At 61.7% G+C, this 57,671-nt stretch carries 49 protein-coding genes (1 of these 49 running past the window's edge); 15 read left to right on the forward strand and 34 right to left on the reverse strand.

Annotated elements, in window-relative coordinates:
• Positions 1-794 precede the first annotated feature (794 nt).
• Positions 795-2,738: a methyl-accepting chemotaxis protein gene (locus tag HU767_RS19925; protein WP_186709724.1), complete on the reverse strand. Its 1,944-nt coding sequence runs from the start codon at positions 2,736-2,738 to the stop codon at positions 795-797.
• A 289-nt stretch (positions 2,739-3,027) separates the two neighbouring features.
• Between HU767_RS19925 and HU767_RS19930 the strand changes: the two genes are divergently transcribed.
• A complete protein-coding gene (locus HU767_RS19930; RefSeq protein ID WP_186709725.1) occupies positions 3,028-4,071 on the forward strand; it encodes a GlxA family transcriptional regulator in 1,044 nt (347 codons plus the stop codon).
• A 159-nt stretch (positions 4,072-4,230) separates the two neighbouring features.
• On the opposite strand, the gene HU767_RS19935 is transcribed toward HU767_RS19930, so the two are convergent.
• Together HU767_RS19935 and HU767_RS19940 are read right to left on the reverse strand one after the other, a co-directional pair.
• A complete protein-coding gene (locus HU767_RS19935) occupies positions 4,231-4,644 on the reverse strand; it encodes a hypothetical protein (RefSeq protein WP_186709726.1) in 414 nt (137 codons plus the stop codon).
• Positions 4,645-5,042: 398 nt separating this feature from the next.
• A complete protein-coding gene (locus HU767_RS19940) occupies positions 5,043-5,765 on the reverse strand; it encodes a pirin family protein (RefSeq protein ID WP_186709727.1) in 723 nt (240 codons plus the stop codon).
• 333 nt (positions 5,766-6,098) lie between these two features.
• Here HU767_RS19940 and HU767_RS19945 point away from each other — a divergent pair, with 333 nt between their 5' ends.
• A complete protein-coding gene (locus tag HU767_RS19945) occupies positions 6,099-7,049 on the forward strand; it encodes a GlxA family transcriptional regulator (protein ID WP_186709728.1) in 951 nt (316 codons plus the stop codon).
• A gap of 184 nt (positions 7,050-7,233) precedes the next feature.
• Positions 7,234-8,712 carry a winged helix-turn-helix domain-containing protein gene (locus HU767_RS19950; RefSeq protein ID WP_186730303.1) on the forward strand — a complete coding sequence of 493 codons (1,479 nt, stop codon included), beginning with the start codon at positions 7,234-7,236 and terminating at the stop codon, positions 8,710-8,712.
• Here HU767_RS19950 and HU767_RS19955 read toward each other — a convergent pair.
• Positions 8,659-11,463 carry a winged helix-turn-helix domain-containing protein gene (locus tag HU767_RS19955; protein ID WP_186730304.1) on the reverse strand — a complete coding sequence of 935 codons (2,805 nt, stop codon included), beginning with the start codon at positions 11,461-11,463 and terminating at the stop codon, positions 8,659-8,661. The two genes, HU767_RS19950 and HU767_RS19955, sit on opposite strands and share 54 nt — an antisense overlap.
• Positions 11,464-11,820: 357 nt before the next feature.
• Here HU767_RS19955 and HU767_RS19960 point away from each other — a divergent pair, with 357 nt between their 5' ends.
• The 7 genes from HU767_RS19960 to HU767_RS19990 all read left to right on the forward strand — a co-directional run bounded on the left by HU767_RS19960 (position 11,821) and on the right by HU767_RS19990 (position 18,742).
• Entirely contained in the window at positions 11,821-12,642 is an 822-nt protein-coding gene (locus HU767_RS19960; RefSeq protein WP_186730305.1) for an alpha/beta hydrolase, read from the forward strand.
• Positions 12,643-12,774: 132 nt separating this feature from the next.
• Positions 12,775-13,716, forward strand: a complete 942-nt coding sequence (locus tag HU767_RS19965; protein WP_186730306.1) for a LysR substrate-binding domain-containing protein — start codon at positions 12,775-12,777, stop codon at positions 13,714-13,716.
• Positions 13,713-14,126 carry a DoxX family protein gene (locus HU767_RS19970; protein ID WP_186709749.1) on the forward strand — a complete coding sequence of 138 codons (414 nt, stop codon included), beginning with the start codon at positions 13,713-13,715 and terminating at the stop codon, positions 14,124-14,126. The genes HU767_RS19965 and HU767_RS19970 overlap by 4 nt, the downstream gene beginning before the upstream one ends.
• Positions 14,119-14,745 carry an antibiotic biosynthesis monooxygenase gene (locus HU767_RS19975; protein WP_186730307.1) on the forward strand — a complete coding sequence of 209 codons (627 nt, stop codon included), beginning with the start codon at positions 14,119-14,121 and terminating at the stop codon, positions 14,743-14,745. The genes HU767_RS19970 and HU767_RS19975 overlap by 8 nt, the downstream gene beginning before the upstream one ends.
• 159 nt (positions 14,746-14,904) lie before the next feature.
• Positions 14,905-16,743, forward strand: a complete 1,839-nt coding sequence (locus HU767_RS19980; RefSeq protein WP_186709751.1) for an amidohydrolase — start codon at positions 14,905-14,907, stop codon at positions 16,741-16,743.
• 142 nt (positions 16,744-16,885) lie between these two features.
• Positions 16,886-17,515 (forward strand): isochorismate family cysteine hydrolase YcaC, encoded by a 630-nt coding sequence (ycaC, locus tag HU767_RS19985; RefSeq protein ID WP_186709752.1) that lies wholly within the window; start codon positions 16,886-16,888, stop codon positions 17,513-17,515.
• A 348-nt stretch (positions 17,516-17,863) separates the two neighbouring features.
• Positions 17,864-18,742 (forward strand): LysR family transcriptional regulator, encoded by an 879-nt coding sequence (locus HU767_RS19990; RefSeq protein ID WP_186709753.1) that lies wholly within the window; start codon positions 17,864-17,866, stop codon positions 18,740-18,742.
• A 54-nt stretch (positions 18,743-18,796) separates the two neighbouring features.
• Here HU767_RS19990 and HU767_RS19995 read toward each other — a convergent pair whose 3' ends face one another.
• The 3 genes from HU767_RS19995 to HU767_RS20005 all read right to left on the reverse strand — a co-directional run bounded on the left by HU767_RS19995 (position 18,797) and on the right by HU767_RS20005 (position 20,111).
• Positions 18,797-19,273: a hemerythrin domain-containing protein gene (locus HU767_RS19995; RefSeq protein WP_053123224.1), complete on the reverse strand. Its 477-nt coding sequence runs from the start codon at positions 19,271-19,273 to the stop codon at positions 18,797-18,799.
• A 290-nt stretch (positions 19,274-19,563) separates the two neighbouring features.
• The gene (locus HU767_RS20000; RefSeq protein WP_186709754.1) at positions 19,564-19,839 is read right to left on the reverse strand and encodes a type II toxin-antitoxin system RelE/ParE family toxin; all 276 of its coding nucleotides are present in this window, start codon (positions 19,837-19,839) and stop codon (positions 19,564-19,566) included.
• The gene (locus HU767_RS20005) at positions 19,839-20,111 is read right to left on the reverse strand and encodes a ribbon-helix-helix domain-containing protein (RefSeq protein ID WP_186709756.1); all 273 of its coding nucleotides are present in this window, start codon (positions 20,109-20,111) and stop codon (positions 19,839-19,841) included. Before HU767_RS20005 ends, HU767_RS20000 begins: the two co-directional genes overlap by 1 nt.
• A gap of 415 nt (positions 20,112-20,526) precedes the next feature.
• On the opposite strand from HU767_RS20005, the gene HU767_RS20010 reads away from it, so the two are divergent.
• A complete protein-coding gene (locus HU767_RS20010; protein WP_186709758.1) occupies positions 20,527-20,994 on the forward strand; it encodes a GNAT family N-acetyltransferase in 468 nt (155 codons plus the stop codon).
• A gap of 137 nt (positions 20,995-21,131) precedes the next feature.
• Here the strand turns inward: HU767_RS20010 and nuoN are convergent, their stop codons facing one another.
• The 22 genes from nuoN to HU767_RS20120 all read right to left on the reverse strand — a co-directional run bounded on the left by nuoN (position 21,132) and on the right by HU767_RS20120 (position 47,440).
• Positions 21,132-22,595: an NADH-quinone oxidoreductase subunit NuoN gene (nuoN, locus tag HU767_RS20015; RefSeq protein ID WP_003203388.1), complete on the reverse strand. Its 1,464-nt coding sequence runs from the start codon at positions 22,593-22,595 to the stop codon at positions 21,132-21,134.
• A 7-nt stretch (positions 22,596-22,602) separates the two neighbouring features.
• Positions 22,603-24,135, reverse strand: coding sequence for an NADH-quinone oxidoreductase subunit M (gene nuoM, locus HU767_RS20020; RefSeq protein ID WP_053123219.1), 1,533 nt, complete (start codon positions 24,133-24,135; stop codon positions 22,603-22,605).
• Between the two features lie 39 nt (positions 24,136-24,174).
• Positions 24,175-26,028 (reverse strand): NADH-quinone oxidoreductase subunit L, encoded by a 1,854-nt coding sequence (gene nuoL, locus HU767_RS20025; RefSeq protein ID WP_186730308.1) that lies wholly within the window; start codon positions 26,026-26,028, stop codon positions 24,175-24,177.
• Positions 26,025-26,333: an NADH-quinone oxidoreductase subunit NuoK gene (nuoK, locus tag HU767_RS20030; RefSeq protein WP_003180046.1), complete on the reverse strand. Its 309-nt coding sequence runs from the start codon at positions 26,331-26,333 to the stop codon at positions 26,025-26,027. The genes nuoL and nuoK overlap by 4 nt, the downstream gene beginning before the upstream one ends.
• A 4-nt stretch (positions 26,334-26,337) precedes the next feature.
• Entirely contained in the window at positions 26,338-26,838 is a 501-nt protein-coding gene (gene nuoJ, locus HU767_RS20035) for an NADH-quinone oxidoreductase subunit J (RefSeq protein ID WP_186709763.1), read from the reverse strand.
• 9 nt (positions 26,839-26,847) lie between these two features.
• Positions 26,848-27,396, reverse strand: a complete 549-nt coding sequence (gene nuoI, locus HU767_RS20040) for an NADH-quinone oxidoreductase subunit NuoI (protein WP_003180051.1) — start codon at positions 27,394-27,396, stop codon at positions 26,848-26,850.
• Positions 27,397-27,407: 11 nt separating this feature from the next.
• On the reverse strand, positions 27,408-28,415 hold the full coding sequence (gene nuoH, locus HU767_RS20045) for an NADH-quinone oxidoreductase subunit NuoH (protein WP_053123213.1): 1,008 nt from the start codon (positions 28,413-28,415) through the stop codon (positions 27,408-27,410).
• Entirely contained in the window at positions 28,412-31,126 is a 2,715-nt protein-coding gene (gene nuoG, locus HU767_RS20050; protein ID WP_186709764.1) for an NADH-quinone oxidoreductase subunit NuoG, read from the reverse strand. Before nuoG ends, nuoH begins: the two co-directional genes overlap by 4 nt.
• Positions 31,127-31,266: 140 nt before the next feature.
• Positions 31,267-32,625 (reverse strand): NADH-quinone oxidoreductase subunit NuoF, encoded by a 1,359-nt coding sequence (nuoF, locus tag HU767_RS20055; protein WP_053123209.1) that lies wholly within the window; start codon positions 32,623-32,625, stop codon positions 31,267-31,269.
• Positions 32,622-33,119 (reverse strand): NADH-quinone oxidoreductase subunit NuoE, encoded by a 498-nt coding sequence (gene nuoE / locus HU767_RS20060; protein WP_186709765.1) that lies wholly within the window; start codon positions 33,117-33,119, stop codon positions 32,622-32,624. The genes nuoF and nuoE overlap by 4 nt, the downstream gene beginning before the upstream one ends.
• Before the next feature lie 2 nt (positions 33,120-33,121).
• Entirely contained in the window at positions 33,122-34,906 is a 1,785-nt protein-coding gene (gene nuoC, locus HU767_RS20065) for an NADH-quinone oxidoreductase subunit C/D (protein WP_186730309.1), read from the reverse strand.
• A gap of 72 nt (positions 34,907-34,978) precedes the next feature.
• Positions 34,979-35,653 (reverse strand): NADH-quinone oxidoreductase subunit B, encoded by a 675-nt coding sequence (locus tag HU767_RS20070; RefSeq protein WP_030141322.1) that lies wholly within the window; start codon positions 35,651-35,653, stop codon positions 34,979-34,981.
• Between the two features lie 10 nt (positions 35,654-35,663).
• Complete coding sequence (locus HU767_RS20075; protein WP_003203367.1) at positions 35,664-36,077, reverse strand: NADH-quinone oxidoreductase subunit A; 414 nt, start codon at positions 36,075-36,077, stop codon at positions 35,664-35,666.
• 662 nt (positions 36,078-36,739) lie between these two features.
• Positions 36,740-38,065, reverse strand: coding sequence for an isocitrate lyase (aceA, locus tag HU767_RS20080; protein WP_014337679.1), 1,326 nt, complete (start codon positions 38,063-38,065; stop codon positions 36,740-36,742).
• 457 nt (positions 38,066-38,522) lie between these two features.
• Entirely contained in the window at positions 38,523-39,284 is a 762-nt protein-coding gene (locus HU767_RS20085; protein ID WP_186709767.1) for a secretin N-terminal domain-containing protein, read from the reverse strand.
• A 255-nt stretch (positions 39,285-39,539) separates the two neighbouring features.
• The gene (locus HU767_RS20090; protein ID WP_186730310.1) at positions 39,540-39,965 is read right to left on the reverse strand and encodes a GNAT family N-acetyltransferase; all 426 of its coding nucleotides are present in this window, start codon (positions 39,963-39,965) and stop codon (positions 39,540-39,542) included.
• Positions 39,958-41,124, reverse strand: coding sequence for a cupin domain-containing protein (locus HU767_RS20095; protein WP_122568505.1), 1,167 nt, complete (start codon positions 41,122-41,124; stop codon positions 39,958-39,960). Before HU767_RS20095 ends, HU767_RS20090 begins: the two co-directional genes overlap by 8 nt.
• 84 nt (positions 41,125-41,208) lie before the next feature.
• Positions 41,209-42,579 carry an adenylosuccinate lyase gene (gene purB, locus HU767_RS20100; RefSeq protein WP_186730311.1) on the reverse strand — a complete coding sequence of 457 codons (1,371 nt, stop codon included), beginning with the start codon at positions 42,577-42,579 and terminating at the stop codon, positions 41,209-41,211.
• A 270-nt stretch (positions 42,580-42,849) separates the two neighbouring features.
• Positions 42,850-43,473, reverse strand: coding sequence for a high frequency lysogenization protein HflD (gene hflD, locus HU767_RS20105; protein WP_053123192.1), 624 nt, complete (start codon positions 43,471-43,473; stop codon positions 42,850-42,852).
• Positions 43,470-44,594, reverse strand: coding sequence for a tRNA 2-thiouridine(34) synthase MnmA (mnmA, locus tag HU767_RS20110; protein WP_186709770.1), 1,125 nt, complete (start codon positions 44,592-44,594; stop codon positions 43,470-43,472). The genes hflD and mnmA overlap by 4 nt, the downstream gene beginning before the upstream one ends.
• A gap of 59 nt (positions 44,595-44,653) precedes the next feature.
• On the reverse strand, positions 44,654-45,100 hold the full coding sequence (locus tag HU767_RS20115) for an NUDIX hydrolase (protein ID WP_186709771.1): 447 nt from the start codon (positions 45,098-45,100) through the stop codon (positions 44,654-44,656).
• Positions 45,101-45,214: 114 nt separating this feature from the next.
• Positions 45,215-47,440: an NADP-dependent isocitrate dehydrogenase gene (locus tag HU767_RS20120; protein WP_186730312.1), complete on the reverse strand. Its 2,226-nt coding sequence runs from the start codon at positions 47,438-47,440 to the stop codon at positions 45,215-45,217.
• Between the two features lie 482 nt (positions 47,441-47,922).
• On the opposite strand from HU767_RS20120, the gene icd reads away from it, so the two are divergent.
• Positions 47,923-49,179, forward strand: coding sequence for an NADP-dependent isocitrate dehydrogenase (gene icd / locus HU767_RS20125; RefSeq protein ID WP_046064959.1), 1,257 nt, complete (start codon positions 47,923-47,925; stop codon positions 49,177-49,179).
• A gap of 80 nt (positions 49,180-49,259) precedes the next feature.
• On the opposite strand, the gene HU767_RS20130 is transcribed toward icd, so the two are convergent.
• Positions 49,260-49,535, reverse strand: a complete 276-nt coding sequence (locus HU767_RS20130) for a cold shock domain-containing protein (RefSeq protein WP_272972406.1) — start codon at positions 49,533-49,535, stop codon at positions 49,260-49,262.
• A gap of 227 nt (positions 49,536-49,762) precedes the next feature.
• On the opposite strand from HU767_RS20130, the gene clpS reads away from it, so the two are divergent.
• Both clpS and clpA read left to right on the forward strand, forming a co-directional pair.
• Positions 49,763-50,125 carry an ATP-dependent Clp protease adapter ClpS gene (gene clpS / locus HU767_RS20135; protein ID WP_186709774.1) on the forward strand — a complete coding sequence of 121 codons (363 nt, stop codon included), beginning with the start codon at positions 49,763-49,765 and terminating at the stop codon, positions 50,123-50,125.
• Positions 50,126-50,154: 29 nt separating this feature from the next.
• Complete coding sequence (clpA, locus tag HU767_RS20140; RefSeq protein WP_024616766.1) at positions 50,155-52,425, forward strand: ATP-dependent Clp protease ATP-binding subunit ClpA; 2,271 nt, start codon at positions 50,155-50,157, stop codon at positions 52,423-52,425.
• 748 nt (positions 52,426-53,173) lie between these two features.
• On the opposite strand, the gene infA is transcribed toward clpA, so the two are convergent.
• The 4 genes from infA to trxB form a co-directional block, all read right to left on the reverse strand.
• Positions 53,174-53,392 (reverse strand): translation initiation factor IF-1, encoded by a 219-nt coding sequence (gene infA / locus HU767_RS20145; protein WP_002553999.1) that lies wholly within the window; start codon positions 53,390-53,392, stop codon positions 53,174-53,176.
• A gap of 122 nt (positions 53,393-53,514) precedes the next feature.
• The gene (locus tag HU767_RS20150; protein WP_186710162.1) at positions 53,515-54,222 is read right to left on the reverse strand and encodes an arginyltransferase; all 708 of its coding nucleotides are present in this window, start codon (positions 54,220-54,222) and stop codon (positions 53,515-53,517) included.
• Positions 54,223-54,279: 57 nt separating this feature from the next.
• The gene (gene aat / locus HU767_RS20155) at positions 54,280-54,960 is read right to left on the reverse strand and encodes a leucyl/phenylalanyl-tRNA--protein transferase (RefSeq protein ID WP_186710169.1); all 681 of its coding nucleotides are present in this window, start codon (positions 54,958-54,960) and stop codon (positions 54,280-54,282) included.
• Between the two features lie 76 nt (positions 54,961-55,036).
• Positions 55,037-55,996, reverse strand: a complete 960-nt coding sequence (gene trxB / locus HU767_RS20160; protein ID WP_186710171.1) for a thioredoxin-disulfide reductase — start codon at positions 55,994-55,996, stop codon at positions 55,037-55,039.
• Positions 55,997-56,315: 319 nt separating this feature from the next.
• Here trxB and HU767_RS20165 point away from each other — a divergent pair, with 319 nt between their 5' ends.
• Positions 56,316-57,671 carry the 5' portion of a DNA translocase FtsK gene (locus tag HU767_RS20165; protein ID WP_186710172.1) on the forward strand. It continues 1,050 nt past the right edge of the window, so the window shows 1,356 of its 2,406 coding nt (coding positions 1-1,356); it begins with the start codon at positions 56,316-56,318; its stop codon lies beyond the right edge, outside the window.

The following is a 57,671-nucleotide window of genomic DNA, read 5'->3' on the forward strand; positions in this document are numbered from 1 at the left end:
CCACTGTGGGAGCGAGCCTGCTCGCGAAGGCGGTGGGTCAGCTTGCATCAGTATTGACTGTGCCGCCGCCATCGCGAGCAAGCTCGGCTCCCACAGGGTTTTGTGGTGAACGCAGACATGGCTGACACCACAAGTCCACTGTTGGAGCGGGCTTGCTCGCGAAAGCGGTGTGCCTGTCACCGGAATGCTGAATGTACCGCCGCCATCGCGAGCAAGCCCGGCTCCCACAGGGTTTTGTGGTGAACGCAGACATGGCTGACACCGCAAGCCCACTGTGGGAGCGAGCCTGCTCGCGAAGGCGGTGGGTCAGCTTGCATCAGTATTGACTGTGCCGCCGCCATCGCGAGCAAGCTCGGCTCCCACAGGGTTTTGTGGTGAACGCAGACATGGCTGACACCACAAGTCCACTGTTGGAGCGGGCTTGCTCGCGAAAGCGGTGTGCCTGTCACCGGAATGCTGAATGTACCGCCGCCATCGCGAGCAAGCCCGGCTCCCACAGGGTTTTGTGGTGAACGCAGACATGGCTGACACCGCAAGCCCACTGTGGGAGCGAGCCTGCTCGCGAAGGCGGTGGGTCAGCTTGCATCAGTATTGACTGTGCCGCCGCCATCGCGAGCAAGCTCGGCTCCCACAGGGTTTTGTGGTGAACGCAGATATGGCTGACACCACAAGTCCACTGTGGGAGCGGGCTTGCTCGCGAAAGCGGTGTACCTGTCACTCGGATGCTGGATGTGCCGCCGTCACCGCGAGCAAGCCCGCTCCCACATTTGATCTTCAGTGGACGTAAGCCCGGTTTAGAACTTGAAGCGCCCCACCAACCCCTTGAGCTGTCCAGAAATATCCGTCAAGCGCCCCGAGCCGGTCTGCGCCGTGTGAGCAAACTCTTCAACCAGCTGCGCATCGGCATGAATCTGCGCGATGTGCCGGTTGATGTCCTCGGCGACTTGGTGCTGTTGCTCTGCCGCCGTGGCGATTTGCGTGTTCTGGTCGCGAATCGAGTCCACCGAGTTGCGGATCTTGTCGAAGCTGTCCCGCGCCTGCTGGATGCGCTCGACGCTGGTGTGTGACACCTGCAGGCTGCTTTGCATCTGCTGGGTCACTTCCTGGGTGCGCCGTGCGAGGTTGCCCAGCAGGCTGTCGATCTCGCCGGTGGAGTCGGCGGTGCGGCGGGCCAGGGCCCGTACCTCATCGGCTACCACCGCAAAGCCGCGACCCTGGTCACCGGCGCGCGCGGCCTCGATGGCGGCGTTGAGGGCCAGCAGGTTGGTCTGCTCGGCGATGGAACGAATGGTGTCGAGGATGGTGTTGATGTTCTTACTGTCCTGCTCCAGCGCCTGCATGGTCTGGGTCGACTGCTGCAGGTCCTCGCTCAGTTTCAGCACGCTGCCCGTGGCTTCGCCGATATGGTGCTGACCATCGTGTACATCGCGATAGCCCTCGTCCGCACTGGTGGCGGCCTGGCTGCACGAGCGGGCCACTTCGTTGGCGGTGGCAACCATTTCGTTGAATGCGGTGCTCACCAATTCAACGGCCTGGCGTTGGCGCCCGGCGGCGTCGTTCATGTTCTGGGCCACGTGGCTGGTATCGGCTGCGGCGGTCTGCAAGTCGGAAGAGGCGCTGCCGATGCGCTGCATCAGTTGCGCGATCATGCCCAGGAATTGGTTGAACCAGCCCGCCAGGGTGGCCGTTTCGTCCTTGCCTTGCACCGAGAGTTTACGGGTGAGGTCGCCTTCACCCTCGGCGATTTCCTGCAGGCCGTTGGCTACGCCGCGAATCGGCCGCACGATGACGCTGGCGAAACTGGCGCCCACCACAGCGAAGACCGCGGCCAGCGCGGCGGCGATGATGGCGATCAGCCAAGTCAGGCTCGAAGCCTCGGCCATCACTTCATCGCGTTTGATCAGGCCAATGAAGCGCCAGCCCAACCCTTTGGAACTGACCACGTTGGCCATGTAGGGCACGCCGTCGATCTCGATCTGGGTCACGCCATCGCTGCTTTTGGCCAGCTCGGCATAGTTGGGGCCCAGGTCGGCCAGCGGCTTGAAGTTGTGCTTGGCATCGGCGGCGTCCACCAGGACGTTGCCGTTGGCTTCCACCAGCATCAGGTAGCCACTGTCGCCCAGCTTGATGTTCTTCACCAATTCGGTCAGTTGCTTGAGCGACACGTCCAGGCCGACCACGCCCACCAGCTTGCCGGCGGCGTCGGAAACCGTGTGCACGATGCCGATCAACGACACATCATCCGGCGCCCAATAATAAGCGTCGGTGCGCACGGTGGTGCCCGGCGCGGCGATGGCCGCCTTGTACCATGGACGCACCCGTGGGTCGTAGTTGGAGATTTTGGGGTCGTCAGGCCAACTGGCATAACCGCCGTCGGCCAAGCCCAGGGAAAGGTAGGCGGTCGTCGGGTGACTCTTGGCGAATCGGTCGAAGATCTCCAGCAGCTGTTTATTGTTCTCGGTAAGCGGGGTTTGTGCGGCGTCGGCACCGGAGTAGTTTTTCAGATCCTTGGCTGCGACGATCCGTGGATCCTTGGCGAAGTATTCGACGTTCTGGCTGATGCCATCGAAGAACTGCTTCATGCCGTTGTCGATCTGGCGGATTTCTCGGCCGCTGCTGTCCAGGAAGTTGGCTTTCGCAGCGTCGCGCAGGTTCAGTACGACAAGCACCGCCACCAGGATAACGGGAAGGCAGGCGATGGTCGCGAACGCCCATGTCAGCTTCTGTTTGATATTCATGACTTCTCCCGCGGAATATTTTAAGTGTTGGAACGGCGGAAACGGCTGTGGTTGGCGTTGCGAGTCTCTGGAAGGGAAAAGCGCCCATGCCTACTGCCAGTGTATCGACCAAAGTCTTAGGCACTTGAGGCTTGCCTTTTTTGGCGCGGGCCGACCGGTAGACGGCGCAGGTGCGAATGCAGCCGGCTTGACTTGTCTGGAAGATAACGTGGTCTGTGCTGCGCCTTCGCCCTGCGGCAGGGCACCCACGTGCAGCCAATCCTCATCTTTAATGTACTAACGAGGCCCTATGCCAAGCGCATTCGAGAGCGTACTCAAAAACAAGAACATGGCTTATCGGCCACTCGGATCGGCACCCGCCAGCCAGGCGCCGATCCGCGTCGCGTTTGTATTGATGGACAACTTCTCGATGATGTCTTTCACCGGTGCCGTGGACGCGCTGGTGACCGCCAACCTGATGAGCGACATGCCCCTCTACGAGGTGCTGACGGTGGGGGTGTCGGGTGGGCAGGTGACGAGCGACCTGGGCATTGTCATCTCGACGGACATCGAACTGGCGCAGATACCGGAAAACCAGGATGTGCTGATCGTTGCCGGGGGCTTTCGCGTGAAGTTGCAAGGCCATCCCTTGCTGCGCCGCAAGCTGCGGGCCAACGCGACGTCCGGGGCGATCCTGGGCGGGTTATGGAACGGTGCCTTCTTTGTGGCGGATGCCAATCTGCTGGATGGTTTCGAATGTGCTGTTCACCCAGAAAGCCGCGCCATGATGGCGGAGGTGTTCCCCCATGTGAAGGTGTCCAATCGAGCCTATGTGGTTGACCGGGAGCGGGTCAGTTGCGCGGGGGCCAACAGTTCGCTGCGCATGATGCTCCAGTTGATCCGCCAGACGGGCGGGGCGATGTTGGTGGGGGCTATCGAGGAAATCCTGCGTTGCGATGAGTCCGGCGAGGATGCGACAGACTTGCCGCCGGTTTTTGTCGAGACCGACCCGACGCTGCCGGAAAGCCTCAAGTTGGCGTTGGAACTGATGTGGCAGAACGTAGAAGAGCCCTTGACCATCGATGAACTGGCGGCGTGCGTAAAGATTTCCAAGCGCCAGTTGGAGCGGCGCTTCTGCAGTTTTCTCGGTGCGACCCCCACACGTTATTACCTGGAGCTGCGCCTGACGCGCGCGCGCCAACTCATCCAGCAGACCAATCGGTCCGTGACCGAAATCGCCGTGGCGACAGGTTTCGTCAGTTCGCCGCACTTCCAGCGTCGTTTTCGGGATTTCTTCGGTGTACCGCCTGGCAGCTACCGTTCGAAATCGGAGCGCAAGCAAGCCTTGCGATGAAGACGCTGGTTGATCAGGGATGAGTATCTGGGGCGGGGATAGGGCATTGCCGGGGAGCTATGTGGGAGCAAGGCTTGCTCGCGATGAAGATGACGCGGTCTTCTGGGAAAACGAGGCGCCTGCATCGCGAGCAAGCTTTGCTCCCACACAGCTCACGCGTCAGCTGTTATCGTCGGTTTGTGTTTCGGTAGGCAGGTCTTCGGTTTGCGGTGCGGCTTGCGATGCGGTCAAGGTCGTCTCCTTGCACAGCGTCTTGCCGACTTCATCGGCGATCGAGCCGTCGATGATTCGTCCTTGCATCTGGTCGAACTCGGCTTTCTCCAACCCTGCGAGACTGTTGTACATGCCCATGTGCCGTACATTGCGGCTGGCACAGTCGAGTTCCAGTTTCGTGTAGTTGGTGAAGTAAGTGCCCTTTCTCTGCACGGTGGCCTGGATGGCTGAACCGCTGTCGACAGACGAGACGATGGAGTACACGGCATCCGAATCATCATATAGGTATTTGATGTTCTGAACGTCCGCGGTCGCACTGCACGCAATCGAGATTAAAGCGAAGGATATGGCGGTTTTCATGCTTTCTTCCGTGAATAAGCAAGTCAGGAGAGAATTGGTGGCAAAGTGAAATCATTTTGCCTAGGCTCTTGCGTTGGGTCAATTTACTTCAGACAGTATCAATGACCGTCGGTCAGAAACGAAATGTTTTCGGGAACTTTATAGTTCGCCGTGCTTCGTGGCAACAGACGAGCGCGTTCAGATTAGACGATGATGCTGTCCGAAGCGTGCTGTAGCTCCAAATAGATCAAAGCCTGAATTTGACCCATCGTTAATCCAATGTGGGAGCGAGCTTGCTCGCGATGGCGTCAGGTCAGCTGATACTCATGTGATTGACACTCCGCTATCGCGAGCAAGCTCGCTCCCACAGGGGTTAAAGGTTGATCCATGTCATCTGTGGCAGTTTCTCCCACGGTGCTTCATGGCATCTGCGGCAATTCCTGCGGCCGCAGATCGAACACCAGCACCTCGGCATCCTGGCCATTGCTCAAGGTCAGGGCCTGCTCCTGGCGCACCCGCACGCCATCCCCTTCCTGTAATTGCACGCCGTTAAGCTCGACAGCGCCCCGGGCCACGTGCACGTAGGCATAACGATCCGCTGCCAGGGCCAGGGTGGCGCGTTGCTCGCCATCGAACAACCCGGCGTAGACCCGCGCGTCCTGGCGCACCTGGAGCGAGCCGTCGGCGCCATCCGGGGAGATGATCAATTGCAGGCGTCCCTGTTTCTGCTCGCGGCTGAAGTGCTCCTGTTGATAACGGGGGGTGGCACCGCTGACGTCGGGCACGATCCAGATCTGCAGGAAGTGCACCGGCTCGTCCGCGCTGTGGTTGAACTCGCTGTGGGCCACGCCGCTGCCGGCGCTCATCAACTGCACGTCACCGGGGCGAATGACCGAGCCCGTGCCCAGGGTGTCCTTGTGTTCCAGCGCCCCTTCGAGCACATAGGAAAAGATCTCCATGTCCCGGTGCGGATGCTGGCCAAAACCCTTGGCGGCGGCGACCCGGTCGTCGTTGATGACCAGCAGGTCGGAGAAGCCCTGTTCGTTGAGGTTGCGGTAGCTGGCGAACGAGAAGGTGTGGAACGAGGTCAGCCAGCCGTGGCGGGCAATGCCGCGGTCCGAAGCTTTGCGAAGGGTCAGCATGATGAATTCTCCTGATGTCTTTGGGCGGCGGCTGGGGCCGTTCGCCGGGTTCAGGAGAAGGTTAATGGTTACCGAGATATTCAATAAGCAGGTGGAAAACGAAAGACTGTCCGTTTTGGGTGGACAATCGAGAATGCCTACCGGCGGATGCTTCGCTTCGACATAATGCTAATCGTCAGCCCGACGATGAACTTGTGGGAGCGGGCTTGCTCGCGAAAGCAGCGCAACAAGCAGTATTTTCGTCGACTGACACGCCGCTTTCGCGAGCAAGCCCGCTCCCACATGGGATCATCTGTGGCCTACAGTTCCCTCGATTTTTTGGCGTCCCTCTTGATGAAAACCGTTGCAATGGTGCTGTTCCCGGATTTCTTGCTGCTCGACATGGCCGGGCCGCTGGAGGTGTTTTCCATCGCCAATCGTTACCTCGAGACGAACCAGCGTTATCAACTGCTGACCCTGGGGACCGAACGCGGGCCGTTGCGCGCATCCAACGGCGTGGCGGTGCAGGCCGATATCCATATCGACCAGGCCTGGGCGGCCTATGACGTGTTGTTGGTGCCGGGCGGGCCGGGGGCCTATAACGACCAGCATCCGGGGCTGCACACCTGGCTGCGCGCCGCGGCGCAACGGGCGACGCGCTACGGTTCCATCTGCACCGGCGCCTTTGTGCTCGGTGAGGCGGGCTTGCTCGACGGTTATCGCGTCACTACCCATTGGCATTACACCGAACGCCTGATCCAGCGTTTCCCCAAGGCCCTGGTGGAAACCGACAAGATCTTCCTGCAGGACCGCCGTCTGATCACCTCGGGCGGCGTCACCGCCGGGATCGACCTGGCCCTGTCCATCGTCGCCCAGGACCATGGCCGCAAAGTCGCGTTGGACGTGGCCAAGGTGTTGTTGGTGGTGATGAAACGCCAGGGTGGCCAGGCGCAGTTCAGTCCCTCGGTGGCGGCGGTGTCGACACAGGAATCGGCCATCACCCGGGTGCAGAATCATGTGATGGAGCACCTGGAAGAGCCCTTCACCATCGAACGCATGGCCGCGCTGGCCGCCATGAGTGCGCGGCATTTCGCCCGGGTCTTTGCCCGAGAAGTGAAGATGACGCCCATGGAGTTCCTGCAAGGCGCACGCATCGACCGGGCGCGTCAGTTGCTGGAAACCACTGACCTGCCACTCAAGACCGTGGCGTTTCGCAGCGGCTTCGGCAGTGTGCGGCACATGCGTTTTCTGTTCGGTGAAAAGCTCGGCCTGACTCCGGTGCAATATCGTCAGCAGTTCAGTTGAGCCGTCGGTGTCCGTCCAAGGCACCGTGATGTCCGTGGTGCTCCCTGTGCCAGCATTGTCCTGCGGCGTGCGCCTGCCAAGATAACGGCGAACCCCTTGGAAAGGATGCGCAGGAGCCCAGGGCAGATGTGTTCGGTGATCCGCACGCTGACGCCCGCACCGGTTTTCCGGCGCTGGATCGCCCATGAACAGTTTCGTCAAACCCGACAGCGAGCCGGCGGTGAGCTTCGGTCCGTTTGCCTTCTACCGGCAGCAGCGGCTGGTCACCCGTGACGGCCAGCCACTCGCATTGGGTGGTCGCGCCCTGGATGTTCTGCAGGTGCTGGTGGAGCACGCCGGCCGTTATGTCAGTAAGCAAACCCTCATCGCCCACGTCTGGCCTGACAGCGTCGTGGAAGACATCAACCTGCGGGTGCACATTGCGGCGCTGCGGCGGGCCTTCGGCGACGGGCGGGACGGCGCGCGCTATATCCTCAACCATCCACGACAAGGCTATTGCCTGGCGGTTCACGAGGACATCGAGACGCCGTTCAGTCCCCCAGCGGAGCGACACAACTTGCCCGCGCGCTTGAGCCCGTTGGTCGGCCGCGACAGAATCCTGGGACGGTTGTTGGCGCAAGTGCCTCGTCAAGCCCTGACCACCGTGACCGGCCCGGGCGGGGTCGGCAAGACCACCGTGGTGCTGCGGGCGGCAGAGCTGTTGCTTGAACATTTTGACGACGGTGTCTGGTTCGTTGACCTGGCCGCCATCAGCGAGCCCTCGCAGGTGACGGCTCAGGTGGCCGGCGCGCTGGGCCTGGCGCACGGAGCTTTTGGCCGGGGCCTGGAATCCTGCCGGATGTTGCTGGTGCTCGATGGCTGCGAGCATGTGCTCGGCGCCTGTCGGGAACTGGCCCAGGCGCTGGCTGCGACGGCACCGGGGGTGGCGCTGTTGTGCAGCAGCCGCGAACCGCTGGAACTGTCGGGCGAAAAAATCGTGCCACTGCCGGGCCTGGCCGTGGCATCGCCTCTCGAGCCGGAGCACCAGATCGTCGCATGCCCGGCGGTGCAACTGCTGGTTGAGCGGGTTAGCGCCCGGCAGCAGGATTTCAAGCCCCATGGCCGCGACTGGCTGATCCTGGCCCAGATTTGCCAGCGCCTGGACGGCTTGCCGCTGGCGCTGGAATTGGCGGCGGCCCAGGTCGACGCCTTGGGGGTGGCTGGGGTGCTCGAACAGTTGGACTACGGTTTGTCCCTCTTGAGCCATGGGCGGCGTACCGCAGTGGCCCGGCATCGGAGCCTGGAGGCGGTGTTGGATTCGAGTGTCGAGCGTTTGAGCGCTGACGAACGAACCGCGTTCCAGCGCCTGGCGGTGTTCGAGGGACCGTTTACGCTCAAGGCGGCACAGGCCGTGATCAGTTGCGCTGAACTGAGTGTCGGGCAGGTGCCCAGGTTGCTGTTGCGGTTGGCGAGCGTGTCACTGCTGATGGTCGAGCCGTTGGCCGAGGGCGGGCGTTTTCGACTGCTGCACACCACCCGCGCCTACGCCATGGACAAACTGCGGCGCAGTGGACAGTGGCCTGTGTTTCATCGGCGTTACGTACTGCAAGGCGCTTGGGGGACGCGGCGTTCACGGCCCCAACCGGCGAGTCAGCGTTTGGAGCAGCGCGTCGGCTTCCAATAGATCGGGAGTGTCGAAGCCCTCGCTGAAGCGGCGGTAGACCGGCCCGAGCAGTTCCTGCGCAGCATGCACCTGCCCTTGACGTTGCCACAAGCGGGCCAGGGAGGTCGCGCTGCGCAGCTCCCAGGCCAGGGCTTGTTGACGACGGGCCACGGCCATGGCGTCCAGCAGTTGCGCTTCGGCGGCTTCCTCCAGGGACGGCTCGTTCCGCGCCAGCAAGGTTTCGGCGCCGGCCCGCAGAATCTCCGCCGAACACCAGCCCGCGGCGCCACTGCGGGCCCGTTCCAGTTGCGCGGGGCTGACCCAATCAGGGCGCAGGGTGGCAACGATGTCCTGGATCAGCCCGTTTGACGTACTCGTCTCCAGCGTCTCGCCATCCAATACGCAGGCGTAATGGCAGGCCCAGTCATGGAACAGCATCACCGAATGTTTCTTGGCCTGTTGCTTCAACAGATCGAGCCTTTCCCGCGTGGTTGAATGATCGCCGGTGTAGTGGGCGATCACGCAGCCGGTGAGTGCCAGGGTGTAGCAGATCGAAATGCCGTGATTGATCTGCAAGGCGATCTGCAACGCCAGGTTGGCGGTGCGCCGGGCTTTCTCGGCAAAACCTTGTAGCCAGAGGATCCGCGCCAGAATCGTCAGCGCTGCCACGCTCTGGTCGTATTGCACGCCGAAGCCATGACTGAAGCGGCTGAGGTGGCCGCTCTGGGCCAGGCGCTGGATCACTTGCTCGGCCTCATGCCGCGCCGCGCCCTGGTCGCCGATGAAATGCAGTGCCAGCACCCGCAGGCGTTGGGCGCTCAAGGACAGGGTCGGGTCGCCCTGCAAACCCAGCCGATCGAAATCCAGGCTGTGGTCCAAGGCCTGTTGGTACTGGCCGCAACTGAGGTCGACGGTCATTTGCCCGGACACGGCCCGCAGCTCGCCGGCCAGGTCCTGGCATTGCCGGGCCAGTTGTCGGGCGGTGGCAAAGGCCCGCACGGTGGCCGGTGTACCGCCCTCGGTGTGGTAGTTGAAACTGGCGTGGGCCAGTTCCAGGGCCAGGGTCAAACGTGGGCAAGGACTGGGGCTGGCCCGCAGCAAGTTCAGCGCCCGGTTGACGTAGAGGCCGTGTTCCTTGAGCAGCGACAGTTCCTGCCAGAGGGGCAGGGTGCGAGCAGTCAGGCGAATCGCCACGGCGTGTGAACCCTGCGGGCCCAGGCCTCGGTCGAGTGCGGCGCGGATGTCATCGCGATAGTCGGCGTAGCGGGCGATCCACAATCGGGTAGGGGTGTTTTCCCAATCGCGTTCCGCTTGTCCCATGAGCGCCAGGCAGCGTTCGGCGTGGCGTTCCTGGCTGGCCGCCAGTTCCCCGGCTTCGGCGAGTTTTTCCAAGGCATAGCGGCGGGTGGTGTCCAGCAGGCGATAGCGCACCTCTTCATCGCCGATCTCGACGTTGAGCAACGACTTGGCGACCAACTGGCTGATCGACACCAGCACCTGTTCGGGCGCCACATGCTGGCCGACGATCACCGCCGCGGCCGAGGCCAGGTTGAAACTGCCCATGAACACCGCCAGCCGCCGCAGGCAGGTCTGCTCGCAGGCCGTGAGCAGCGCGAAGCTCCAGTCCAGCGTGGCGCGCAGGGTTTGCTGGCGCGGTGCGGCGCCGGTGTCGTTGTGGAGCAGGGCGACGCTGTCTTGCAGGTGTCGGTGAAGCTCTTCCAGAGTGAAGCGGCCAAGCTGTCCGGCCGCCAGCTCGATGGCCAGGGGAATGCCGTCCAGCCGCTGGCAGATGTCGATCACCAACGGCACCTCGCGGTCGGTCAGTTCGAAGTCGTCACGGCTGGCCATCGCACGCTCGGCAAACAGTTGCAGCGCCGGGTACTCCAGGGCGGGATAACCCTCGATGGGCATTTCACGGGGCGGGAACGCCAGGGCGTCCAGGCGCTGCATGTGTTCACCTTCGGCGCGCAGGCCTTCGCGGCTGGTGGCCAGGATGTGCAGGTGAGGCGCACCACGCAGCAAGGTTTCGCTGAGCTGGGCGATGGCGTCGATCAGGTGCTCGCAGTTGTCGAACACCAGCAACAGATGTCGTTCCTTGAGCTGTCGGGCGAGGGTGTCCAGCGGATCGCCGTCCTGCAGGGGCAGGTCGAGCAACGCACAGAGGTTGGGAGCGATCATGGCCGCGTCGTTGAGCGACGCCAGGTCCAGCAGGTGGGTGCCGTCACGGTAATGGCCGATCAGCCGTTCAGCGACCCGCAGGGCAACGGTGGTCTTGCCGATGCCGCCGGTGCCAACCAGGGTAATGAAGCGTTTTCGCGGCAGCTGGGCCACCAGGTTTTCCACCAGGGCCTGGCGGCCGATCAGGCGCGTGCGCTGCAGTGGCAGGTTGCGCGCCAGGGACGGATGGGGGATGCGCGCCAATGGGTCAAGGGATTCGAAAGCCAGCGGCGCGACAAAACTGTAGCCGCGCTGCGCCACGGTGACGATGTAGCGCTGCCCGGCCTGGCCGTCCCCGAGGGCCTTGCGCAGGGCTGCGACGTGTACGCGCAGGTTGGTGTCTTCCACCACGCTTTTGGGCCAGACCCGGGCGATCAGTTGCTGCTTGCTCACCACCTCGCCAGCATGTTCGAGCAACACCAGCAGGATCTCGACGGCCCGCCGCCCCAGGCGCAACGGTTGCTCGCCCTCCAGCACCAGGCGCTGGCGCGGATGGACCCGGTAAGGGCCGAAGTGCACCGTCTGTTCGACGGGCAGGCTGAGGTAGTGGCTCATGGTGCTCTCAATGTTCTGGTCCCGATGCCCGGGCTTTACCCGAGCATATTCCTCAGGTTTGGTGTCAAGCGCAACGGTGCAGGCTCTACTCCCGGCCTTCCAGACGCCGAACCTGTGGCGAGGGAGCTTGCTCCCGCTGGGCCGCGAAGCGGCCCCAAAGGCCCCACCTCCCAATCAATCTGACACTCCGAGGTGACAGTTCTGGGGCTGCTGCGCAGCCCAGCGGGAGCAAGCTCCCTCGCCACAAAAGCGGGTTTTTAACACCGCCGTTCCGAAAAAATTAACAACGTTTAACTCACGCAAACGCCTCCTCCGACCGGACCATGAAGCGATCCACCCACCTCAAGGAACCCTGTCATGAGCACCTTCATCACCCGCGACGGCACCGAGATTTACTACAAGGATTGGGGCACTGGGCAACCGGTGGTCTTGAGCCACGGCTGGCCGCTGAACTCGGACAGTTGGGAGGGGCAGATGATGTTCCTGGCGTCCAACGGCTACCGGGTGATCGCCCACGACCGCCGTGGACACGGCCGCTCCAGCCAACCCTGGGACGGCAACGACATGGACACCTACGCCGATGACCTGGCTGAGCTGATCGAACGGCTGGACTTGAAAGACGCGGTGTTGATCGGCTTCTCCACGGGCGGTGGTGAAGTGGCGCGCTACATCGGCCGCCATGGCGCGGCCCGCGTCGCCAAGCTCGGCCTGATCTCGGCGGTGACGCCGTTGATGCTCAGGACCGCGGCCAACCCTGGTGGCTTGCCGATTGAAGTGTTCGACGGTTTCCGTCAAGCCTCCCTGGCCGACCGTTCTCAGCTATACAAAGACGTGGCCAGCGCGTTTTTCGGCGCCAACCGCCCGGGCGCCAAGGTCTCCCAAGGCATGATCGACTGGTTCTGGATGCAAGGCATGCAGGCCGGCCACAAGAACACTTACGACTGCATCAAGGCGTTCTCGGAGACCGATCTTTCCGAAGACCTGCGCAACATCGACGTGCCGACCTTGGTGGTGCACGGCGATGATGACCAGATGGTCCCCATCGAAGCGGCCGGCATTGCCGCTGCCCAGTTGCTCAAGAACGCGCAGTTGCTGGTCTACCCCGGCGCGCCCCATGGCCTGACCGATACTCACAAGGATCGGCTGAACGCGGACCTGCTGGCGTTCATCCAGGGTTGATCAAGCCACAAACCTGTGGGAGCGGGCTTGCTCGCGAATGCGGTGGCACATTCGACATAAGTGCCAACTGACCCACCGCTTTCGCGAGCAAGCCCGCTCCCACAAGATCGGCATTCAACAGGAACAACACCCATGAACCGCAACGATTTACGCCGTCTCGACATGAACCTGCTGGTGATCTTCGAGGCGCTGATGTTCGAGAAAAACCTGACCCGCGTCGCCGAAAAGCTGTTCATGGGCCAGCCGGCGGTGAGTGCGGCGCTGGGGCGGTTGCGGGATCTGTTCGATGATCCGTTGCTGATCCGTCACGGCCGCGGCATGGAACCGACGCCGCGGGCCCTGGCGATCCTGCGAGAGCTGCAACCGGCCATGGACACCATCTCCGGCGCGGTCAGCCGGGCCAAGGCGTTCGACCCGTCCACCAGTTGCGACGTGTTTCGCATCGGTCTGTCCGACGATGCCGAATTCGGCCTGTTTCCTCCGCTGCTGAGCCAACTGCGCGAAGAAGCGCCGGGGATCATCGTGGTGGTGCGCCGGGCCAATTTCCTGCTGATGTCCTCGCTGCTGGCCAGTGGTGAAATCAGCGTCGGCGTCAGCTACACCACCGACCTGCCGGCCAATGCCAAGCGCAAGAAACTGCGGGACATTCCCTGCAAGGTCTTGCGCGGCGACAAGCGCCCGGGGCCGCTGACCCTGGACGAATACTGCTCGCGCCCCCATGCCATGGTTTCGTTTTCGGGCGACCTGAGCGGCAACATCGACTTGGACCTGGCCCGCATCGGCCGGTGCCGCAAAGTGGTGTTGGCGGTGCCGCAATTCAGCGGGCTGCGAGCATTGTTGGCGGGCACCGAGTTGATCGCCACCGTGCCCGACTACGCCGCCTGCGCACTGGTGGAAGGCTGCGCCTTGCGCGCCGAGGACCCGCCGTTCGAGATCAACGCCGCCGAACTGTCGATGGTCTGGAGCGGCGTGCATGACAACGACCCGGCCGAACGCTGGCTGCGTTCGCGCATCGCCAGCCACATGTCGCAACCACTGCCGGCCGCTGCGGCCGCGGACGGAGCCCACCGATGAACCTGACCGATGAGCGCCCGTTGCAGGACCTGGGCTTGTTGTTCCTGCGCCTGAGTGGCGGATTGTTTTTGCTGTGGGTCCACGGCTTGCCGAAGCTCTTGAATTACAGCAGCGAGCTGACCCGCATCGAAGACCCGTTCCACCTCGGCGCCGCGCCGACCCTGGTCCTGGCGATTTTCGCCGAGGTGCTGTGTCCGCTGTTGATCATGGCCGGTGTGCTGGTGCGCCTGGCGTGCCTGCCGATCCTGTTCCTGCTAGCCGTGGCGCTGCTGGTGGTGCACCCGCAGTGGAGCCTGGAAGAAGGCCAGTTTGGCTGGTTGCTGTTGATTGTATTTACCAGCGTGTTCATTGCCGGCCCTGGACGCCTGGCGCTGAACGCGCGTTTTGATGGAGTGCTGCGTCATGCCTGAGTCCCAAACCCTCGGATCCACCGCGAGCCCGGCGGTACCCGGTTTCGATGAAATCGTCACCTTGGTGGTCAAGCACCGAATCAAAGCCGGGCAGAACGATGCCTATGAGGCCTGGTTGCGGCGCATCGTCACCGTGGCTGGCCAGTGGCCGGGCCATTTGGGCGTCGATGTTGTGCGGGGCAAGCAGGACGGATTGTCATTGTTTACCTGCGTGCTGCGCTTTCGCTCCACCGAGGCCATGCAGCGCTGGCTGGACTCCCCCGAGCGGCGTGAATTGGTGGCCGAGGCTGCGCCACTGTTGGCCGACGGTGATCAGATCGAGGTCGGTTCGCACAAGGAATTCTGGTTCGCCCCGTTGGCCGATGCCGCCACGCCACCGCCGCGCTGGAAGCAATCGGTGGTGACGCTGCTGGTCATCCTGCCGCACACCTTGCTGGTGCCGTTGCTCTGGGGCCCGTTGCTGCAACTCAACGCCTTTCTGTCCAACTACGTGGTCGCCACGTTTTTGATCACCGTGACCATCGTGCTCTCGGTGGTGTACGTGTGCATGCCGCTGGCGACCCGGCTGTTCGCGCCGTGGCTGGAAGCTTCCACAACCCACGAACACTTGGAGCCCTGAGCAGCGCCGAACTTTTGTGACAAACATTGTTGTGGCGAGGGAGCTTGCTCCCGCTGGACGCGTAGCGTCCGCTCTTTTGGGGCCGCTTCGCAGCCCAGCGGGAGCAAGCTCCCTCGCCACGGATTAGTCCGCATATCCATTATTGTTGAAGGAAATCCCATGAACGCCGACCTGATTCTGTTCAATGGCCAATTCCACACCGTCGATCGCGAGAAGCCTCGCGCCAGCGCGGTCGCCATCAGCCAGGGCCGCTTTGTCGCCGTGGGCACCGACGCCGAGGCCATGGCCCTGCGCGGCAGCGGTACCCAGGTCATCGACCTCAAGGGCCGCACCGTCATTCCCGGTCTCAACGACTCGCACCTGCACTTGATCCGGGGTGGCTTGAACTACAACCTGGAGCTGCGTTGGGAAGGCGTGCCGTCGTTGGCCGATGCCTTGCGCATGCTCAAGGACCAGGCCGACCGCACGCCAACGCCGCAATGGGTTCGCGTGGTGGGCGGCTGGAACGAATTCCAGTTCGCCGAAAAGCGCATGCCGACCCTGGAAGAACTCAACCAGGCCGCCCCCGATACGCCCGTGTTCGTGTTGCACCTGTATGACCGCGCCTTGCTCAACCGCGCCGCGCTGCGTGTCGCCGGCTACACCCGCGACACGCCGAACCCGCCGGGTGGCGAGATCGTACGCGACAGCAAGGGCGAGCCCACCGGCATGCTGGTGGCGCGGCCCAACGCGATGATCCTGTACTCGACGCTGGCGAAAGGGCCGAAGTTGCCGCTGGAATACCAGGTCAACTCCACCCGCCAGTTCATGCGCGAACTCAATCGCCTGGGCCTGACCAGCGCCATCGACGCCGGCGGCGGCTACCAGAACTACCCGGACGACTACGAGGTCATCGAGCAGTTGGCCCGCGAGCAGCAGTTGACGGTGCGCATCGCCTACAACCTGTTCACCCAGAAGCCCAAGGAAGAACTCACCGATTTCAAGAACTGGACCGGCAGCGTCAAGCTGCACCAGGGCGACGATTTCCTGCGGCACAACGGTGCCGGGGAAATGTTGGTGTTCTCGGCGGCGGACTTCGAAGACTTCCTCGAACCGCGCCCGGACCTGCCACCGGGCATGGAACAGGACCTGGAGCCGGTGGTGCGTCACCTGGTGGAGCAGCGCTGGCCGTTCCGCCTGCACGCCACCTACGACGAATCCATCAGCCGCATGCTCGACGTGTTCGAGAAGGTCAATCGCGACATTCCGTTCAATGGCCTGCCGTGGTTTTTCGACCACGCCGAAACCATCACGCCGAAAAACATCGAGCGTGTACGGGCACTGGGCGGCGGTATTGCGATCCAGGACCGCATGGCCTTCCAGGGCGAATACTTCGTTGACCGCTACGGCGCCAAGGCCGCCGAAGCCACGCCACCGATCAAGCGCATGCTCGCCGAAGGCGTGCCGGTGGGCGCCGGCACCGACGCCACCCGCGTGTCGAGCTACAACCCGTGGACTTCGTTGTACTGGATGGTCAGTGGCCGCACCGTCGGCGGCCTGTCGTTGCACGAAGAGGGCCTGCCGCGCCTGACCGCGCTGGAGTTGTTCACCCACGGCAGTGCCTGGTTCTCGTCGGAGCAGGGCAAGAAAGGCCAGATCAAGGTCGGCCAACTGGCGGACCTGGCGGCCCTGAGCGCGGACTTCTTCAGCGTCGAGGAAGAAGCCATCAAGTGGATCGAGTCGGTGCTGACCGTAGTGGACGGCAAAGTGGTGTACGCCGCTGGCGACTTCGAAAAACTCGGCCCGGCCAGCGTCCCGGTGCTGCCGGACTGGTCGCCCGTGGTCAAGGTCCCGGGCCACTGGCGCCCGGCCTCACCGCTGCAGGCGCAAGTCCACCAGTGCAGCGGGCCGTGCAAGGTGCATTCCCATAGCCACGAACGGGCGCGATTGTCGAACGTTCCGGTCAGCGATTTCCAGGGTTTCTGGGGCGCGTTTGGTTGTTCCTGCTTTGCCTTTTGACTAACACATTTTCCCCTGTGGGAGCGGGCTTGCTCGCGAAAGCGGTGTGTCAGCTTGCAAGGCTGTCGGATGTGACGACGCCTTCGCGAGCAAGCCCGCTCCCACAGGGGGCCTGTAACATCCATCCCAAAGGAGTCACCCCATGAGCAACGTTCCCGCCTACAACCGTCTGAACAAAGACGACGCGGTCGTCCTGCTGGTCGATCACCAGACCGGTCTGATTTCCCTGGTCCAGGACTTCTCGCCCAACGAGTTCAAGAACAACGTATTGGCGCTGGCCGACCTGGCGAAGTTCTTCAACCTGCCGACCATCCTGACCACCAGCTTCGAACAAGGTCCCAACGGCCCGATCGTGCCGGAACTCAAGGAAATGTTCCCGGACGCGCCGTACATCCCGCGTCCAGGCCAGATCAACGCTTGGGACAACGAAGATTTCGTCAAGGCAATCAAGGCCACCGGCCGCAAGCAACTGATCATCGCCGGCGTGGTCACCGACGTCTGCGTGGCGTTCCCGACCTTGTCGGCGCTGGCTGAAGGTTTTGACGTGTTCGTCGTCACCGACGCTTCGGGTACCTTCAACGAAACCGTGCAACAAGCCGCCTGGGTGCGCATGACCGCTGCTGGCGCGCAGATGATGAACTGGTTCTCGGTGGCCTGTGAGCTGCACCGCGACTGGCGCAACGACATCGAAGGCCTGGGCAACCTGCTGTCCCAGCGCATTCCGAACTACCGCAACCTGATGAACAGCTACTCGGCGCTGACGGCCAAGTAAGCGGTTCATGTTGTATGACGCCCGCCTTGTGCGGGCGTTTTTGTGCAGGGCATTAAACCCTTGCAAACCGAACCACCGCTATCGCGAGCAAGCTTTGCTCCCACATGGGATCGGGAAAAACCTGTGGAAGCAGCTTGACCAGATCAGCTTTGCTCCCACATGGGATCGGGAAAAACCTGTGGAAGCAGCTTGACCAGATCAGCCTTGCTTCCACATGGGATCGAGGGAAAGCCTGTGGGAGCAAAGCTTGCTCGCGATGGCGATGGTACATTCGACACCTTTCCAACCTGCATTACACCACCCACAATGCCCAACTCATCTCCCTGACTGTCCACTCCAGGAATGACAATGAACCCCTTCGAAGAAATGCGCATCTTTGCCCAGGTCATGGAGTCAGGCAGTTTCACCGCCGCCGCGGACAAGCTCGGGCTGTCCAAGCAGTTCGTCAGCCGCAAGCTCATGGCACTGGAGCAGCGCCTGGGCGTGCGCCTGCTCAATCGCTCGACCCGCCGGCTGGACGTCACCCCGTTGGGCCAGCGTTACTACGAAGCGGCACTGCGCCTGCTCAATGACGTCGAACAAGTGGAGCAGGGCATCAGCGGCCAGACCAGCGAGCCCCGCGGCACGATTCGCCTCAGCGCACCGCTGTCCTTCGCTGTGGCGCACCTGGGCAGCCTGTTGCCGCTGTTTCTGCAACGCTATCCGGGCGTCAGCGTCGAGGTGGACCTGAGCGACCGTTCGGTGGATCTGCTGGGGGAGGGCTATGACCTGGCGCTGCGCATCGGCGTGCTGGAGGATTCGACCCTGATTGCCCGGCGTATCGCGACCATCGAGCGGGTGTATTGCGCCAGCCCCACCTACCTGGCGCAAAAAGGCACACCCGCGCGGCCTGAAGACCTGCGCAGCCATGACTGCCTGCCCTATGGTCACAGTCGTCAGGTGCAGTGGCGTTTCGCGGGGGCGGGCAAACCGTTGACGCTGGAGGTCACGGGGCGCATGCGCGCCAATAATGGTGATTTGCTCAGGGACGCGGCCATTGCCGGCATGGGCATCACCTATCTGCCCGCTTTCATCCTCGGCGATGCCTTGAAGGATGGTCGGCTGATCAAGGTCCTGGAAGGCTTCGAGACCGAACCGTTGGCGCTATCGGCGGTGTATCCCCAGCATCGGCAAAGTGCACGCCCAGTGCAGGCGTTGGTGGAATTCTTACGCGAACAAATGCAGTAAAGGGGCGCAACGCATTCAGCCGCCACATGACGGCTGAAGCATCTGGCGCTTTGATCAGGCGGCGAGGTTGGCGCTGCTCAGTTCTTTTTTGTACTGCGCTTTCATGGTTTCCATTTCCGCGCCCAAGGCGTCGAGCTTGGCCTTACCCAGCAGTTTTTTCGCGTGGGGGAACATTTCCTTTTCTTCTTCTTCGATGTGGTGCTCAAGCAGTTCCTTGACCACTTTCACCCGACCGGCGAATTCCGGCTGGGTTGGATCGGTGGTTTTCAGGTCCGGCAGCACCAGCGAGTCGACGGTGCGGTGTTCTTCCTTGGCCTCGTAATACATTTCAGCCTCGTCCTTGCCACCGGCTTGCTTGAACGCCGGATAAAGAATTTCTTCTTCCAGGCGGGTGTGGATGGAAATTTCCATTTCCAGTTTCGCCAACAGGTCGGTGCGTTTTTTCACGGCGCGCTCGGTCGACTCGCTCAGTTGAGTCAAGATGGCTTTGACGCGCTCATGGTCGGCTTTCAACAGATCGATGGCATTCATGGGGAGCTCCTCGGCAATTCACGGATGCGGGCAGGCTTCGAGCGCCGACGCCGCGTAAGAGCTGAATTGCATGAGCTGTGCCAGCCGAGACGGGTTTTAAAACGCTTTAAAAACAATGGGTTGAGGTGTTCTTGATTTTCAGCGTCGTGCAAGCTGCATGAGCCGGGGAAAAAACGCGTTGCAGTTTGCGCTGATGGCTAGCCACGGCGCGTTCGAATCGACATGCATCTCAGCCGATCACCAAATGGAAAGGCCACTGCGCTTTGGCAGTCAGGCTGGTCGAGCCGAAGTTATCGATCCTCACGTGTGTGCCAAAGGCGCAGCAGGTAAAGGGTGGAACTGACTATTTCATAGCGTATTTCGTAGTGGCCGACCTGAATCCTGCGCACATCTCGAGGTTCGAATTCTTCCAGGCGTTCACCCATGCGCGGGTTGGTCAGCAGAACGGTTGGCGCGGCCGTGAGTTGTTGCACGGTTCGCGCGGCGGCGGGTTGATTAACCGCCGCCAGAAACTCGTAAAGTCGAGCAATGTCGGAAAGCGCCTTGCTGGTCCACTTCAATTCCATCAGCGCGGTACCGGTAGCGGCGTGTCGGTGCTGAGACTATCGGCCCAAGCCTGGACAGCCTGGTGGTCAATCACTCGGCCAGCGTCAACATCGGCCAAGGCCTCGTGGGTCAGGCGGCTTCGCTCCTCCTCCTGGTCGATCCAGGCAGATAGCGCTTGTTTGACGATCCAGTTCCTGGAACGCTCAAGACGCTCAGCCATCAGGTCGACTTTTTCGGCCAGGTGCACGGGGACGTGAGCGGTGACCGAGCGGGTTTTGGCGGTGGTTGTCATGATGGAGTTCTCCTTTGGCAAATCGCAATGCGAGCCAGTCTTCTGGAACAGTCGCTTCTGGAAGGTGATTATAGGTGATTGGCTCTGGTTTGCTGTGGGGCAAAAATAAATCATATTAAATAAGACTTCATCGATAACTGTCTGAGCCAGACCGAGCCACGGCTGACCGCCTGTCAGACCAGCCTGGATCAGGGGGCGGCAACTTCGCCGCTTTGAAATTGACTTGTCTGGCCACCCACAGCACTATCTGCCCATGACTTACGTACGCCGAATGAACATGATGTATTCCTCCATGACCGCTTCTGGCGGGCCATGAGGTCATGCGTGCATAGCATTTGACGTGTTACCCCAAGCCCCGCCAGAGATGGACGGGGCTTTTTAGTTCTCCGTCCAGACATGGCTGACGGAGAGTGAAATGTTCGAGATTAGACGAGCCAGCCACAGCGATTCCCAGACAGCATTCGACATTCGCCTGTTAGCGATCCGGCACCAATGCATCGGCGCCTACAGCGAGACGCAGCTATTGGCCTGGACGGCCGGTGCGGCCGATGATGGCTATTACACACTGATGGAGAAGCACTTCTATCTGGGCTGTATGGATGGAGAGCCGGTGGCGACAGGCATGCTTGACTTGGAGAACAGCGAAATCGGCGCGATCTTTGTGCATCCTGGCTTTATGCAGCAGGGTATCGGCGGGAGAATCCTGAAGCACCTTGAATGCCTGGCGCGAGAGTTGGGTCTGAAAGAAGTCAAGCTTGATGCGACATTGAATGCGGCTGACTTTTACCGACGCTGCGGTTTCGTGGGGGAGGAGCCTGCAATTTACCATTCCCCTTCGGGGCTTCAACTGGCATGTATTCCTATGGTGAAGCGGTTTTTATAGTGCAGGTTGATTTGATTGCTCAGGAACGGGAGCAAGGAAAAGGCAGTGATCACGGCTTCTGAAAACCATCATCGCCCAAACGCAGAAACGGCACCCAAAGGTGCCGTTTCTGTTTTCTACGATCTACCGCTACACGATCAACCCGTCAGCCCAGCCTGCTGAACCAACGTCAGCAACGGCTGCGGGTACACGCCGAGGAAGAACGCCAACACGGCGATGGCCAGCAGCATCACGCCGCCTGCCTTCTGTTCCCAGTGCAACTCGGCGTCGTGGCGACGCAGGTTCGGTTCCATCAGGTACAGGGTGACCATGACGCGCAGGTAGTAGAACACGCCGATGGCACTGCCCAGCACCAGGGAGCCGACCAGCCACCATTGGTGGGCCTCGACGCCGGTGGCGATGATGTAGAACTTGCCGATGAAGCCGGCGGTCAGCGGAATGCCGGCCAGGGACAGCATCATCACGGTCAGCACGGCGGTCAGGTACGGACGGCGCCAGAACAGGCCGCGGTATTCGTACAGGGCGTCGGCGTCGCGGCCGTTGTACGGCGAGGACATCAGGGTGATCACGCCGAAGGCGCCGAGGCTGGTGATCACGTAGGTGACCAGGTACACGCCGATGGCTTCCACGGCCAGGCCCTTGCTGGCGATCAGGGCGATCAGCAGGTAGCCGAAGTGGGCGATGGACGAGTAACCCAGCAGGCGCTTGAGGTTGCTCTGGGTCAGTGCCAGCAGGTTACCGAACAGGATCGACGCGATGGCGATGATGGTCAGCACGTTGCTCAGCACGCCGCTGCTGGCCACTGGCGAGATCTGGAACAACCGCACCATCACTGCGAACACCGCCACTTTCGACGCAGTGGCAAGGAACGCCGCCACGGGCGCCGGGGCGCCTTCGTAGACGTCCGGGGTCCAGAGGTGGAACGGAACCAGCGACAGCTTGAACGCCAGGCCGATCAGCATCATGCCCAGGCCCAATTGTGCTATCGGGCTAGGCAGGCCGGTGGCGGCCAGGGCCTGGCCGATGCCGACGAAGCTCAGGGTGCCGGCTTCGGCGTAGAGCAGGGCCATGCCGAACAACAGGAACGCGGAACCGGCCGCCGACAGCACCATGTACTTGATGCCGGCTTCCAGGGAGCGCTTGTTGAAGAAGGCGTAGGCCACCAGGCCGTAGACCGGCACCGACAGCAGTTCCAGGCCGATGAACAGGCTGGCCAGGTGCTGTGCGCTGACCAGGACCAGCCCACCGGCGGCGGCCATCAGGATCAGCAGGTACAGTTCTTCGCGGTTGCCCGGGTAACCCGAACCGCCATCGCCGAGGTAGGCGTGGGCGAGAGTGACGCAGGCCAGGGTGGCGACCAGGATCAACGCCATGTAGAGGCAGGCGAAGCTGTCGATCTGGATCAGCGGCGTGACCGCCAGTGGCGCGACTTTCAAGGCCGGCAAGATCGACAGCAAGGCCAGGTTCAGCCCCGCCACCGACAGCAGGAAGGTCTGTGAGTGATTGCGCCGCCAGGCGATCGCCAGCATCACCACGATGATCGTGGCGCTGGTGATCAACAGCGGCGCAAGCGCGATAAAGTGTTGAATCGTGAATTCCATAGCGCTCTTACCGGGCCGAAGCGAGTTGAGAGAAGGCGGTGCCGAGCCACTGCTGCACGCCATGCATCGTGGCGGCAGAGGTGTCGAGGAACGGTTGCGGGTAGACGCCGAGGTAAACCAGCAGCACCGCAAGGCCGAGCACCATGATCAGTTCGCGACCGTCCATGCCACGCAACACTTCATCCGACTTGGCCGGACCGAAGTAGGCGCGGTGGATCATGATCAGCGAGTAGACCGAACCGAACACCAGGCCGGACGTGGCAATCGCCGTGATCCATGGCGCGCTGACGAACGAGCCGATCAGGATCAGGAACTCGCCGACGAAGTTGCCGGTACCCGGCAGGCCCAGGGAAGCGGCCGCGAAGAACAGGCTGATGGCTGGCAGGTAGGCGATGCGCGACCAGATGCCGCCCATCTCACGCATGTCCCGGGTGTGCAGGCGCTCGTACAACTGACCGCTGAGGATAAACAGTGCGGCGGCCGACAGGCCGTGGGCGAGCATCTGGATCACCGCGCCTTGCAGGGCCAGCTGGCTGCCGGAGTAGATCCCGATCAGCACGAAGCCCATGTGCGAAACGCTGGAGAAGGCGATCAAGCGCTTGATGTCGGTCTGGGCGAACGCCAGGAACGCACCGTAGAAAATCCCGATCAGGCCCAGGGTCATGGCAATCGGCGCGAACTCGGCCGAGGCATTGGGGAACAGCGGCAGGGCGAAGCGCAACAGGCCGTAGGCCGCCGTCTTCAGCAGGATACCCGCCAGGTCCACGGAACCGGCGGTCGGCGCCTGGGCGTGGGCGTCCGGCAGCCAGGAGTGGAACGGCACCACCGGCAGCTTCACCGCAAAGGCGATGAAGAAACCGAGCATCAGCACGTACTCGGTGGTCTTGGACATCTGCACTTTCAACAGGTCGGCGTAGTTGAAGGTAATCACGCCAGTGTTGTTGAAGTTCACCAGGACCAGGCCAAGGATCGCCACCAACATGATCAGGCCGGAAGCCTGGGTGAAGATGAAGAACTTGGTCGCCGCGTAGATCCGGGTTTTCTTTCCGTCCGAAGAACTGTGACCCCAGAGCGCGATGAGGAAGTACATCGGCACCAGCATCATTTCCCAGAAGAAGAAGAACATGAACAGGTCCAGCGCCAGGAACACGCCGACGACGCCGCCCAGGATCCACATCAGGTTCAGGTGGAAGAAACCGACGTGACGCTGGATCTCTTTCCAAGAGCAGAGCACCGAGAGGATACCCAGCAGGCCGGTCAGCAGGATCATCAGCAGCGACAGGCCGTCGAGGGCCAGGTGCACGCTGATGCCGAAGCGCGCGATCCAGGCGTGCTTGAACTCAAGCGCCCAGGTCGGATCGGCGCCAGGGGCCGGTGCAAATGAATAGTCGCCGGTCGCCCACAGCCAGAGGCCGAGCGCGAGTTCCAGGGACATGGTCAGCAGCGCAATCCAGCGCGGGAGCGTGGAGCTGGAGCGCTCCGCGATCCAGCACAGCAGGCCGCCGATGAAGGGGATCAGGATTAGCCAGGGCAGAATCATGACGGGCTCGTTTCCTTTCGCAAGTTCGCAAGGTTCATATCAGACCGCTACCAGCACGATGGCGCCGATAACCAGCACGGCGCCAGCCGCCATGGAAGCCGCATACCAACGCAGTTGACCGGTCTCGGTACGGCTCAGGGCAGTGTGGCCGCCCTTGGCCATGCGCGGGATCAGGCCAATGGTCTGGTCGAGCGGGTCTTTGCGCAGAATGTGGCTGATCGCAAGGTATGGCTTGACGAACAGTTTGTCGTAGATCCAGTCGAAGCCCCAGGCGGCGAACCACCAGGCCGAGAGGAAACGCCCGATGCCGCTGTTGGCGATTGCCGTGACGAAACGGCGCTTGCCGAGGAACAGCAGGGCAGCCAGCAGGATCCCCGCCAGGGCGATGGCGCCCGAGGCGATTTCCAGGCTGTGCTTGGCTTCGCCGCCGGCATGGCCGACGCTTTGCGGCAGCACATCGGCCAGCGGTGGGGTGATCATGGCGCCGACGAAGGTCGACAGCACGATCAGCACCGACAGCGGCAGCCAATGGGCAATGCCGTGGCCTGCATGGGCTTCGGTCTTGGCTTCACCGTGGAACGCGATGAAGATCAGGCGGAAGGTGTACAGCGAGGTCATGAACGCACCCACCAGGCCGGCATAGAGCAGTGCCTGGTTACCGCTGGCGAACGCTTCCCAGAGGATCTCGTCCTTGGAGTAGAAACCGGCGGTGACCAGTGGCAGGGCCGCCAGGGCCGCACCGCCAACGATGAAGCTGGCGTAGGCCAACGGCAGTTTCTTCCACAGGCCGCCCATCTTGAAGATGTTCTGCTCGTGGTGGCAGGCCACGATCACCGCACCGGAGGCAAGGAACAGCAGCGCCTTGAAGAAGGCATGGGTCATCAGGTGGAAGATCGCGCCTTCCCAGGCACCGACGCCCAGGGCCAGGAACATGTAGCCGATCTGGCTCATGGTCGAGTAGGCGAGGATGCGCTTGATGTCGGTCTGCACCAGGGCGGCAAAACCGGCCAGCACCAGGGTCACACCGCCGACGATGCCGACCAGGTGCAGGATGTCCGGCGCCAGGGCGAACAGGCCGTGGGTACGGGCGATCAGGTAGACACCGGCGGTCACCATGGTCGCGGCGTGGATCAGTGCCGAGACCGGGGTAGGGCCGGCCATCGCGTCCGCCAACCAGGTTTGCAGCGGCAGTTGCGCGGATTTACCGACAGCGCCGCCCAGCAGCATCAGGGTCGCCAGGACGATCCAGAAGTCACCGACCTTGAAGTGCTCGGGCGCCTTGACCAGCAGTTCCTGGATGTTCAGCGTACCCAGTTGCTGGAACAGGATGAACAGGCCGATGGCCATGAACACGTCGCCGATGCGGGTGACGATGAACGCCTTGAGCGCGGCGTTACCGTTGTTGCGGTTGCTGTAGTAGAAACCGATCAACAGGTACGAGCACAAGCCCACGCCTTCCCAGCCGAAGTACAGGAACAACAGGTTATCGCCGAGCACCAGGAACAGCATGCTGGCGATGAACAGGTTGGTGTAGGCGAAGAAGCGCGAGTAACCGGCTTCACCGCGCATGTACCAGGAAGCGAACAGGTGGATCAGGAAACCCACGCCGACCACCACGCCGAGCATGGTCACCGACAGGCCGTCCAGGTACAGGGCGAAGTTCGGCGTGAAGCCCTCCACCGCCATCCACTGCCACAGCACCTGCACGTAACGGCCACCTTCCGGTGGGGCGACGTTGAATTGCCAGATCACGTAGGCCGTGACGATGGCGGACAGGCCGATGGAGCCCACGCCTACCAGCGCCGACAGGTTTTCCGACCAGCGTCCACGGGAGAACGACAGCAGCAGGAAACCGACAAGGGGAAATATGAAAGTCAGGAAGAGAAGGTTCATCCGCGCATCTCGCTGGCAGCGTCAATATCGAGAGTGTGGAAGCGGCGATACAGCTGCAACAGGATCGCCAGGCCGATACTGGCCTCGGCGGCTGCCAGGCTGATCACCAGGATGAACATGATCTGTCCATCCGGTTGCGCCCAGCGAGCGCCCGCGACGATGAAGGCCAGGGCGGAGGCATTCATCATGACCTCCAGGCTCATCAGCACGAACAGGATGTTGCGGCGGACCATCAGGCCGACCAGACCGAGGCAGAACAGGATGCCGGCAACCGCCAGGCCATGTTCGAGAGGGATAGCAGGCATGTGATTACTCCTTCGCCTCGTTACGGCCCAAATGGAACGCCGTGACGGCTGCGGCAAGCAGCAGCATCGAGGCGAGTTCGACCACCAGCAGGTACGGGCCGAACAGGCTGATGCCCACGGCCTTGGCGTCTACGGTGGTGTGGCCGATGGCCTGGCCGCTCTGGTGAGCGAACAGCACATACAGCAATTCACCCAGCAACAGGGCGGACAGGATCACCGGTCCCGCCCAGATGCCGGGCTTGAGCCAGGCGCGTTCCTGCTGGACCGCGGCCGGGCCGAGGTTGAGCATCATCACCACGAACACGAACAGCACCATGATGGCGCCGGCGTAGGCGATCACTTCCAGGGCACCGGCGAACGGCGCGCCGAGGGCGAAGAAGGTCATGGCCACGGCGATCAGCGAAATGATCAGGTAGAGCAGGGCGTGCACGGGGTTGGTGTTGGTGACCACACGAAGCGTGGACACCACCGCGATACCCGATGCGAAATAGAAAGCGAATTCCATCTTTCTTCCTTAAGGCAGCAAGCTCTTCACGTTGATCGGTTCGGCTTCGTTCTGCGCGGCGCCTTTTGGCTTACCGGCAATGGCCATACCTGCAACACGATAGAAGTTGTAATCAGGGTTTTTACCGGGACCGGAAATCAGCAGATCTTCTTTCTCGTACACCAGGTCCTGACGTTTGAACTCGGCCATTTCGAAATCCGGCGTGAGCTGGATCGCGGTGGTCGGGCACGCTTCCTCGCAGAGGCCGCAGAAAATGCAGCGCGAGAAGTTGATGCGGAAGAAGTCCGGGTACCAGCGACCGTCTTCGGTTTCAGCTTTCTGCAGCGAGATGCAACCCACCGGGCACGCCACGGCGCACAGGTTGCAGGCCACGCAGCGTTCTTCGCCGTCGGGGTCGCGGGTCAGGACGATGCGGCCACGGTAGCGGGGCGCCAGATAGACCGGCTCTTCCGGGTATTGCAGGGTGTCGCGTTTGCGAAAGCCATGGCCGAAGATCATGACCAGGCTTCGCAGTTGGGTACCGGTACCCTTAACGATGTCGCCAATATATTTGAACATGGGTCAAATCCTCACTGAACCGCGGCCGCAGGCGCGTTCATCAAAACGATCGCAGCGGTCACCAGCATGTTGATCAGGGTCAGCGGCAGGCAGAATTTCCAGCTGAAGTCCATCACCTGGTCGTAGCGTGGGCGCGGGATCGAGGCGCGCAGCAGGACGAACAGCATGATGAAGAACGCGGTCTTCAGGGCGAACCAGACGAAGGACAGTTGCGGCAGGATGCCGAACGGACCGTGCCAGCCACCGAAGAACAGCGTTACCAGCAGTGCCGAGATCAGGATGATGCCGATGTATTCACCGACGAAGAACATGCCCCACTTCATGCCGGCATATTCAATGTGGTAACCGTCGGCCAGTTCCTGCTCCGCTTCCGGCTGGTCGAAGGGGTGACGGTGAGTCACGGCCACGCCAGCGATGAAGAAGGTACAGAAACCGAAGAACTGCGGAATGATGAACCACAGGTTCTGGGCCTGGTACTCGACGATGTCGCGCATGTTGAACGAGCCGGCCTGGATCACGATGCCCATGAGCGCCAGGCCCATGAACACTTCGTAGGACACGGTCTGGGCCGAGGCCCGCAGGCTGCCCAGCAGGGCAAACTTGTTGTTGCTCGACCAACCGGCGAACAGCACCGCGTACACCGACAGGCCGGCCATGGCGAAGAAGAACAGCAGGCCGATGTTCAGGTCCGCCACGCCCCAGGTCGGGGTGATCGGGATGATCGCGAAGGCGATCAGCAAGGCGCTCATGGCCACGATCGGCGCCAGGGTGAAGATCACCTTGTCGGCAAACGGTGGTGTCCAGTCTTCCTTGAAGAACATCTTGATCATGTCGGCGGCGATCTGGAACATGCCGAACGGGCCGACGCGGTTCGGACCGTAGCGGTCCTGCCACCAGCCCAGCAGGCGACGTTCGACGAAGCTCAGCAACGCGCCGCAAACCACCACGGCCAGCAGGATCACGATGGCCTTGAGGACCGTCAGGATCACAGCGATCACTTCAGGGGTGAACCAGCTCATTGCGCTGCCTCCTGCAGACCGTCGACAGTCTTGCCGAAAATCGCCGGCGGAATACCCGCCAGGCCAGCCGGCAGGGCCACCAGGCCGGCGCCCAGTTCTTCATTGATGCGCAGCGGCAGACGCAGGGTCTGGCCGGCCACGTTCAGGCTCAGCAGGGCGCCGTCGTTGACGCCCAGGCGATCGGCTTCCGACTTGGCCAGCGACACGTAGGCGGCGGGGATGCGTTCCTGCACCGGTGCGGCTTTGGAAGAGTTCTCTTCGCTGCCGAACAAGTGATGGAACGGCACGACCTGCCAGGTGCCCGGTGCCGGGTTGAAGGCGCGTGGCACGCTGGCGAACCAGCCCAGGCCATCGCCCTGGCTTTCGATCAGGCGGGTGCCCGGGTCACCGGCACGCAGGTGACCACCGACTTCATCCTGGAACTTGTTCCAGGCTTGCGGCGAGTTCCAGCCCGGCGACCAGGCGAACGGCACTTGCGAGCGCGGTTCGGCGGAGCCCGAGTAACCTTCCATGGAGAACGAGAACGCGGTGTCCTTGTCCTGGGAAGTCCGGGGTTCGTGGACACTGATGTTGGCGCGCATCGCGGTGCGACCGGAGTAGCGCAGCGGTTCGCGGGCCAGCTTCAGGCCCTTGATGCGGAACGCGGCCGATGGCGCGGCATCGACGATGCGAGCCAGTTGCGGGCTGCTCGACGCGACGGCGGCGGTGACGTGGTCCAGTTGCGTCCAGTCGATCGGCTGGTCCAGCAGGGTGGCGCGCAGGGCATGCAGCCAGCGCCAGCCTTCGTGGACCAGGATGCTGGCGTCCAGGTAAGTCGGGTCGAACACCTGGAAGAAGCGCTGGGCGCGACCTTCCTGGCTGACCAGCGTACCGTCGCCTTCGGCGAAGCTCGCCGCCGGAAGCACCAGGTGGGCGCGGTCGGTGGTGGCGGTTTTCTGATGGTCGGCGACGATCACAACCTTGGCGGCGTTCAACGCGGCATCGACCTTGGCCTTGTCAGTGCGGGTGAACAGGTCGTTCTCCAGCACGACGATGGCGTCGGCGTTGCCGTCGATCACGGCTTGCAGGGCTGCATCGACGGATTCGCCACCGAGCATGGCCAGGCCGAGGCTGTTGGCTTCCGGCACGATCAGGCTGATGGAACCGTTCTTCTCGCGCAGCTTCAAGGCCTTGGCGATGTTGGCGGCGGCTTCGATCAGCGCCTTGGAACCCAGGGAGGTGCCAGCGATGATCAAGGGGCGCTTGGCCGCCAGCAGGGCGTCGGCGATGCGTTGGGCGAGGGCGGCCGCTTCGCTGTCCAGGCCGTCGACGGCCGGGGCGCTGGCGTCCAGGGCGTGGGCCACGGCGAAACCGATGCGGGCCAGGTCGTCCGGGGCGGCGTGGACGCATTCTTCGGCCACGTCGTCGAGCTTGGTTTCAGCGAGGCTGGCGATGAACAGCGGGTTCAGCGCGTCCTGGCCGATGTTCTTCACGGCGGCGTCGAGCCATGGCTGCACGCGCATGGCGTCGGCCATGGCCTCGGCCTTGCCCTTGACCGACTGGCGCAGGGCCAGGGCCATGCGGGCGGCGGTCTGGGTCAGGTCTTCGCCAAGGACGAACACCGCGTCGTGGTCTTCGATGTCGCGCATCGTCGGCACCGGCAGCGGGCTGTCCTTGAGCACTTGCAGCACCAGGCGGATGCGTTCCAGCTCGCCGGCTTCGATGCCGCTGTAGAAGTGCTCGGCGCCGACCAGCTCACGCAGGGCGTAGTTGCTTTCCAGGCTGGCGCGAGGCGAACCGATGCCGACAATGTTGCGACCGCGCAGCAGCTCGGCGGCCTTGTCCAGGGCCTCGTCCAGGCTCAGCGTGGCGCCGCCCGCCAGCAGAGGCTGGCGTGGGCGATCCTTGCGATTGACATAGCCGTAGCCGAAACGGCCACGGTCGCACAGGAAGTACTGGTTGACCGAGCCGTTGTAGCGGTTTTCGATGCGACGCAGTTCGCCGTAGCGTTCGCCCGGGGAAATGTTGCAACCGCTGGAGCAGCCATGGCAGATGCTCGGCGAGAACTGCATGTCCCACTTGCGGTTGTAGCGCTCGGAGTGGGTCTTGTCGGTGAACACACCGGTCGGGCAGACCTCGGTGAGGTTGCCGGAGAATTCGCTTTCCAGGGTGCCGTCTTCAACGCGACCGAAGTACACGTTGTCGTGGGCGCCGAACACGCCCAGGTCGGTGCCGCCGGCGTAGTCCTTGTAGAAACGCACGCAACGGTAGCAGGCGATGCAGCGGTTCATCTCGTGGGAGATGAACGGGCCCAGTTGCTGGTTCTGGTGGGTACGCTTGGTGAAGCGATAACGGCGCTCGTTGTGACCGGTCATCACGGTCATGTCTTGCAGGTGGCAGTGGCCGCCTTCCTCACAGACCGGGCAGTCGTGAGGGTGGTTGGTCATCAGCCATTCGACGACGCTGGCGCGAAACACTTTCGCTTCTTCGTCGTCGATGGAGATCCAGCTGCCGTCGGTGGCAGGGGTCATGCAGGACATGACGATCCGACCACGCTTGTCGTTTTCGTCGGTGTACTGCTTGACCGCGCACTGGCGACAAGCGCCAACGCTGCCAAGGGCGGGGTGCCAGCAGAAATAAGGGATGTCGAGGCCCAGCGACAGACATGCCTGTAACAGGTTGTCTGCGCCATCGACTTCGAGCTCTTTGCCGTCTACGTGGATAGTGGCCATGGTTCAAAGTTCTTCGTTGGCCCGGTGTCAGCGGGCGTGGCTAATGGAATCTTGTCGTTCGTCCGAATCCAAACAGCCTGGTAAAAGGCGTCATCGGACGAAAGGCGCAGGGCACGGACCCTGCGCCTTCTTAAGCGTCGTTACGCGCCGACCATGGTCGGCGTGACCACCTGATTGAGGTCGCCCGCGCGGGTTGGCGCGATGCCGGCCTCGAATTCAGGACGGAAGTATTTGATCGCGCTGCCCAACGGCTCCACGGCACCCGGTGCGTGAGCACAGAAGGTCTTGCCTGGGCCGAGGAAACCCACCAGACCCAGCAGGGTCTCGATGTCGCCGGGCTGGCCTTCGCCGTTCTCGATGGCCATCAGCAGCTTGACGCTCCAGGGCAGGCCGTCGCGGCAAGGGGTGCAGAAACCGCAGGATTCGCGCGCGAAGAACTGCTCCATGTTGCGCAGCAGCGAGACCATGTTGACGCTGTCGTCCACCGCCATGGCCAGGCCGGTGCCCATGCGGGTGCCGACCTTGGCGATGCCGCCGGCGTACATTTGCGCGTCCAGGTGTTCCGGCAACAGGAAGCCGGTACCGGCGCCGCCAGGCTGCCAGCACTTGAGCGTGTAGCCGTCGCGCATGCCGCCGGCGTAGTCCTCGAACAACTCGCGACCGGTGACGCCGAATGGCAATTCCCACAGGCCAGGGTTCTTGACCTTGCCGGAGAAGCCCATGAGCTTGGTGCCCATGTCTTCGCTGCCGTCGCGGGCCAGGGATTTGTACCAGTCCACGCCGTCGGCGATGATCGCCGGCACGTTGCACAGGGTCTCGACGTTGTTCACGCAGGTCGGCTTGCCCCACACGCCGACGGCGGCAGGGAAGGGCGGCTTGGAGCGTGGGTTGGCGCGGCGGCCTTCCAGGGAGTTGATCAGCGCGGTTTCTTCACCGCAAATGTAGCGCCCGGCACCGGTGTGGACGAACAACTCGAAGTCGAAGCCTGAGCCCAGGATGTTCTTGCCCAGCAGGCCGGCGGCCTTGGCTTCTTCCACGGCACGGTTCAGGTGCTTGGCGGCGGTGGTGTACTCGCCGCGCAGGAAGATGTAGCCACGGTAGGTCTTCAGCGCACGGGCGCTGATCAGCATGCCTTCGATCAGCAGATGGGGCAGTTGCTCCATCAGCATGCGGTCCTTCCAGGTGTTGGGTTCCATTTCATCCGCGTTGCACAGCAGGTAGCGGATGTTGATGGATTCGTCCTTGGGCATCAGGCCCCACTTCACCCCGGTGGGGAAGCCCGCGCCACCACGGCCCTTGAGGCCGGCGTCTTTCACGGTCTGGACGATGTCGTCGCCGGCCATGTCGGCGAACGCCTTGCGCGCGGCGGCGTAGCCGTTCTTGGCCTGGTATTCGTCCAGCCACACCGCTTCGCCGTCGTCACGCAGACGCCAGGTCAGGGGATGGGTTTCGGCCGAACGCTGGATGCGGTTGGCGGGCCCGAAGGAAGTCAGGGTCATACGTAGCCCTCCAGCAGTTTGGCGACGCCGTCAGGCTTGACGTCACCGAAGGTGTCGTCGTCGATCATCAACGCCGGTGCCTTGTCGCAGTTGCCCAGGCAGCACACCGGCAGCAGCGTGAAGCGGCCGTCGGCGGTGGTCTGGCCCAGGCCGATGCCCAGCTTGCTCTGGATCTCGCCGACCACCGATTCGTGGCCGCCGATGTAGCAGACCATGCTGTCGCAGACACGAATGATGTGACGGCCCACTGGCTGGCGGAAAATCTGGCTGTAGAAGGTGGCTACGCCCTCGACGTCGCTGGCCGGGATGCCGAGGATCTCGCCGATGGCGTAGAGCGCGCCATCAGGCACCCAGCCACGTTCCTTCTGGACGATCTTCAGGGCTTCGATCGACGCCGCGCGCGGGTCTTCGTAGTGATGCAGCTCGTGCTCGATGGCCGAGCGCTCGGTTTCGCTCAGGGCGAAACGGTCAGTCTGGATAAGCGTGCTGTTCATGCTTAGCGGTCCACGTCGGCCATAACGAAATCGATACTACCCAGGTACGCGATCAAGTCCGCGACCATGCTGCCTTTGATCACCGAAGGGATCTGCTGCAGGTGCGGGTAGCTTGGGGTACGAATCCGGGTGCGGTAGCTCATGGTGCCGCCATCGCTCGTCAGGTAATAACTGTTGATGCCCTTGGTCGCTTCGATCATCTGGAAGGATTCGTTGGCCGGCATGACCGGGCCCCACGAAACCTGCAGGAAGTGCGTGATCAGGGTCTCGATGTGCTGCAGCGTGCGCTCCTTGGGCGGCGGCGTGGTCAGCGGGTGATCCGCCTTGTACGGGCCTTCCGGCATGTTGCGCAGGCACTGGTCGATGATCTTGATGCTCTGGCGCATTTCCTCGACGCGGACCATGCAGCGGTCGTAGGCGTCACCGTTGGCCGCCAGCGGAACTTCGAACTCGAAGTTCTCGTAGCCGGAATACGGACGCGCCTTGCGCAGGTCGAAGTCGCAACCGGTGGAACGCAGGCCAGCACCGGTGACGCCCCATTCCAGGGCCTCCTTGGTGTTGTAGGCGGCGACGCCGATGGTACGACCCTTGAGGATGCTGTTCTGCAGGGCTGCCTTGGTGTATTCGTCCAGGCGCTTGGGCATCCACTCGACGAAGTCCTTGACCAGTTTCTCCCAGCCGCGGGGCAGGTCGTGGGCCACGCCACCGATGCGGTACCAGGCCGGGTGCAGGCGGAAACCGGTGATGGCTTCGATCACCGTGTACGCGCGCTGGCGGTCGGTGAAGGTGAAGAACACCGGGGTCATCGCGCCGACGTCCTGGATATAGGTGCCCAGGAACAGCAGGTGGCTGGTGATGCGGAAGAACTCGGCCATCATGATGCGGATGACATCGACCCGGTCCGGCACCTTGATCCCGGCGAGTTTCTCGACCGAGAGCACGTACGGCAGGTTGTTCATCACGCCGCCGAGGTAGTCGATGCGGTCGGTGTACGGAATGTAGCTGTGCCAGGACTGGCGCTCGGCCATTTTCTCGGCGCCACGGTGGTGGTAGCCGATGTCAGGCACGCAGTCGACGATCTCTTCGCCGTCCAGCTGCAGGATGATGCGGAAGGCACCGTGGGCCGAAGGGTGGTTCGGGCCCAGGTTGAGGAACATGTAGTCCTCGTTGGCGCCCGAACGCTTCATGCCCCAGTCTTCAGGCTTGAAGCGCGCGGCTTCTTCCTCGAGCTGTTGCTTGGCCAGGGACAGGCTGAACGGGTCGAACTCGGTGGCACGGGCCGGGAAGTCCTTGCGCAGCGGGTGACCTTCCCAGGTCGGCGGCATCATGATGCGGGTCAGGTGCGGGTGGCCGGGGAAATCGATCCCGTACATGTCCCACACTTCACGCTCGTACCAGTTGGCGTTCGGCCAGATGCCGGTCACGGTCGGCACGCTGAGGTCGCTCTCGGACAAGGCGACCTTGATCATTACGTCACTATTACGCTCGATCGACATCAAGTGATAGAACACGGTGAAGTCGACGCCGTCGGGCAGCCCTTGACGCTTGGTGCGCAGGCGCTCGTCCACGCCGTGCAGGTCATAGAGCATGACGTACGGCTTGGGCAGGTTGCGCAGGAAGGTCAGGACTTCGACGAGCTTGGCACGGGCAACCCAAAGCACCGGCATGCCGGTGCGGGTCGGCTGGGCGGTGAACGCCTCGGGGCCAAAACGGTTGTTCAGTTCGACGACCACATCCTGGTCGTCTGCCTTGTAAGGCGGGATGTACAGAGCACTGCCTGTAGTCATGGTTATTTATCGCTTTCGGTCAACGTAAAGAATGAAGCCAGGTTCTCGTTTCTTGTACAGAGCAGAGCTGGATCAGACTTCGTCGGGGCTGCGCAGGTTGGTGACTGCGATACGCTGTTCGCGGCGCTGTTCCTTTTGCGACGGCATCTCGGCGCGATAGACGCCTTGATCGCCTACGACCCAGGACAGTGGGCGACGCTCCTGGCCAATCGACTCCTGCAACAGCATCAAGCCTTGCAGGAACGCTTCAGGGCGAGGTGGGCAGCCAGGCACGTAGACGTCCACGGGCAGGAATTTGTCCACGCCTTGAACGACGGAATAGATGTCGTACATGCCACCGGAGTTGGCGCACGAACCCATGGAGATGACCCACTTGGGTTCGAGCATTTGCTCGTAGAGACGCTGGATGATCGGCGCCATCTTGATGAAGCAGGTACCGGCGATAACCATGAAATCCGCCTGGCGCGGCGATGCCCGGATCACCTCGGCGCCAAAGCGCGCGATGTCGTGGGGCGCCGTGAAGGCGGTGGTCATTTCCACGTAGCAGCACGAAAGGCCGAAGTTGTACGGCCACAGGGAGTTCTTGCGACCCCAGTTGACCGTGCTGTTCAGCACGTCTTCGAGCTTGCCCATGAAGATGTTCTTGTGGACTTGATCTTCTAACGGATCGGCGACGGTTTCCCGCTTGCCAATCGGATACTGCTCGTTAGGAGCATCGGGGTCGATCCTGGTGAGATTGTATTGCATTGCCAAAGCCTCATTGTTTCAGCTTCGCTTGCCGCTTGCGCCGAGCTTCCGGAGCCCAATCAAGTGCCCCCACCCGGTAAAGGTAGACAAGACCTGCCAACAGAATTGCTATGAAAACGAGAGCTTCGACGAATCCGGTCCAGCCGCTTTCGCGGACGGACACAGACCATGCAAAGAGAAAGAGGGCTTCGATATCGAAGATCACGAACAGCATCGCGACCAGATAGAATTTGGCTGAGAGCCGCAAGCGGGCGCCACCGGTAGGTAGCATGCCGGACTCGAACGGTTCATTTTTGCTGCGGCCCCAGGCTTTTGACCCAAGCAGGCTCGACACGCCGAGCATGAAAGCACACAGGCCAACAACGCCCAGAAGGAAAATGGCAAAGCCCCAGTTGTGGGCCATGAGTCCTGTCGCTTCGGACATGCTGGAAATCCTTAACAGAGAGCAAAGGTCTCTGAGCTTGAATGAAATAACGCAGTGACGATATGTCGCAGCAATCAATCGCGGTGATTTTATGGCTAAACACCGGGCAAGTAAAATTCCTATAGCGAAATTATTTATTGGAATAAGGACATAGCGCGCCTCCATGACCCCGCAGCCCCGGCGGGGCGGGCATTGACCCGTTATTCAACAATTATATTTCGTGCAGGTTGTAACAAGGAAAGCCTCAGCTAAATGATAATTATTATTGTTTGGCGTGGCTTTTGATCAATGCTGCGCCGCAGTGGCTGAGAACTTTTCTTACATGCTCGTTAACTGCAGTTGTCAGCGCCGGCCGTTTTACTCTTTTTCAGACTGCCTGATACTGCGTTCGATCAATTTTTTTGTCTTTCCTGTAGGAACGCTTCCTTAAGGCTTGTCTGAATCTTGTGGCGAGGGAGCTTGCTCCCGCTTGAGCGCGAAGCGCTCACAAAAAGGCTGCTGCGCAGCCAGCGAGAGCAAGCTCCCTCGCCACGGAATCATTTCATGCGACTACATTGCTGCCAAAGCATAGGCAAAAAAAAGCCCCGAACCAGTCGGGGCGTCAGATCGTCGGCTTTGCGGTTAGCTTTTATTCGGTCCGCAAGGGCCGTTTAGCTCATGGATCAGTGGAACTGTTCTTCTTCGGTGGAGCCGGTCAGTGCGGTCACCGACGAAGTGCCGCCCTGGATCACGGTGGTCATGTCGTCGAAGTAGCCGGTGCCCACTTCCTGCTGGTGAGCCACGAAGGTGTAGCCCTTGGCGGCGTCAGCGAACTCCTGTTCTTGCAGCTTCACGTAGGCAGTCATGTCGTTGCGGGCGTAGTCGTGCGCCAGGTTGAACATGCTGTGCCACATGTTGTGAATGCCGGCCAGGGTGATGAACTGGTGCTTGTAGCCCATGGCGGACAGTTCGCGCTGGAACTTGGCGATGGTCGCGTCGTCCAGGTTTTTCTTCCAGTTGAAGGAAGGCGAGCAGTTGTACGACAGCAGTTGGTCCGGGTATTCCTTCTTGATCGCTTCGGCGAAGCGACGGGCTTCGTCCAGGTCCGGCTTGGCGGTTTCGCACCAGATCAGGTCGGCGTACGGCGCGTAGGCCAGGCCGCGGGCGATGGCTTGGTCGAGACCAGCGCGCACCTTATAGAAACCTTCCTGGGTACGGGTGCCGGTGACGAACGGCTGGTCGTACGGGTCGCAGTCCGAGGTCAGCAGGTCGGCGGCGTTGGCGTCGGTACGGGCCAGGATGATGGTCGGTACACCGGCTACGTCGGCGGCCAGGCGAGCAGCGGTCAGCTTCTGCACGGCTTCCTGGGTCGGCACCAGGACCTTGCCGCCCATGTGGCCGCATTTCTTCACCGAAGCCAGTTGGTCTTCGAAGTGAACGCCAGCGGCGCCTGCCTCAATCATGCTCTTCATCAGCTCGTAGGCGTTCAGGACACCGCCGAAACCGGCTTCGGCGTCAGCCACGATCGGTGCGAAGTAGTCGATGTAGCCTTCGTCGCCGGGGTTCTTGCCGGCTTTCCACTGGATCTGGTCGGCGCGACGGAACGAGTTGTTGATGCGCTTGACCACGGTTGGAACCGAGTCCACCGGGTACAGCGACTGGTCGGGGTACATCGACTCGGCGGAGTTGTTGTCCGCGGCCACTTGCCAGCCCGACAGGTAGATCGCCTGGATGCCGGCCTTGACTTGCTGTACAGCCTGGCCGCCGGTCAGGGCGCCCATGCAGTTGACGAAATCTTTCTCGGGACGGAAGGCTGGCTTGGCGCCCTGGGTGACCAGGTTCCAGAGCTTCTCGGCGCCCATCTTCGCAAAGGTGTGCTCAGGTTGAACCGAGCCACGCAGACGGACGACGTCAGCAGCGGAATAATTGCGCTTCACGCCTTTCCAGCGCGGGTTTTCAGCCCAGTCTTTTTCAAGGGCTGCAATTTGCTGTTCGCGTGTCAGTGCCATGGAGATAAACCTCGTCGCATAGGTCTTGGTGGAAAATTCCGGCTCCTGCCGACCAGGGGGCTGGCGTACAAGTCGGTTCAGGCGGGGTGGCGACGGGATGAACGATGGGCTCGAGGGGAAAGTGAGCAGGTAGGGGCGAACTGCGGGCGCATTCGGGCGTCGTGGGCCTTTCATACGAACTCAGAGTGATGCCGGGTTACCTAGTTACGCTTCCGTCCCTCGGGACAACTTCGTTCCAGTCGCAACCTCGTCAAACACACCTTGTGGGCGGTACAGACACGAATCGGCTCGCAGGGTAGTTGCAAGCGTCGACCCGAAGGCCCTTGCCAGGGCCCCTGATTAGCGGGAGCGAGGCCATCATGCCTTCGGTTTTTTGCCTCGTCAAACGTTTTGTAGTGCTTTTTTTATGGCACTACATCTTTGGTCTAATACGACTCATCAGTCAGTTTTTGGTGCTTCAGTTCAGGGTATCGACCTTGACCCGCAAAATCATGTCGTCGCGTCCCTGGGTCGAGTAGCTGCGGGTCAGGCCCTGTTTATCGGCCTGAGTCTGGCGATTCACGCCGGCCAGGGTGATCCATTCGCCCAGGCGTCCGCTGACCGTTGTGTCGGTACTCTGAACGTTCACTACATCGGGACGTTCCTGGCTCATGCGGTCACGGTTGGTACTGATGCTCAGGTGAACGGTTTCGCCGGTGACGCTGGCGGTGACATAGAAACCCTGGGTGACGTTACGGTATTCGGTCTGGCTTTGCAGGCGACCATAGTTGTCGGTCTGGCTGCTGGTGAACGGTACGCTCTGGCCGACCTGGATCAGCGCCGGCTGGCCTTCGCTGGCCTGCACCTGCTGCACGCCGCCGTCACGGCTGGCGGTGCTGCGGTTGATGATGCGGGTCTGGCTGGGCGCGGCGCCGTTGATGGAATAACCCTGGTCGCCCTGCAGGTTGTTTTCGTTGGTATCGACGGTGATCAGCAGGCGCTTGGGCGCGGTGTCCAGTTGGGCGAGGAATTGCCGGAGTTCTTCGATCTTGCCGGGCTCGGCATTGACGATCAGTTGGTTGCCGTAGGCACTGACCTGGCCGTCCTTGCCGATGAAATTCTGTGCCACCGGCAACAGGTCGGCGCTGGTGCGGTAGTTCAGTGGCACGATTTGCGTGTCGGCCATGGCTGACAGGCTGCCACCCAGTAGCAGGAGGGTCAGCAGGGTACGTAGAAGCATGTCCATTTCTCCGTGAGACAAAGGCCTGATATTGCCAGTTTGTCGGCCTCGGGTGGGGCAAGTTGAATGGTAGACGGCAAAACGCCCCGGCATCGGTGGATGGCGGGGCGTTTTGTGGTGTTGATGATGCTTTTGTGGCGAGGGAGCTTGCTCCCGCTGGGTCGCGCAGCGACCCCAAAAAAAGAGGGCCGCTGCGCAGCCCAGCGGGAGCAAGCTCCCTCGCCACAGGGTAGTGTGTTGCTGCTTCTGGCAGTGTCAGGCCGAGCGCCGCACCATGTCCACATGAGGAATGCCGGCCTCCAGGAACTCCTCGCTGACCACCGCAAACCCCAGCCGCTCATAGAACGGCGTGGCGTGCACCTGGGCGCTGAGCATCTGTTGGTGGAGCCCACGCTTCTCGGCTTCGGCGATCACGGCGTGCATCAGCGCATCGCCCACCTTCAGGCCGCGCCAGTCCTTGAGGACCGAGACCCGGCCGATATGGCCATCGGTCAGCAGGCGCGCGGTGCCGATGGGGAAGTCGCCTTCGAAGGCCAGGAAATGTACAGCGTCCTGATCATCCGAATCCCATTCCAGTTCGGGTGGTACGGATTGTTCGGCAATGAACACGGTCTCACGAATGCGCCGGATCTCGGCGTTATCCTTTTGCCAGTCTGCGACACGAACGTGAATTTTATTCATCGGCAAACCCCAGGCTGCCTTGCTTGACCAGCTCGCAGACCAGGCCGCGACCGTCTTCGTCGGCCAACCATGGGCCGAGGTTTTCGATGTGCAGGGCGTCGGCGGCGCAGATCATTTTCAGCAATTCACGCAGCTTGCCCGGCAGGTAGCGGCTCTGGCCGCTGGCGAACAGCAACAGGTCATCGTCGACTTCCGACCAGGCCAGGCGTGCGCTCGGGTTGCGGATGATCACGGCGCCTTGTTCCAGGCTGGCCAGCAGGTCGTCTTCTTCCAGTTCCGGGCCCACCACCAGCTCCGGGTAGCGTGGCTCGGTCATGAACTGGCCGAACCAGGTCAGCAGCAGGCGCTCGTCGCTCATGTGCTCGGCCAGCAGGCCCTTGAGGCGGTCCAGGGCGTCGTGCTGGATCTGGTGCGGGTCGGCCACCGGGCGCGCGTCGGCGTCGGTGTAGCGCTCTTCGTCCGGCAGGAACTGGCTCAAGAAGTCGGTGAAGTGAGTCAGTACTTCAGCGGCGCTCGGCGCACGGAAACCCACCGAGTAGGTCATGCAGTCGTCCACGGCCACGCCGCAGTGGGCCAGGCGCGGCGGCAGGTAGAGCATGTCGCCGGGTTCCAGGACCCACTCGTCAGTGGCTTCGAAGTCGGCGAGGATGCGCAGGTCGGCGTGTTGCAGCAGTGGACTTTCGGAATCGCACATCTGGCCGATTTTCCAGTTGCGCTGGCCATGGCCTTGCAACAGGAACACGTCATAGTTATCGAAATGCGGACCCACGCTGCCACCCGGGGCGGCAAAGCTGATCATCACGTCGTCGATGCGCCAGCTCGGCAGGAAGCGGAAGTTCTCCAGCAGTTCGCTGACTTCCGGTACGAACTGATCCACCGCCTGCACCAGCAGGGTCCACTCGCGCTCCGGCAGCTTGCTGAATTCGTCTTCGGCGAACGGGCCGCGACGCAACTCCCAGGGGCGCTCGCCGTGCTCGATCACCAGGCGCGATTCGACTTCTTCTTCCAGGGCCAGGCCGGCCAGCTCGTCGGCATCGATCGGGCTTTGGAAGTCAGGAATCGCCTGACGGATCAGCAGGGGTTTTTTCTGCCAGTAGTCGCGCAGGAACTCCCGTGCCGTGATGCCGCCCAGGAGTTGCAGAGGAATATCAGGATTCATGTGTAACCTATTGAAAAAATATACTTTTCAGACGCGAATAAAAACGCCCGGCGCGGCCGGGCGTCTCAAAGGTAAAGCGATGGATCAGATGCGCTTGGCTTGTGCCGCCGCGTTGCCGATGTAGCTGGCTGGCGTGAGCTTCTTCAGCTCGGCCTTGGCTTCGGCTGGCATGTCCAGGCCATCGATGAAAGTCTGCAGCGCTTCAGGGCTGATGCCCTTGCCACGGGTCAGTTCTTTCAGCTTTTCATACGGGTTTTCGATGTTGTAGCGACGCATCACGGTCTGGATCGGCTCGGCCAGGACTTCCCAGCAAGCGTCCAGGTCGGCGGCGATCTTCTGCTCGTTCAGTTCCAGCTTGCTGATGCCCTTGAGGCTGGCTTCATAGGCAATGACGCTATGGGCAAAGCCCACGCCCAGGTTGCGCAGCACGGTGGAGTCGGTCAGGTCGCGCTGCCAGCGGGAGATCGGCAGTTTGCTCGCCAAATGCTGGAACAGTGCGTTGGCGATGCCCAGGTTGCCTTCGGAGTTTTCGAAGTCGATCGGGTTGACCTTGTGCGGCATGGTCGAGGAGCCGATTTCGCCAGCGATGGTGCGCTGCTTGAAGTAACCCAGGGAGATGTAGCCCCAGATGTCACGGTCGAAGTCGATCAGGATGGTGTTGAAGCGTGCGATCGCGTCGAACAGCTCGGCGATGTAGTCGTGCGGTTCGATCTGGGTGGTGTACGGGTTGAAGCTCAGGCCCAGTTCGTCTTCGATGAAGGCGCGGGCGTTGGCTTCCCAGTCGATGTCCGGGTAGGCCGACAGGTGGGCGTTGTAGTTGCCCACGGCGCCGTTGATCTTGCCCAGCAGCGGCACGGCGGCCACTTGGGCGATCTGGCGCTCCAGGCGGTAGACCACGTTCGCCAGTTCCTTGCCCAGGGTGGTCGGCGAAGCCGGTTGACCGTGGGTGCGCGACAGCATTGGCACGTCGGCGAAGCGGATCGCCAGCTCGCGGATGGCCTGGGCGGTCTGGCGCATCAGTGGCAGCATCACCTCATCACGGCCTTCGCGCAGCATCAGGGCGTGGGACAGGTTGTTGATGTCCTCGCTGGTGCAGGCGAAGTGGATGAACTCGCTGACGTTGGCCAGTTCCGGCAGCTTGGCCGCCTGCTCCTTGAGCAGGTATTCGATGGCCTTGACGTCGTGGTTGGTGGTGCGCTCGATCTCTTTGACGCGCTCGGCGTGCTCCAGCACAAAGTTTTCCGCCAGGGTGTCGAGCACCGCGTTGGCTTCGGCGGAGAACGCCGGGACTTCAGGGATGGCAGGGTGAGCGGCCAGGCGCTGGAGCCAGCGCACTTCAACCAGGACGCGGGCACGGATCAGGCCGTACTCGCTGAAGATCGGGCGCAGGGCCTGGGTTTTGCCGGCGTAGCGGCCGTCAACAGGGGAAACCGCAGTGAGCGAAGAGAGCTGCATGGGGTGTTCTCGGACAGTCGGGCAACGAAATGGGGCGCGTATCATACATGAAAACCAGCGCCGGTCCGTCGCCAACTGACCGGCGTGTTACGCGTAACGAGCAAAACTGTTTATCACCCGTGGCGAGGGGATTTATCCCCGTTGGGCTGCGAAGCGGCCCCAAACCAGGCAACTCGGTGCGCCGGAACATTGAGTTCGCTGCTTTTAGGGCTGCTGCGCAGCCCAGCGGGGATAAATCCCCTCGCCACAAAAAAAGCAAGTTGAGGCGACTTATTCGTTGCGCATCAACGGGTAAAGCTCTTTGAGCAATTTGCGTCGGCTGATCACCAACTGCCAGCGATGGCCACCCAACTGCCGCCACAGCCGTGCCGAGCGGATCCCGGCCAGGAGCAGGGCGCGGATTTTCGAGGCATTGCTCGGCTGTTGCAGGTTACGCATGTCGCCATGCACCTGGATGCGCTGGCGCAAGGTACTCAAGGTGTCCTGGTACAGCGAGCCGCAGGCCGCGACGACGTTTTCGTGAGCCGGGCCGAAGTGTTCGACCTGGGACTGGATCTGCGGCAAGCGTTTGCCGATGGTCTCCAGCAGGTCGTCGCGCTTGGCCAGTTGGCGCTCGAGGCCCAGCATCGACAGGGCATAGCGCAGCGGTTCGCGTTGCAGGGCGCTGGGGTCGCGCTCCAGGGCGCCAATCAGTGCACGGTAACCTTCACGCAGGTTCAAGTCGTCGCCGCCGTAGACCTCCAGGGTGTCCTTGGGGTCGCGAACCAGCAGGCTGCCGAGCATGCAGGCCACGCCTGCTTCGGAGGCCTGGCCGGTCTTGGCGATCCGGTCCACCAGCACGGCGGCGAGAAACACACCGCCCAATGCCGTCAGTTGTTCCTGGATAGGGGTCATGCCTGGCTGCTCCAGGGTTGCGCGACTTCGATCACGCCGCCGCCCAGGCAGACGTCGCCGTCGTAGAACACCACGGACTGGCCGGGGGTGACCGCCCGCTGCGGGTCATCGAAGGTGGCGCGGTAGCCCGTGGCGGTTTTTTCCAGGGTGCAGGGCTGGTCGCTCTGGCGATAGCGAACCTTGGCCGTCAGGCGGCGAGGTTCGCTGAGGTCGATCGGGTTGACCCAATAGATGTCGGAGGCGAGCAGGGCGCGGGAAAACAGCCAGGGATGGTCGTTGCCCTGGCCGACGATCAGCTCGTTGTGTTCCAGGTCCTTGACCAGCACGTACCACGGCTCTTCGCCGGCGTCTTTCAGTCCGCCGATGCCCAGGCCTTGGCGCTGGCCGATGGTGTGGTACATCAGGCCATGGTGACGGCCGATGACCTCGCCTTCGGTGGTCTTGATCTCGCCCGGCTGGGCCGGCAGGTATTGCTTGAGGAAATCGCTGAAACGACGCTCGCCAATGAAGCAGATCCCAGTGGAATCTTTCTTCTTGGCTGTGGCCAGGTCATGTTTCTCCGCAATTGCCCGTACTTCGGGCTTTTCCAGTTCGCCAACCGGGAACAGGGTCTTGGCGATCTGCTCGCCGCCGACGGCATGCAGGAAGTAGCTCTGGTCCTTGTTCGGGTCCAGGCCCTTGAGCAGTTCGGTGCGGCCGTCGATGTCGCGGCGACGTACGTAGTGGCCGGTGGCGATCAGGTCGGCGCCGAGCATCATGGCGTAGTCGAGGAACGCCTTGAACTTGATTTCACGGTTGCAGAGGATGTCCGGGTTCGGCGTGCGGCCGGCCTTGTATTCGGCCAGGAAGTGCTCGAACACGTTGTCCCAGTACTCGGCGGCGAAGTTGGCGGTGTGCAGCTTGATGCCAATCTTGTCGCACACGGCCTGGGCGTCCGCCAGGTCGTCCATGGCGGTGCAGTATTCGGTTCCGTCGTCTTCTTCCCAGTTCTTCATGAACAGGCCTTCCACCTCGTAACCCTGCTCGATCAGCAGAAGGGCGGAAACGGAAGAGTCCACGCCGCCGGACATGCCGACAATGACGCGTTGCTTGGGAGTGTTCGAAGAGGCTGGATCACGCATAGGAGTTCAATGAGTGTCTTGAAAAAGGACGCGATTCTATCAGGCCCGGGCGCGCAAGGCTAAAGAGAAGGACGGATAAGCTCCAGGCTATGGCGATGGCCGGCCAGATAATCGTCGATGCAGCGGATGATCAGCTCGCTGCGCCAGTGTTCGCGCTGTTCGAGCAGTTCGTCGCGGGTCAGCCATCTGGCGCCGAGGATGCCGTCGTCCAGTTGGTATTCGGGATGGTGTTTCAGGGCCTTGGCGGCGAAGCAGACCCGTTGGTAAGTCACACCGTTGCTAGGGGCGGTGTAGAGGTAGATGCCGGTGACGCTGGTGGGCTCGACGTCCCAGCCGGTTTCTTCGAGGGTTTCGCGCACGGCGGCTTCGATCAGGGTTTCGTTGGGGTCCAGGTGGCCGGCGGGCTGGTTGAGTACTGCGCGTCCGCCCTTGGATTCTTCCACCATCAGGAAGCGGCCGTGGTCTTCGACGATGGTGGCGACGGTGATGTGGGGGTGCCAGTTCATGATGGTTCCTCTATTTTCAGATTGGAATGCCGATCTCACAGGGGATTGTTATCAGGGACGGCAGAAACACAAACCCCGGCACAAGGCCGGGGTTCGTGGTGCTTCCTTACAACCTTACACCAGCGCAGCAATCGCCGCGTTGAAGGTGTTGCTCGGGCGCATGGCCTTGCTGGTCAGTTCCGGGTTGGCGAAGTAGTAGCCGCCGATGTCCACGGGCTTGCCTTGCACGGCATTGAGTTCGGCAACGATTTTTTCTTCGTTGTCGGTCAATGTCTTGGCCAGGGTGGTGAACTGGGCCTTGAGGGCTGCGTCGTCATCCTGGGCGGCCAGTGCCTGGGCCCAGAACAGGGTCAGGTAGAAGTGGCTGCCGCGGTTGTCGATGCCGCCGACCTTGCGCGAAGGCGACTTGTTGCGGTCCAGGAACTCGCCGGTAGCCTGGTCGAGGGTCTTGGCCAGCACCAGGGCTTTCGGGTTGTTATAGGTCACGCCCAGGTGTTCCAGGGACGCGGCCAGGGCCAGGAACTCGCCCAGGGAATCCCAGCGCAGGAAGTTCTCTTCCAGCAACTGCTGAACGTGCTTGGGTGCCGAACCGCCGGCGCCGGTTTCGAACAGGCCACCGCCGTTCATCAGCGGCACGATGGACAGCATCTTGGCGCTGGTGCCCAGTTCCATGATCGGGAACAGGTCGGTCAGGTAGTCACGCAGCACGTTGCCGGTCACCGAAATGGTGTCCTTGCCTTCGCGGGTGCGGCCCAGGGTGAACTTCATCGCGTCGACAGGCGACATGATGCGGATGTCCAGGCCGCTGGTGTCGTGGTCCTTCAGGTAGGCCTGGACCTTCTCGATGACCACGCCATCGTGGGCGCGCATCGGGTCCAGCCAGAAGATCGCCGGGGTGCTGCTGGCGCGGGCACGGTTGACGGCCAGCTTGACCCAATCCTGGATCGGCGCGTCCTTGGTCTGGCACATGCGGAAGATATCGCCAGCCTCGACGTTCTGCTCCAGCAGGGTCTGACCGTTGTTGTCCGAAACACGTACCACACCGGCGACCTTGATCTGGAAGGTCTTGTCGTGGGAGCCGTACTCTTCGGCTTTCTTGGCCATCAGGCCGACGTTCGGCACGCTGCCCATGGTGGTTGGGTCGAAGGCGCCGTGTTGCTTGCAGTCTTCGATCACCGCCTGGTAGATGGTGGCGTAGCAGCGATCCGGGATCACGGCCTTGGTGTCGTGCAGCTGGCCGTCGGTGCCCCACATCTTGCCGGAGTCACGGATCATGGCCGGCATCGAGGCGTCGACGATGACGTCGCTCGGCACGTGCAGGTTGGTGATGCCTTTGTCGGAGTTGACCATCGCCAGGGATGGGCGTGCCGCGTAGACCGCCTGGATGTCGGCTTCGATCTGCGCCTGCTGTTCGGCCGGCAGGGCCTTGATGCGGGCGTACAGGTCGCCGATGCCGTTGTTCAGGTTGAAGCCGATCTGCTCCAGCACTTGCGCGTGCTTGGCCAGGGCGTCTTTATAGAACTCGGCCACGATCTGGCCGAACATGATCGGGTCGGAGACCTTCATCATGGTGGCCTTGAGGTGAACCGACAGCAGCACGCCTTTTTGCTTGGCGTCTTCGATTTCAGCGGCGATGAAGTCACGCAGGGCGTTTTTGCTCATCACGGCGCAGTCGAGGATCTCACCGGCTTGTACGGTGGTCTTTTCCTTCAGGACAGTGGCAGTGCCGTCCTGGGCGATCAGCTCGATTTTCACGCTGCCGGCGGCGTCGATCAGGGCGGCTTTTTCGCTGCCGTAGAAATCGCCGGTGCTCATGTGGGCTACATGGGACTTGGAGTCGGCTGCCCAGGCGCCCATCTTGTGCGGGTGCTTGCGGGCGTAGTTCTTGACCGACAGCGGTGCGCGACGATCGGAGTTGCCTTCGCGCAGGACCGGGTTCACGGCGCTGCCCTTGATCTTGTCGTAGCGGGCGCGGGCGTCTTTCTCGGCATCAGTGGTCACGGTTTCCGGGTAGTCCGGCAGTGCGTAGCCCTGGGCCTGCAATTCCTTGATCGCGGCCTGCAGTTGCGGCACCGAGGCGCTGATGTTCGGCAGCTTGATGATGTTGGCTTCGGGCGTAACGGCCAGGTCGCCCAGTTCGGCGAGGTGGTCGGCTACGGCTTTGTCACCCAGTTGCTCGGGGAAGCTGGCCAGGATGCGCCCTGCGAGGGAGATATCGCGGGTTTCCACGGCGATATCGGCCGAAGCGGTAAAGGCTTCGACGATCGGCAGCAGCGAATAGGTGGCGAGGGCAGGCGCTTCGTCGGTGAAGGTATAGATGATCTTCGAGCGGGTGGGCATATTCGGATTAACTCTCTTCTTTGCTAAAGCATGCGCAGAAACTCGAGGGGCGCCGGGTAAGCGCGTTCGTTCAAAGTCATCCGTGAGCCGAATGTCGAGGTTTCTTCGCGGTGATGTTGGGTGCATCAGTCGAGCGTCAAGCGGTCGGGCCGCGGTAACGGTCCGGCTTTCAAAATGGCGGAAAGTCTCGTAATAGAGCCATCAGCCGTCGTGACCCTGTGGTCAGCGGCGGCATTATACATAGGTAGCTGGCGATCTGCCGATGGTTCATAGACTTCCGTACACGTCCATTGGTCTAAACGTCGCAGTACTCCTGGGGCGGACTATGCTCATGTTTGGCGCTTTTCCCTTGGTTTTCAGGCTTGTACACGGCCAAGTGCAAGGCTTTGCCACGGATGGGCCTAACGTAGGGTTTGCGTGCCGATTCAACTGGGGTACGCTCGAACGCAGCCAGATGTTCAATCCAAGCAATGGAGTTCAGCATGGGGTATCAAAAGATTCAGGTTCCAGCCGTCGGTGACAAAATCACCGTCAATGCAGACCATTCTCTTAATGTTCCCGACAACCCGATCATCCCCTTCATCGAAGGCGACGGCATTGGCGTCGATATTAGTCCGGTCATGATCAAGGTTGTGGACGCTGCGGTTCAGAAGGCCTATGGCGGCAAGCGCAAGATTTCCTGGATGGAAGTCTATGCCGGTGAGAAAGCGACCCAGGTCTACGACCAGGACACCTGGCTGCCCCAGGAAACCCTGGATGCGGTCAAGGACTACGTGGTGTCCATCAAGGGCCCGCTGACCACGCCGGTTGGTGGCGGTATCCGTTCGTTGAACGTAGCCCTGCGCCAGCAGCTCGACCTGTATGTCTGCCTGCGCCCGGTGCGCTGGTTCGAAGGCGTGCCAAGCCCGGTCAAGAAGCCTGGCGACGTGGACATGACGATCTTCCGTGAGAACTCCGAGGACATCTACGCGGGCATCGAGTGGAAGGCCGGTTCGGCCGAGGCCACCAAGGTCATCAAGTTCCTGAAAGAAGAAATGGGCGTGACCAAGATCCGCTTCGATGAGGATTGCGGCATCGGCGTCAAGCCGGTTTCCAAGCAGGGCACCAAGCGCCTGGCTCGCAAGGCCTTGCAATACGTGGTCGACAACGATCGTGAATCGCTGACCATCGTGCACAAAGGCAACATCATGAAGTTCACCGAAGGTGCCTTCAAGGAATGGGCCTACGAAGTGGCGGCCGAGGAATTCGGCGCGACCCTGCTCGACGGTGGGCCGTGGATGCAGTTCAAGAACCCGCGGACCGGCAAGAACGTCATCGTCAAGGACGCCATCGCCGATGCGATGTTGCAGCAGATCCTGTTGCGTCCAGCTGAATATGACGTGATCGCCACCCTGAACCTGAACGGTGACTACCTGTCCGACGCCCTGGCGGCGGAAGTGGGCGGCATCGGCATCGCGCCGGGCGCCAACCTGTCCGACACCGTGGCGATGTTCGAGGCCACCCACGGTACCGCGCCCAAGTACGCTGGCAAGGACCAGGTCAACCCGGGTTCGCTGATCCTGTCGGCGGAAATGATGCTGCGTCACATGGGTTGGACCGAAGCGGCCGACCTGATCATCAAGGGCACCAATGGCGCGATTTCGGCCAAGACCGTGACCTATGACTTCGAACGCTTGATGGAGGGTGCCAAGCTGGTGTCGTCCTCGGGCTTCGGTGATGCCCTGATTTCGCACATGTAAGCGAATCGGCCCTCAGCGCGAATGCCCGGCTCGAGTGATCGAGCCGGGCATTTTCATTCAGGCGGGGAGGCGACTGGCGGTCAGTGCGTCTCGGTAACCCTGAAACTGACAGGGGCGGGTGCGGGTGCGTCTTCGATAGGGACAACCTTGATGTCGACCGCATGCAGGCCCCTGGGGCCCTGGATGACGTTGAACATCACGGGTTGCCCTGCCTTCAGGGTCTTGTAGCCTTCCATCTCGATCGCCGAATAATGGGCGAACAGGTCTTCGTTATCCCTGCCGTCCGCGAGAATGAAACCGTAACCCTTGGCATTATTGAACCATTTCACCTTACCCTTCATCTTGACGCCCGACATAAGCCATTTCCCTCTGCAACGCACTCCATCACTGGAGTATCATCCAGTCCATCCGCAGGCTAATCTTGTTATCAGGATAGATTCCACGGACCTTTTTAACCCACGATGGGCTCTATTGGTTGTAACACCGATTTCCCGATAGTCAAGGTGGCTCCGGTGGTCGTGGTTGAAATCGCCCACAAGCGCCCCCATCACTGTATTCGCCAACTAAACGAACCTTTCTTTCCATGCATGCAGTCAGCCAGATTCGACTAACATTCAATCAGGATCGCCCGGATCTACACGACGACGATTCCGCAGGCATTGCTGTTCAGGAAGCAAAGCCGACATTACAGGCGCCACCGATGTACAAGGTGGTTTTGTTCAACGATGACTACACACCGATGGATTTCGTCGTCGAAGTGCTCGAGGTGTTTTTTAACCTGAATCGGGAGCTGGCGACCAAGGTCATGCTGGCCGTCCATACAGAGGGACGGGCAGTATGTGGAGTGTTTACCCGCGACATCGCCGAGACTAAGGCCATGCAGGTCAACCAGTACGCCCGGGAAAGCCAGCATCCGCTACTCTGTGAAATCGAGAAGGACGGTTAACGCCGACCACTTGGGTATGAGGTGAAGCTATGTTAAACCGCGAGCTCGAAGTCACCCTCAATCTTGCCTTCAAGGAGGCTCGTTCGAAGCGTCATGAATTCATGACCGTCGAGCACCTGCTGCTGGCCCTATTGGATAACGAGGCTGCCGCCACCGTTTTGCGTGCCTGCGGCGCGAACCTCGATAAACTCAAGCATGATCTGCAGGAGTTCATCGACTCCACCACGCCATTGATCCCCGTGCATGACGAGGATCGCGAAACCCAGCCAACCCTGGGCTTCCAGCGTGTCCTGCAACGTGCTGTCTTTCATGTGCAGAGCTCGGGCAAGCGTGAAGTCACCGGCGCCAACGTGCTGGTTGCGATTTTCAGCGAGCAGGAAAGCCAGGCGGTGTTCCTGCTCAAGCAGCAGAGCGTTGCGCGTATCGATGTCGTCAACTACATCGCCCATGGCATCTCCAAGGTGCCGGGGCATGGCGATCATTCCGAGGGTGAGCAGGATATGCAGGACGACGAGGGCGGTGAGTCTTCTTCTTCAGGCAACCCGTTGGATGCCTATGCCAGCAACCTGAACGAACTGGCGCGCCAGGGACGTATCGATCCGCTGGTCGGGCGCGAGGCGGAGGTCGAGCGCGTGGCCCAGATCCTGGCCCGGCGTCGCAAGAACAACCCGTTGCTGGTGGGCGAGGCGGGCGTGGGCAAGACCGCGATTGCCGAAGGCCTGGCCAAGCGCATTGTCGACAACCAGGTGCCGGACCTGCTGGCCAACAGCGTGGTGTATTCCCTCGACCTGGGGGCCTTGCTGGCCGGTACCAAATACCGCGGCGATTTCGAGAAGCGCTTCAAGGCGTTGCTCGGCGAACTGAAAAAACGTCCGCAGGCGATCCTGTTCATCGACGAAATCCACACCATTATTGGTGCCGGGGCCGCGTCGGGCGGGGTCATGGATGCGTCCAACTTGCTCAAGCCGCTGTTGTCGTCGGGTGATATCCGTTGCATCGGCTCGACCACGTTCCAGGAATTCCGCGGGATCTTCGAGAAAGACCGTGCCCTGGCCCGGCGTTTCCAGAAGGTCGATGTGTCGGAGCCTTCGGTGGAAGACACCATTGGCATCCTGCGCGGCCTGAAGGGGCGTTTCGAGCTGCACCACAACATCGAATACAGCGATGAAGCCCTGCGCGCGGCGGCTGAACTGGCCTCGCGCTACATCAATGACCGGCACATGCCGGACAAGGCCATCGACGTCATCGACGAAGCGGGTGCCTATCAGCGCCTGCAACCCGTGGAGAAGCGGGTCAAGCGCATCGAAGTGCCGCAGGTCGAGGACATCGTCGCGAAAATCGCGCGTATTCCGCCCAAGCACGTCACCAGTTCCGACAAGGAACTGCTGCGTAACCTGGAGCGTGACCTGAAGCTGACGGTGTTCGGCCAGGATGCGGCCATCGACTCGCTGTCGACCGCCATCAAGCTGTCCCGTGCCGGTCTCAAGTCGCCGGACAAGCCGGTCGGTTCGTTCCTGTTCGCCGGTCCTACCGGTGTCGGCAAGACCGAGGCGGCACGGCAGCTGGCCAAGGCGATGGGCATCGAGCTGGTGCGCTTCGACATGTCCGAGTACATGGAGCGCCACACCGTATCGCGTCTGATCGGTGCGCCTCCGGGTTATGTCGGTTTCGACCAGGGCGGCCTGTTGACCGAAGCCATCACCAAGCAACCGCACTGCGTATTGTTGCTCGACGAAATCGAGAAGGCGCATCCGGAAGTCTTCAACCTGCTCCTGCAGGTCATGGACCACGGTACGCTGACCGATAACAACGGGCGCAAGGCGGACTTCCGTAACGTGATCGTCATCATGACCACGAACGCCGGTGCCGAAACCGCGGCTCGCGCTTCGATCGGTTTCACCCATCAGGACCACTCGTCCGATGCGATGGAAGTGATCAAGAAGAGCTTCACGCCTGAGTTCCGCAACCGCCTGGACACCATCATCCAGTTTGGTCGCCTCAGCCATGAAGTCATCAAGAGCGTGGTGGACAAGTTCCTTACCGAACTTCAGGCCCAGCTCGAAGACAAGCGTGTGTTGCTGGAGGTCACCGACGCGGCCCGCAGCTGGCTGGCGGAAGGTGGTTACGACGTGACGATGGGGGCGCGGCCGATGGCTCGCTTGATCCAGGACAAGATCAAGCGTCCGCTGGCGGAGGAGATCCTCTTTGGCGAGCTGGCCGAGCATGGCGGTGTGGTTCACATCGACATCAAGGACGGCGAGCTGACCTTCGACTTCGAAACCACGGCCGAAATGGCCTGATCGTTAGCTGCAATAAAGCAAAAGGCGCCGAAAGGCGCCTTTTTGCTGGCTTCAGAAATACGCCGACTTCCTGTGGGAGCGGGCTTGCTCGCGAATGCAGTTGCACATTCAACATCTATGCAAGCTGACCCACCGCCTTCGCGAGCAAGCCCGCTCCCACAGTTTGTCTTGGGCAAGGCACAAGATTGGGTTTCGCCCCAATACCCTGTGGGAGCCGAGCTTGCTCGCGATGGCGTCGGTCCAGTCGACATTGATATTGGCTGACGCTCCGCTATCGCGAGCAGGCTCGCTCCCACAGTTTGTCTTGGGCAAGGCACAAGATTAGGTTTCGCCCCAAGACCCTGTGGGAGCCGAGCTTGCTCGCGATGGCGTCGGTCCGGTCGACATTGATGTTGACTGACGCTCCGCTATCGCGAGCAGGCTCGCTCCCACAGTTTGTCTTGGGCAGGGCACAAGATTAGGTTTCACCCAATACCCTGTGGGAGCCGAGCTTGCTCGCGATGGCGTCGGTCCAGTCGACATTGATGTTGGCTGACGCTCCGCTATCGCGAGCAGGCTCGCTCCCACAGTTTGTCTTGGGCAGGGCACAAGATTAGGTTTCGCCCCAATACCCTGTGGGAGCCGAGCTTGCTCGCGATGGCGTCGGTCCAGTCGACATTGATATTGGCTGATACTCCGCTATCGCGAGCAAGCTTGGCTCCCACAAACAAAAACGCCCGGCATCAGCCGGGCGTCTTGTATTGACTTGTTAGCGAGCGCGGTAAGTGATGCGCCCTTTGCTCAAGTCATAGGGCGTCAGCTCGACGCGCACTTTGTCACCGGTAAGAATACGAATGTAGTTCTTGCGCATCTTGCCGGAGATATGCGCGGTTACGACGTGCCCATTTTCCAACTCCACACGAAACATGGTGTTGGGCAGGGTGTCGACGACAGTGCCTTCCATTTCGAAGCTGTCTTCTTTCGACATGCAGTAAAGCCCTCGGTATCCAGTGAATGGCCCGGTGCAACTGCGCCAGGCAAAAGCGGCGTGCATTGTGCCCGAAAAAGGGGGGGCAAGCCAAGGGGTTCTAGCTTTTAAGCCGAAGGGGGCTAACTCAGGACAACCCACCGCTGGTTAACCAGCAATTCGATAGGCCGATATTGGGTCTTGTAGTTCATTTTCTTGCAGTTCTTGATCCAGTAGCCCAGGTACACCGCTTCCAGCCCCAGGCGCCGCGCTTCGTTGATTTGCCAGAGAATGGCAAAGCGCCCCAGGCTGCGCCGTTCCTCTTCGGGCTCATAGAAGGTGTACACCGCTGAAAGGCCGTTGGGCAGCAGGTCGGTGACAGCGATGGCGACCAGTCGCCCCTCGAGGCGGAACTCATAAAAGCGGGAAAACGGCAGGTCACGCACCAGGAAGGTCGAGAACTGATCCCGGCTGGGCGGGTACATGTCGCCATCGGCATGGCGTTGTTCGATGTAGCGCTGGTACAGGTCGAAGTATTCCTCGGTGAACTGCGGCTTGGCCGGGCGGACCTGAAGGTCGGCGTTGCGCTTGAAAATGCGCTTCTGCTGGCGATTGGGCAAAAACTGCGCCACGGGAATGCGTGCCGGGACGCAGGCGTTGCAATGTTGGCAGTGGGGCCGGTAAAGGTGGTCGCCGCTACGACGAAAGCCCATTTCCGACAGGTCTGCGTAGACATGCACATCCATGGGCTGGCTAGGGTCGAGGAACAGCGTCGTGGCCTGCTCCTCCGGCAGGTAACTGCAAGAGTGGGGCTGAGTGGCATAGAACTTCAAACGCGCCAACTCGGTCATGAATCAACCCTCGGATGAGCTTTAAATCTAATTGTAAGCCAGGAGCGCGGATGTCGCTCAGCAAACCCAAGTCGCACGGTTGGGTTGGTCCAGGTGCGCCTCCAGATACTCGGCGAACCGCGTACGCGGGATCGAGCGGGCGCCGAGGCTGTGCAGGTGCTCGGTGGGCATCTGACAGTCGATCAGCACGAAACCGGCGGCCTTGAGGTGTTGGACCAACATGGCGAAGCCGAATTTCGACGCATTGTCGGCCCGGCTGAACATGGATTCGCCAAAGAACAGCTGGCCCATGGCCAAGCCGTACAGGCCGCCCACCAACGCCCCTTGGTCCCAGACTTCCACCGAGTGGGCGAAGCCGCGCCGGTGCAGTTCCAGATAAGCGGTTTGCATGGCCTCGGTGATCCAGGTGCCGTCGGCGTAGTCCCGTGGCGCGGCGCAGGCCTGGATAACCGCGGCAAAATCCTGGTCGAACGTCACTTCATAACGCTGCTTGCGCAACAGCTTGCCCAGGCTGCGGGAGATGTGCAGTTCGTCGGGAAATAACACCGTGCGGGGGTCTGGCGACCACCACAGGATCGGTTGCCCCTCGGAAAACCAGGGGAAGCAGCCGTGGCGATAGGCCTGGATCAGCCGGTCGGCCGACAGATCGCCACCGGCCGCCAATAACCCGTTGGGATCGCGCATGGCTTTTGCCAGTGGCGGAAATTCGAAGCTGTTGCGTTGTAACCAGGTCAGCATGAGTGTCCGGCTTGTAGAAGGGGAGGGCGGGTGACGGGGCTCGTCCGTCACGAGCACCCGCCGGGAAGGTTAACCGTCAAACGGCCGGGATGTCATCGAGATACTTCTCCGCGTCGAGCGCGGCCATGCAGCCGGCGCCGGCGGAGGTAATCGCCTGGCGATAGACATGGTCGGCCACGTCGCCAGCGGCGAATACGCCTTCGATATCGGTCGCGGTGGCGTTGCCTTCGCTGCCGCCGCGCACGAGCAGGTAGCCGTCGCGCATCGCCAACTGGCCCTGGAACAGATCGGTGTTGGGTTTGTGGCCGATGGCAATGAACACCCCGGCCAGAGACAGGGTGCTGGTTTCACCGCTCTCGCTGTGTCGCAGGCGCGCGCCGGTCACGCCGCTGGCGTCGCCCAGGACTTCATCCAGGTTCTGGTTCCAGTGCAGCTTGATATTGCCGCTGCTGGCCTTTTCGAAGAGTTTGTCCTGGAGGATTTTCTCGGCGCGCAGCTTGTCGCGGCGGTGGACCAGGTGCACTTCTCGGGCGATGTTCGACAGGTACAGGGCTTCCTCGACCGCGGTATTGCCGCCGCCAACCACCGCCACCACCTGGTTGCGATAGAAAAAACCATCGCACGTCGCACAGGCGGAAACCCCTTTGCCGGCGAAGCTTTCTTCCGAGGGCAGTCCCAGGTACTGGGCCGAGGCGCCGGTGGCAATGATCAGCGCATCACAGGTGTAGGTGCCGCTGTCGCCGATCAATTCGAACGGGCGCTGCTGCAACTTGGCGGTGTGGACATGGTCGTAGACGATCTGCGTGTCGAAACGCTCGGCGTGCCGTTGCATGCGCTCCATCAATACCGGGCCGGTCAGGCCTTCGACATCGCCGGGCCAGTTGTCGACTTCCACGGTGGTGGTGAGCTGGCCACCGGCCTGTATGCCGGTTATGACAACGGGTTTGAGGTTGGCGCGGGCGGCATAGACAGCGGCGCTGTACCCCGCAGGGCCGGAACCCAGAATGATCAGGCGTGAATGCTTCACTTCGCTCATAAAAAACACCTCATAAGCCTTTGTCACAAAAGAGAATGCATGGTCCAATTGACGCGTGTGCACCTTGAGTCCGGCTATGTTGCTACCCAGCGCGCGGCCAATGCCTTGGCGTCGACAAACCCGTACAATGCATGGGTTTTGAACGCAGGGTGACCCAAAGATCAAAATTTTCCGCCGCGCCGGCAGTTTTCTGGATGCACCTCACAGTGGTAAAAGTAGTACCGGTTGTGCACATTCACTTTTTTACCTGCTCGTCATGGGCAGTTTTTTATAGTCATTCAACAGATGGACGCGCCATTGGCGCAGGAAAAGAAGCGTTTTGAAGAAATCCACCGCAGCACCCAAACCAGTCGTTCCGCTCTGGCGCCAGCAATTGCACTACCGGCTCAAGGAAGGTGCGTTGATCGCCATCGGCGCCCTGTGCCTGTTCCTGATGATGGCCTTGCTGACCTACGGCAAGGACGATCCGGGCTGGAGCCATAACAGCAAGATCGACGATGTGCAGAATTTCGGCGGTCCGGCCGGCTCCTACAGCGCCGACATCCTGTTCATGGTGCTGGGCTATTTCGCCTACATTTTCCCGCTGCTGCTGGCGATCAAGGCCTACCAGATCTTCCGTCAGCGCCACGAGCCGTGGCAGTGGAGCGGCTGGCTGTTCTCCTGGCGCCTGATCGGCCTGGTGTTCCTGGTGCTGTCGGGGGCCGCGCTGGCCCATATCCATTTCCATGCGCCCACCGGCTTGCCGGCCGGGGCGGGCGGCGCCCTGGGGGAAAGCCTCGGCGACCTGGCCAGGAACGCCCTGAACATCCAGGGCAGCACGTTGTTGTTCATTGCCCTGTTCCTGTTCGGCCTGACGGTGTTCACCGACCTGTCCTGGTTCAAGGTCATGGACGTCACCGGCAAGATCACCCTCGACCTGATCGAACTGATCCAGGGCGCCGTCAACCGCTGGTGGGCGGCGCGCACCGAGCGCAAGCAACTGGTGGCGCAACTGCGTGAAGTCGACGACCGCGTCCACGACGTGGTGGCCCCGACCACACCGGACAAACGCGAGCAGGCCAAGGTCAAGGAACGCCTGATCGAGCGTGAGCAGGCGTTGAGCAAGCACATGTCCGAGCGCGAAAAACAGGTGCCGCCGGTCATTACCATGGCCCCACCCAAGCCGCCGGAGCAGAGCAAGCGCGTGCAGAAAGAGAAACAGGCGCCGCTGTTCGTCGACAGCGCGGTGGAAGGCACCTTGCCGCCGATCTCGATCCTCGACCCGGCCGAGAAGAAGCAGCTCAATTATTCCCCTGAATCCCTGGCGGCCGTCGGCCACTTGCTGGAGATCAAGCTCAAGGAGTTCGGCGTTGAGGTCTCGGTGGACTCGATCCATCCGGGCCCGGTGATTACCCGTTACGAAATCCAGCCGGCCGCTGGCGTGAAGGTCAGCCGCATCGCCAACCTGGCGAAGGACCTGGCGCGTTCCCTGGCCGTGACCAGCGTGCGGGTGGTGGAAGTGATTCCCGGCAAGACCACCGTGGGCATCGAGATTCCCAACGAAGACCGGCAGATCGTGCGCTTCTCCGAAGTGCTGTCGACGCCTGAGTATGACAACCACAAGTCGCCGGTCACCCTGGCCCTGGGCCACGACATCGGCGGCAAGCCGGTCATCACCGACCTGGCGAAGATGCCC

The sequence above is a fragment of the Pseudomonas sp. SWRI179 genome (assembly GCF_014268705.1).
GTDB classification, from domain to species: Bacteria; Pseudomonadota; Gammaproteobacteria; order Pseudomonadales; family Pseudomonadaceae; genus Aquipseudomonas; species Aquipseudomonas zanjanensis.

Coding starts and splice junctions, on each gene's coding strand:
- HU767_RS19925 (WP_186709724.1), bottom strand. CDS start 2,738: ATGAATATCAAACAGAAGCTGACATGGGCGTTCGCGACCATCGCCTGC.
- HU767_RS19930 (WP_186709725.1), top strand. CDS start 3,028: ATGCCAAGCGCATTCGAGAGCGTACTCAAAAACAAGAACATGGCTTAT.
- HU767_RS19935 (WP_186709726.1), bottom strand. CDS start 4,644: ATGAAAACCGCCATATCCTTCGCTTTAATCTCGATTGCGTGCAGTGCG.
- HU767_RS19940 (WP_186709727.1), bottom strand. CDS start 5,765: ATGCTGACCCTTCGCAAAGCTTCGGACCGCGGCATTGCCCGCCACGGC.
- HU767_RS19945 (WP_186709728.1), top strand. CDS start 6,099: ATGAAAACCGTTGCAATGGTGCTGTTCCCGGATTTCTTGCTGCTCGAC.
- HU767_RS19950 (WP_186730303.1), top strand. CDS start 7,234: ATGAACAGTTTCGTCAAACCCGACAGCGAGCCGGCGGTGAGCTTCGGT.
- HU767_RS19955 (WP_186730304.1), bottom strand. CDS start 11,463: ATGAGCCACTACCTCAGCCTGCCCGTCGAACAGACGGTGCACTTCGGC.
- HU767_RS19960 (WP_186730305.1), top strand. CDS start 11,821: ATGAGCACCTTCATCACCCGCGACGGCACCGAGATTTACTACAAGGAT.
- HU767_RS19965 (WP_186730306.1), top strand. CDS start 12,775: ATGAACCGCAACGATTTACGCCGTCTCGACATGAACCTGCTGGTGATC.
- HU767_RS19970 (WP_186709749.1), top strand. CDS start 13,713: ATGAACCTGACCGATGAGCGCCCGTTGCAGGACCTGGGCTTGTTGTTC.
- HU767_RS19975 (WP_186730307.1), top strand. CDS start 14,119: ATGCCTGAGTCCCAAACCCTCGGATCCACCGCGAGCCCGGCGGTACCC.
- HU767_RS19980 (WP_186709751.1), top strand. CDS start 14,905: ATGAACGCCGACCTGATTCTGTTCAATGGCCAATTCCACACCGTCGAT.
- ycaC (WP_186709752.1), top strand. CDS start 16,886: ATGAGCAACGTTCCCGCCTACAACCGTCTGAACAAAGACGACGCGGTC.
- HU767_RS19990 (WP_186709753.1), top strand. CDS start 17,864: ATGAACCCCTTCGAAGAAATGCGCATCTTTGCCCAGGTCATGGAGTCA.
- HU767_RS19995 (WP_053123224.1), bottom strand. CDS start 19,273: ATGAATGCCATCGATCTGTTGAAAGCCGACCATGAGCGCGTCAAAGCC.
- HU767_RS20000 (WP_186709754.1), bottom strand. CDS start 19,839: ATGGAATTGAAGTGGACCAGCAAGGCGCTTTCCGACATTGCTCGACTT.
- HU767_RS20005 (WP_186709756.1), bottom strand. CDS start 20,111: ATGACAACCACCGCCAAAACCCGCTCGGTCACCGCTCACGTCCCCGTG.
- HU767_RS20010 (WP_186709758.1), top strand. CDS start 20,527: ATGTTCGAGATTAGACGAGCCAGCCACAGCGATTCCCAGACAGCATTC.
- nuoN (WP_003203388.1), bottom strand. CDS start 22,595: ATGGAATTCACGATTCAACACTTTATCGCGCTTGCGCCGCTGTTGATC.
- nuoM (WP_053123219.1), bottom strand. CDS start 24,135: ATGATTCTGCCCTGGCTAATCCTGATCCCCTTCATCGGCGGCCTGCTG.
- nuoL (WP_186730308.1), bottom strand. CDS start 26,028: ATGAACCTTCTCTTCCTGACTTTCATATTTCCCCTTGTCGGTTTCCTG.
- nuoK (WP_003180046.1), bottom strand. CDS start 26,333: ATGCCTGCTATCCCTCTCGAACATGGCCTGGCGGTTGCCGGCATCCTG.
- nuoJ (WP_186709763.1), bottom strand. CDS start 26,838: ATGGAATTCGCTTTCTATTTCGCATCGGGTATCGCGGTGGTGTCCACG.
- nuoI (WP_003180051.1), bottom strand. CDS start 27,396: ATGTTCAAATATATTGGCGACATCGTTAAGGGTACCGGTACCCAACTG.
- nuoH (WP_053123213.1), bottom strand. CDS start 28,415: ATGAGCTGGTTCACCCCTGAAGTGATCGCTGTGATCCTGACGGTCCTC.
- nuoG (WP_186709764.1), bottom strand. CDS start 31,126: ATGGCCACTATCCACGTAGACGGCAAAGAGCTCGAAGTCGATGGCGCA.
- nuoF (WP_053123209.1), bottom strand. CDS start 32,625: ATGACCCTGACTTCCTTCGGGCCCGCCAACCGCATCCAGCGTTCGGCC.
- nuoE (WP_186709765.1), bottom strand. CDS start 33,119: ATGAACAGCACGCTTATCCAGACTGACCGTTTCGCCCTGAGCGAAACC.
- nuoC (WP_186730309.1), bottom strand. CDS start 34,906: ATGACTACAGGCAGTGCTCTGTACATCCCGCCTTACAAGGCAGACGAC.
- HU767_RS20070 (WP_030141322.1), bottom strand. CDS start 35,653: ATGCAATACAATCTCACCAGGATCGACCCCGATGCTCCTAACGAGCAG.
- HU767_RS20075 (WP_003203367.1), bottom strand. CDS start 36,077: ATGTCCGAAGCGACAGGACTCATGGCCCACAACTGGGGCTTTGCCATT.
- aceA (WP_014337679.1), bottom strand. CDS start 38,065: ATGGCACTGACACGCGAACAGCAAATTGCAGCCCTTGAAAAAGACTGG.
- HU767_RS20085 (WP_186709767.1), bottom strand. CDS start 39,284: ATGCTTCTACGTACCCTGCTGACCCTCCTGCTACTGGGTGGCAGCCTG.
- HU767_RS20090 (WP_186730310.1), bottom strand. CDS start 39,965: ATGAATAAAATTCACGTTCGTGTCGCAGACTGGCAAAAGGATAACGCC.
- HU767_RS20095 (WP_122568505.1), bottom strand. CDS start 41,124: ATGAATCCTGATATTCCTCTGCAACTCCTGGGCGGCATCACGGCACGG.
- purB (WP_186730311.1), bottom strand. CDS start 42,579: ATGCAGCTCTCTTCGCTCACTGCGGTTTCCCCTGTTGACGGCCGCTAC.
- hflD (WP_053123192.1), bottom strand. CDS start 43,473: ATGACCCCTATCCAGGAACAACTGACGGCATTGGGCGGTGTGTTTCTC.
- mnmA (WP_186709770.1), bottom strand. CDS start 44,594: ATGCGTGATCCAGCCTCTTCGAACACTCCCAAGCAACGCGTCATTGTC.
- HU767_RS20115 (WP_186709771.1), bottom strand. CDS start 45,100: ATGAACTGGCACCCCCACATCACCGTCGCCACCATCGTCGAAGACCAC.
- HU767_RS20120 (WP_186730312.1), bottom strand. CDS start 47,440: ATGCCCACCCGCTCGAAGATCATCTATACCTTCACCGACGAAGCGCCT.
- icd (WP_046064959.1), top strand. CDS start 47,923: ATGGGGTATCAAAAGATTCAGGTTCCAGCCGTCGGTGACAAAATCACC.
- HU767_RS20130 (WP_272972406.1), bottom strand. CDS start 49,535: ATGTCGGGCGTCAAGATGAAGGGTAAGGTGAAATGGTTCAATAATGCC.
- clpS (WP_186709774.1), top strand. CDS start 49,763: ATGCATGCAGTCAGCCAGATTCGACTAACATTCAATCAGGATCGCCCG.
- clpA (WP_024616766.1), top strand. CDS start 50,155: ATGTTAAACCGCGAGCTCGAAGTCACCCTCAATCTTGCCTTCAAGGAG.
- infA (WP_002553999.1), bottom strand. CDS start 53,392: ATGTCGAAAGAAGACAGCTTCGAAATGGAAGGCACTGTCGTCGACACC.
- HU767_RS20150 (WP_186710162.1), bottom strand. CDS start 54,222: ATGACCGAGTTGGCGCGTTTGAAGTTCTATGCCACTCAGCCCCACTCT.
- aat (WP_186710169.1), bottom strand. CDS start 54,960: ATGCTGACCTGGTTACAACGCAACAGCTTCGAATTTCCGCCACTGGCA.
- trxB (WP_186710171.1), bottom strand. CDS start 55,996: ATGAGCGAAGTGAAGCATTCACGCCTGATCATTCTGGGTTCCGGCCCT.